The 56,824-nt window shown below is 63.5% G+C and carries 53 protein-coding genes (2 of these 53 only partly in view); 33 read left to right on the top strand and 20 right to left on the bottom strand.

Annotated elements, in window-relative coordinates; all coding sequences use genetic code 11:
* Positions 1-282: the 5' portion of a LysR substrate-binding domain-containing protein gene (locus tag J2W46_RS02600; RefSeq protein WP_020066282.1), read on the bottom strand. It extends 672 nt beyond the left edge of the window; the window shows 282 of its 954 coding nt (coding positions 1-282); the start codon lies at positions 280-282; its stop codon lies off the left edge, out of view.
* 157 nt (positions 283-439) lie between these two features.
* Here J2W46_RS02600 and J2W46_RS02605 point away from each other — a divergent pair, with 157 nt between their 5' ends.
* The 12 genes from J2W46_RS02605 to J2W46_RS02660 all read left to right on the top strand — a co-directional run bounded on the left by J2W46_RS02605 (position 440) and on the right by J2W46_RS02660 (position 11,977).
* Positions 440-1,507: an ABC transporter substrate-binding protein gene (locus tag J2W46_RS02605; RefSeq protein ID WP_020066283.1), complete on the top strand. Its 1,068-nt coding sequence runs from the start codon at positions 440-442 to the stop codon at positions 1,505-1,507.
* Between the two features lie 57 nt (positions 1,508-1,564).
* The gene (locus J2W46_RS02610; protein WP_310351037.1) at positions 1,565-2,644 is read left to right on the top strand and encodes an ABC transporter ATP-binding protein; all 1,080 of its coding nucleotides are present in this window, start codon (positions 1,565-1,567) and stop codon (positions 2,642-2,644) included.
* Entirely contained in the window at positions 2,631-3,503 is an 873-nt protein-coding gene (locus J2W46_RS02615; RefSeq protein WP_020066285.1) for an ABC transporter permease, read from the top strand. The genes J2W46_RS02610 and J2W46_RS02615 overlap by 14 nt, the downstream gene beginning before the upstream one ends.
* 16 nt (positions 3,504-3,519) lie before the next feature.
* A complete protein-coding gene (locus J2W46_RS02620) occupies positions 3,520-4,317 on the top strand; it encodes an ABC transporter permease (protein WP_310351039.1) in 798 nt (265 codons plus the stop codon).
* A complete protein-coding gene (locus J2W46_RS02625; protein WP_310351040.1) occupies positions 4,314-5,465 on the top strand; it encodes an NAD(P)/FAD-dependent oxidoreductase in 1,152 nt (383 codons plus the stop codon). Before J2W46_RS02620 ends, J2W46_RS02625 begins: the two co-directional genes overlap by 4 nt.
* Before the next feature lie 7 nt (positions 5,466-5,472).
* Positions 5,473-5,856, top strand: coding sequence for a (2Fe-2S)-binding protein (locus J2W46_RS02630; RefSeq protein WP_310351041.1), 384 nt, complete (start codon positions 5,473-5,475; stop codon positions 5,854-5,856).
* Positions 5,846-7,252, top strand: coding sequence for an NAD(P)/FAD-dependent oxidoreductase (locus J2W46_RS02635; protein ID WP_288827331.1), 1,407 nt, complete (start codon positions 5,846-5,848; stop codon positions 7,250-7,252). Before J2W46_RS02630 ends, J2W46_RS02635 begins: the two co-directional genes overlap by 11 nt.
* The gene (locus J2W46_RS02640) at positions 7,245-8,444 is read left to right on the top strand and encodes an NAD(P)/FAD-dependent oxidoreductase (RefSeq protein ID WP_310351046.1); all 1,200 of its coding nucleotides are present in this window, start codon (positions 7,245-7,247) and stop codon (positions 8,442-8,444) included. Before J2W46_RS02635 ends, J2W46_RS02640 begins: the two co-directional genes overlap by 8 nt.
* Before the next feature lie 78 nt (positions 8,445-8,522).
* Entirely contained in the window at positions 8,523-8,876 is a 354-nt protein-coding gene (locus tag J2W46_RS02645) for a RidA family protein (protein ID WP_020066291.1), read from the top strand.
* A gap of 191 nt (positions 8,877-9,067) precedes the next feature.
* Positions 9,068-9,949: an RNA polymerase sigma-70 factor gene (locus tag J2W46_RS02650; RefSeq protein WP_310351049.1), complete on the top strand. Its 882-nt coding sequence runs from the start codon at positions 9,068-9,070 to the stop codon at positions 9,947-9,949.
* A 104-nt stretch (positions 9,950-10,053) separates the two neighbouring features.
* Complete coding sequence (locus tag J2W46_RS02655) at positions 10,054-11,064, top strand: LysR family transcriptional regulator (RefSeq protein ID WP_087753368.1); 1,011 nt, start codon at positions 10,054-10,056, stop codon at positions 11,062-11,064.
* Between the two features lie 157 nt (positions 11,065-11,221).
* Positions 11,222-11,977, top strand: a complete 756-nt coding sequence (locus tag J2W46_RS02660) for an SDR family oxidoreductase (protein WP_087753369.1) — start codon at positions 11,222-11,224, stop codon at positions 11,975-11,977.
* Between the two features lie 62 nt (positions 11,978-12,039).
* Here the strand turns inward: J2W46_RS02660 and J2W46_RS02665 are convergent, their stop codons facing one another.
* Positions 12,040-13,218 carry a GGDEF domain-containing protein gene (locus tag J2W46_RS02665; RefSeq protein ID WP_310351052.1) on the bottom strand — a complete coding sequence of 393 codons (1,179 nt, stop codon included), beginning with the start codon at positions 13,216-13,218 and terminating at the stop codon, positions 12,040-12,042.
* Positions 13,219-13,660: 442 nt separating this feature from the next.
* Here J2W46_RS02665 and J2W46_RS02670 point away from each other — a divergent pair, with 442 nt between their 5' ends.
* Positions 13,661-14,848 carry a hypothetical protein gene (locus J2W46_RS02670; protein WP_310351055.1) on the top strand — a complete coding sequence of 396 codons (1,188 nt, stop codon included), beginning with the start codon at positions 13,661-13,663 and terminating at the stop codon, positions 14,846-14,848.
* 147 nt (positions 14,849-14,995) lie between these two features.
* On the opposite strand, the gene J2W46_RS02675 is transcribed toward J2W46_RS02670, so the two are convergent.
* The 3 genes from J2W46_RS02675 to mhpT are packed head-to-tail and all read right to left on the bottom strand — an operon-like array spanning position 14,996 to position 19,155.
* Positions 14,996-16,702, bottom strand: coding sequence for a tannase/feruloyl esterase family alpha/beta hydrolase (locus J2W46_RS02675; protein WP_310351058.1), 1,707 nt, complete (start codon positions 16,700-16,702; stop codon positions 14,996-14,998).
* A gap of 10 nt (positions 16,703-16,712) precedes the next feature.
* On the bottom strand, positions 16,713-17,855 hold the full coding sequence (locus tag J2W46_RS02680) for a porin (protein WP_310351061.1): 1,143 nt from the start codon (positions 17,853-17,855) through the stop codon (positions 16,713-16,715).
* Between the two features lie 58 nt (positions 17,856-17,913).
* The gene (mhpT, locus tag J2W46_RS02685; RefSeq protein ID WP_165572649.1) at positions 17,914-19,155 is read right to left on the bottom strand and encodes a 3-(3-hydroxy-phenyl)propionate transporter MhpT; all 1,242 of its coding nucleotides are present in this window, start codon (positions 19,153-19,155) and stop codon (positions 17,914-17,916) included.
* A gap of 423 nt (positions 19,156-19,578) precedes the next feature.
* Here mhpT and J2W46_RS02690 point away from each other — a divergent pair, with 423 nt between their 5' ends.
* The 3 genes from J2W46_RS02690 to J2W46_RS02700 all read left to right on the top strand — a co-directional run bounded on the left by J2W46_RS02690 (position 19,579) and on the right by J2W46_RS02700 (position 23,953).
* Positions 19,579-20,415, top strand: coding sequence for a p-hydroxycinnamoyl CoA hydratase/lyase (locus tag J2W46_RS02690; RefSeq protein ID WP_310351064.1), 837 nt, complete (start codon positions 19,579-19,581; stop codon positions 20,413-20,415).
* Between the two features lie 76 nt (positions 20,416-20,491).
* Entirely contained in the window at positions 20,492-21,943 is a 1,452-nt protein-coding gene (locus J2W46_RS02695) for an aldehyde dehydrogenase (protein WP_310351067.1), read from the top strand.
* A gap of 120 nt (positions 21,944-22,063) precedes the next feature.
* On the top strand, positions 22,064-23,953 hold the full coding sequence (locus J2W46_RS02700) for a feruloyl-CoA synthase (protein ID WP_310351071.1): 1,890 nt from the start codon (positions 22,064-22,066) through the stop codon (positions 23,951-23,953).
* Between the two features lie 45 nt (positions 23,954-23,998).
* Here the strand turns inward: J2W46_RS02700 and J2W46_RS02705 are convergent, their stop codons facing one another.
* Entirely contained in the window at positions 23,999-24,688 is a 690-nt protein-coding gene (locus J2W46_RS02705; protein WP_020066304.1) for a hydrolase, read from the bottom strand.
* Between the two features lie 397 nt (positions 24,689-25,085).
* Between J2W46_RS02705 and J2W46_RS02710 the strand changes: the two genes are divergently transcribed.
* The 3 genes from J2W46_RS02710 (at position 25,086) to J2W46_RS02720 (ending at position 28,693) form a co-directional block, all read left to right on the top strand.
* Positions 25,086-26,102 (top strand): ATP-grasp fold amidoligase family protein, encoded by a 1,017-nt coding sequence (locus tag J2W46_RS02710; protein WP_310351075.1) that lies wholly within the window; start codon positions 25,086-25,088, stop codon positions 26,100-26,102.
* 260 nt (positions 26,103-26,362) lie between these two features.
* The gene (locus J2W46_RS02715) at positions 26,363-27,364 is read left to right on the top strand and encodes a glycosyltransferase family 2 protein (RefSeq protein WP_310351078.1); all 1,002 of its coding nucleotides are present in this window, start codon (positions 26,363-26,365) and stop codon (positions 27,362-27,364) included.
* Between the two features lie 105 nt (positions 27,365-27,469).
* The gene (locus J2W46_RS02720) at positions 27,470-28,693 is read left to right on the top strand and encodes an acyltransferase family protein (protein WP_310351081.1); all 1,224 of its coding nucleotides are present in this window, start codon (positions 27,470-27,472) and stop codon (positions 28,691-28,693) included.
* Between the two features lie 56 nt (positions 28,694-28,749).
* On the opposite strand, the gene J2W46_RS02725 is transcribed toward J2W46_RS02720, so the two are convergent.
* Positions 28,750-29,601 carry an alpha/beta fold hydrolase gene (locus J2W46_RS02725; RefSeq protein ID WP_310066480.1) on the bottom strand — a complete coding sequence of 284 codons (852 nt, stop codon included), beginning with the start codon at positions 29,599-29,601 and terminating at the stop codon, positions 28,750-28,752.
* A gap of 124 nt (positions 29,602-29,725) precedes the next feature.
* Here J2W46_RS02725 and J2W46_RS02730 point away from each other — a divergent pair, with 124 nt between their 5' ends.
* Both J2W46_RS02730 and J2W46_RS02735 read left to right on the top strand, forming a co-directional pair.
* Positions 29,726-30,547, top strand: coding sequence for a LysR substrate-binding domain-containing protein (locus tag J2W46_RS02730; protein ID WP_174447015.1), 822 nt, complete (start codon positions 29,726-29,728; stop codon positions 30,545-30,547).
* 110 nt (positions 30,548-30,657) lie between these two features.
* Entirely contained in the window at positions 30,658-31,572 is a 915-nt protein-coding gene (locus tag J2W46_RS02735; protein ID WP_374726807.1) for an ATP adenylyltransferase family protein, read from the top strand.
* 60 nt (positions 31,573-31,632) lie between these two features.
* On the opposite strand, the gene J2W46_RS02740 is transcribed toward J2W46_RS02735, so the two are convergent.
* From J2W46_RS02740 to J2W46_RS02790, 11 genes are all read right to left on the bottom strand, one after another.
* Positions 31,633-32,667, bottom strand: coding sequence for a vWA domain-containing protein (locus J2W46_RS02740; RefSeq protein WP_374726798.1), 1,035 nt, complete (start codon positions 32,665-32,667; stop codon positions 31,633-31,635).
* Positions 32,664-33,233, bottom strand: a complete 570-nt coding sequence (locus J2W46_RS02745) for a tetratricopeptide repeat protein (protein WP_310351086.1) — start codon at positions 33,231-33,233, stop codon at positions 32,664-32,666. Before J2W46_RS02745 ends, J2W46_RS02740 begins: the two co-directional genes overlap by 4 nt.
* Positions 33,230-34,219: a vWA domain-containing protein gene (locus tag J2W46_RS02750; protein ID WP_310351089.1), complete on the bottom strand. Its 990-nt coding sequence runs from the start codon at positions 34,217-34,219 to the stop codon at positions 33,230-33,232. The genes J2W46_RS02745 and J2W46_RS02750 overlap by 4 nt, the downstream gene beginning before the upstream one ends.
* On the bottom strand, positions 34,216-35,151 hold the full coding sequence (locus J2W46_RS02755) for a calcium incorporation protein MxaA (RefSeq protein WP_310351093.1): 936 nt from the start codon (positions 35,149-35,151) through the stop codon (positions 34,216-34,218). The genes J2W46_RS02750 and J2W46_RS02755 overlap by 4 nt, the downstream gene beginning before the upstream one ends.
* Complete coding sequence (locus J2W46_RS02760; protein WP_310351095.1) at positions 35,148-36,119, bottom strand: DUF58 domain-containing protein; 972 nt, start codon at positions 36,117-36,119, stop codon at positions 35,148-35,150. Before J2W46_RS02760 ends, J2W46_RS02755 begins: the two co-directional genes overlap by 4 nt.
* A 3-nt stretch (positions 36,120-36,122) precedes the next feature.
* Positions 36,123-37,142, bottom strand: coding sequence for an AAA family ATPase (locus J2W46_RS02765; protein WP_131318817.1), 1,020 nt, complete (start codon positions 37,140-37,142; stop codon positions 36,123-36,125).
* A gap of 52 nt (positions 37,143-37,194) precedes the next feature.
* Positions 37,195-38,181 (bottom strand): LysR family transcriptional regulator, encoded by a 987-nt coding sequence (locus J2W46_RS02770; protein ID WP_310351100.1) that lies wholly within the window; start codon positions 38,179-38,181, stop codon positions 37,195-37,197.
* 13 nt (positions 38,182-38,194) lie between these two features.
* The gene (locus tag J2W46_RS02775) at positions 38,195-39,004 is read right to left on the bottom strand and encodes a hypothetical protein (RefSeq protein WP_310351102.1); all 810 of its coding nucleotides are present in this window, start codon (positions 39,002-39,004) and stop codon (positions 38,195-38,197) included.
* Positions 39,001-39,915 carry a substrate-binding domain-containing protein gene (locus tag J2W46_RS02780; protein ID WP_310351105.1) on the bottom strand — a complete coding sequence of 305 codons (915 nt, stop codon included), beginning with the start codon at positions 39,913-39,915 and terminating at the stop codon, positions 39,001-39,003. Before J2W46_RS02780 ends, J2W46_RS02775 begins: the two co-directional genes overlap by 4 nt.
* A 30-nt stretch (positions 39,916-39,945) precedes the next feature.
* Positions 39,946-40,365 carry a c-type cytochrome gene (locus tag J2W46_RS02785; RefSeq protein WP_020066320.1) on the bottom strand — a complete coding sequence of 140 codons (420 nt, stop codon included), beginning with the start codon at positions 40,363-40,365 and terminating at the stop codon, positions 39,946-39,948.
* A gap of 227 nt (positions 40,366-40,592) precedes the next feature.
* Positions 40,593-42,359, bottom strand: a complete 1,767-nt coding sequence (locus tag J2W46_RS02790; RefSeq protein ID WP_370687530.1) for a methanol/ethanol family PQQ-dependent dehydrogenase — start codon at positions 42,357-42,359, stop codon at positions 40,593-40,595.
* 575 nt (positions 42,360-42,934) lie between these two features.
* On the opposite strand from J2W46_RS02790, the gene J2W46_RS02795 reads away from it, so the two are divergent.
* The 9 genes from J2W46_RS02795 (at position 42,935) to J2W46_RS02835 (ending at position 51,246) form a co-directional block, all read left to right on the top strand.
* A complete protein-coding gene (locus J2W46_RS02795; RefSeq protein WP_204521704.1) occupies positions 42,935-43,342 on the top strand; it encodes a 4a-hydroxytetrahydrobiopterin dehydratase in 408 nt (135 codons plus the stop codon).
* A 201-nt stretch (positions 43,343-43,543) separates the two neighbouring features.
* Entirely contained in the window at positions 43,544-44,572 is a 1,029-nt protein-coding gene (locus J2W46_RS02800) for a beta-ribofuranosylaminobenzene 5'-phosphate synthase family protein (protein ID WP_204521705.1), read from the top strand.
* A gap of 270 nt (positions 44,573-44,842) precedes the next feature.
* Positions 44,843-45,808, top strand: coding sequence for an NAD(P)-dependent methylenetetrahydromethanopterin dehydrogenase (locus tag J2W46_RS02805; protein WP_027804353.1), 966 nt, complete (start codon positions 44,843-44,845; stop codon positions 45,806-45,808).
* Positions 45,809-45,835: 27 nt separating this feature from the next.
* Positions 45,836-47,050 (top strand): ATP-grasp domain-containing protein, encoded by a 1,215-nt coding sequence (locus J2W46_RS02810; RefSeq protein WP_204521706.1) that lies wholly within the window; start codon positions 45,836-45,838, stop codon positions 47,048-47,050.
* Positions 47,013-48,056 (top strand): methenyltetrahydromethanopterin cyclohydrolase, encoded by a 1,044-nt coding sequence (mch, locus tag J2W46_RS02815; protein WP_310351115.1) that lies wholly within the window; start codon positions 47,013-47,015, stop codon positions 48,054-48,056. Before J2W46_RS02810 ends, mch begins: the two co-directional genes overlap by 38 nt.
* Positions 48,053-49,087 carry an ATP-grasp domain-containing protein gene (locus tag J2W46_RS02820; protein WP_374726799.1) on the top strand — a complete coding sequence of 345 codons (1,035 nt, stop codon included), beginning with the start codon at positions 48,053-48,055 and terminating at the stop codon, positions 49,085-49,087. Before mch ends, J2W46_RS02820 begins: the two co-directional genes overlap by 4 nt.
* 108 nt (positions 49,088-49,195) lie before the next feature.
* The gene (locus J2W46_RS02825) at positions 49,196-50,134 is read left to right on the top strand and encodes a triphosphoribosyl-dephospho-CoA synthase (protein ID WP_310351118.1); all 939 of its coding nucleotides are present in this window, start codon (positions 49,196-49,198) and stop codon (positions 50,132-50,134) included.
* A 103-nt stretch (positions 50,135-50,237) separates the two neighbouring features.
* Positions 50,238-50,747, top strand: a complete 510-nt coding sequence (fae, locus tag J2W46_RS02830) for a formaldehyde-activating enzyme (protein ID WP_020066330.1) — start codon at positions 50,238-50,240, stop codon at positions 50,745-50,747.
* A 91-nt stretch (positions 50,748-50,838) separates the two neighbouring features.
* Positions 50,839-51,246: a hypothetical protein gene (locus tag J2W46_RS02835; protein WP_020066331.1), complete on the top strand. Its 408-nt coding sequence runs from the start codon at positions 50,839-50,841 to the stop codon at positions 51,244-51,246.
* A 70-nt stretch (positions 51,247-51,316) separates the two neighbouring features.
* On the opposite strand, the gene J2W46_RS02840 is transcribed toward J2W46_RS02835, so the two are convergent.
* A complete protein-coding gene (locus J2W46_RS02840) occupies positions 51,317-51,853 on the bottom strand; it encodes a dihydroneopterin aldolase (protein ID WP_310351123.1) in 537 nt (178 codons plus the stop codon).
* A gap of 421 nt (positions 51,854-52,274) precedes the next feature.
* Here J2W46_RS02840 and J2W46_RS02845 point away from each other — a divergent pair, with 421 nt between their 5' ends.
* Genes J2W46_RS02845 through J2W46_RS02855 form a run of 3 tightly spaced genes read left to right on the top strand, consistent with a single transcriptional unit; the run spans position 52,275 to position 56,374 of the window.
* Complete coding sequence (locus tag J2W46_RS02845; protein ID WP_310351124.1) at positions 52,275-54,392, top strand: sigma-54-dependent Fis family transcriptional regulator; 2,118 nt, start codon at positions 52,275-52,277, stop codon at positions 54,390-54,392.
* Positions 54,389-54,967, top strand: coding sequence for a flavoprotein (locus tag J2W46_RS02850; RefSeq protein ID WP_020066334.1), 579 nt, complete (start codon positions 54,389-54,391; stop codon positions 54,965-54,967). Before J2W46_RS02845 ends, J2W46_RS02850 begins: the two co-directional genes overlap by 4 nt.
* 24 nt (positions 54,968-54,991) lie before the next feature.
* Positions 54,992-56,374 carry a DUF6513 domain-containing protein gene (locus J2W46_RS02855; RefSeq protein ID WP_204521709.1) on the top strand — a complete coding sequence of 461 codons (1,383 nt, stop codon included), beginning with the start codon at positions 54,992-54,994 and terminating at the stop codon, positions 56,372-56,374.
* 19 nt (positions 56,375-56,393) lie between these two features.
* Here J2W46_RS02855 and rpe read toward each other — a convergent pair whose 3' ends face one another.
* On the bottom strand, positions 56,394-56,824 hold the 3' portion of the coding sequence (rpe, locus tag J2W46_RS02860) for a ribulose-phosphate 3-epimerase (RefSeq protein WP_204521710.1). It continues 280 nt past the right edge of the window; the window shows 431 of its 711 coding nt (coding positions 281-711); its start codon lies beyond the right edge, outside the window — the gene reads right to left on this strand; it ends in the stop codon at positions 56,394-56,396.

Below are 56,824 nucleotides of genomic sequence, written 5' to 3' on the forward strand. Positions count from 1 at the left end.
GCGCAGCCGTCCGCTGCCGAGGTTGCGAATCTGCGCGGCCGCATTCGCCAACCCCTGCAAGCCGACGAAAGCGCGGTCGACTTCCCGAAAGAACGCCTCGCCCTCGCTCGTCGGAATCAGACGCACGCCGCTGCGCTGAAAAAGTTGCAAGCCGGTATCCCGCTCCAGTTGTGCGATGAGGCGGCTCACGTTCGGCTGCGACGTGAAGAGAGCCTTGGCCGCGGCGGTCATCGACCCCGACACCATCACCGCGCGAAACGCCTCAATATGCTTCAGATTCATGCGTGTTTTCCCCAGGCTAATGCGTGCTTATCCATATCATCCATGCATGGATAGGTATTTTATTCGTATTGGACGACATGACCAGCCGGCGCGACACTGCTTTTCACCGACGGGCAGCGAAGCCCGCCCCCACACATCGGAACTGGAGATCGTCGTCATGAAAAGAGCGTTGCATCGCCGTCTGTCCGCCCCGTCCCACACCGCAATCGCGGCCGTATCCTTCGCCTTGAGCCTCGCCGCGCCGCTTCTCGCGCAAGCCGAGACCACTCTTTATGTCGCCAACGTCGGCGGTTCGAACGAGCAGGTCTACCGGCAAAAAATCATTCCGGCGTTCGAAAAGGCGCATAACGTCAAGATCGTCTACGTCGCGGGAAATTCGAGCGATACGCTCGCCAAGCTCCAGGCGCAGAAAGGCCACCAGCAGATCAACGTCGCGGTAATGGACGACGGCCCCATGTATCAGGCGATGCAGTTGAATCTGTGCGCAAAGCTCGACGACGCGCCCGTGATGCAGGACGTCTACCCGCTCGCGAGGCTCGGCCCCACGGCGATAGGCGTCGGCATGGTCGCAACGGGCATTGGCTACAACGAGGAAGCATTTAAAAAGGCCGGCTTGCCGCCGCCCGACTCGTGGAAGTCGCTCACGGACAGTCGCATCAAAGGCAAGCTTGGCGTGCCGCCGATCACCAACACATACGGCCTGCACACGCTCGTGATGCTCGCGCGTCTGTCCGGCGGCGGCGAAAAAAATATCGACCCGGGCTTTGCCGCAATGACGAAACAGGTCGCGCCGAACGTGCTGTCCTGGGCGCCGACGCCCGGCGAAATGGACGGCCACATGCAATCCGGCGACGTGATTCTCGCGCCGTATGGCAGTGGCCGCGCGGTGGCATTGCAGAACACCGGCTTTCCGCTGAAATTCATCTACCCGAAGGAAGGCGCGGTCGCGTTGCAGGTAGCGGCGTGCGTCGTCGCCGAGAATGCGCAGCCGCAGTTGTCGCAACAGTTCGTGCAATACCTGTTGAGCCCGGAAGTGCAAACCGTGCAGGCGCAAGGCATCGGTCTCGGTCCGGTCAACAAGACGGTAAAGCTGACGCCCGAAATCGCTGCCCGCGTGCCGTATGGTCCCGATCAGATCTCGAAGCTGACTTCGATGGACTGGGCGACCATCAACCAGCATCGCACGGAATGGACGGAGCGCTGGAACCGTTCGGTCGAGCGCTGATGCGCGGCACCGGCAAGTCCCTCGCGCGGCGCGCGATCTGATGAAGGAGCGAGGCGTATGGCCTTCCTGACTCTGCAAGGCATTTCGAAACGCTACGGCGATTTCACCGCGATCGAGCACGTCGATCTGGACGTCGAACGCGGCGAGCTGCTTGCGCTGCTCGGCCCGTCCGGCTGCGGCAAGACCACCACGCTGCAGATGGTCGCCGGGTTCGTCTCGCCGACCACCGGCCGCATCCTGCTCGATGGACGCGACATCACGAACGAGCGTCCTGAGAAGCGCGGCATCGGCGTCGTGTTCCAGAGCTACGCGCTGTTTCCGCACATGACGGTGGCAGGCAACGTCGGCTTCGGGCTGGAGATGCGCAAGGTCAGGCGCAAGGAGCGCGAGGAGCGTGTTGCCGAAGCGCTGTCTCTCGTGCGCCTCAAGGGCCTCGGGCATCGCTATCCGAAGGAACTGTCGGGCGGCCAGCGGCAACGCGTCGCAATCGCACGCGCCATTGCCATGGAACCCGAACTGCTGCTGCTCGACGAGCCGATGTCCAATCTCGACGCCAAGCTGCGTGAAGAGATGCACATTGAACTGCGCGCGATCCAGAAGCGCCTCGGCATCACTACGATTCTGGTCACGCACGACCAGGTCGAGGCAATGACCATGAGCGATCGCATCGCCGTCATGCATCGCGGCGTCATTGCGCAATTGAGCACGCCCTACGACGCCTATGAGCGCCCCGCCACGCCTTTTGCGTCCACGTTTCTCGGCCGCACCAACGCGTTCTCCGGCGAGGTGTTGCGCCGTAATCCACGTTGCGCGGAGGTCGACGTCGCGGGCACCACACTGCATGTGCCGCACGAAGGCCGCCATGTGGACGGCGCAGTGCATGTGTATATCCGGCCGGAGAAAGTACACCTTGCCAACGGCGATGCCCGGCTGCGCGGACGCATCGCGACGCGTGTGTTCGTCGGTAATCAGTGGCTGCTCGAGGTAGACACCGAACTCGGCAAGCTGCGGGTCGCGCAGCCGAACCACGGTGCGCCGCCGCCCGAGGAAGGCCATGAAGTGGGCCTCGCATGGACCGACGACGACCTGCGCGTGCTGACGCAAGACCGTCCGGAGGGCGCTCATGGCCACGCTTGACGACGATCGCCCCGGCGCCGCGCCGTGGTTGCTGTCGGGGCCGGCGCTGCTGCTCTTTGTCGGTCTCTTACTGGTGCCGCTGCTGCTCACACTGATGCTGTCGTTCCGCGTGTTCAGCGATACGGCCGGCGTCACCGCAGCCTATACGCTCAAGAACTACTGGGAGGTGGTCAGCGACCCATACTACGGCACGATCTTCCTGCGCACCGCGGGGCTGGCCTTCGCCGTCACGCTGCTGTCCATCGTGCTCGGCGTGCCCGAGACCATCGTGCTCGCACGGATGAAGCGGCCGTGGCAGTCGCTGTGTCTGCTGGTCGTACTGGGGCCTCTGCTCATTTCGGTGGTGGTGCGCACGCTCGGCTGGCAGATTCTGCTCGGCAACAACGGTGTGCTCAACAACGTTCTCCAGTCGCTGCATGTCACCAGCGAGCCGATCCGTCTGGTATTCACCATGACGGGCATGATCATCGCGCTCACCCATGTACTCGTGCCGTTCATGGTGATGTCGGTCTGGGCAACCATGCAGAAGCTCGATCCGCAAGTGGAATGGGCCGGCCGCTCGCTCGGCGGCTCGCCGTTCGCGGTGTTTCGCCGCGTGGTGCTGCCGCAGATCATGCCGGGCGTGCTGTCGGGCTCGATCATCGTGTTCGCGCTGTCGGCATCCGCTTTCGCCACGCCTGCGCTGATCGGCGGGCGGCGCCTGAAGGTGGTCGCCACCGCCGCCTACGACGAATTCCTCGGCACGCTCAACTGGCCGCTCGGCGCGAGCATCGCCGTGCTGCTGCTGATCGCCAACGTGGCCATCGTGATGGGCTGCAGTCGAGTCGCCGAACGCCGTTTCCGGCACATCTTCGATTGAGCGAAGGAGAGCGATCATGAAACAGAACGGCATTCTCGGGCTCGTCTACAACGCATTTTTCCTGAGCTTCATTCTTGCGCCCCTCGTCGTGGTGATGCTCGTCGCTTTCACCGACAAGGGCTTTATCTCGATGCCTTTCGACGGCGCGTCGCTGCGCTGGTTTCGCGCGATCATCGAGAACGGCGACATTGTCTCGGCCTTCTGGCTATCGGTGCGGCTTGCGTTCACAGCCGCGACCATCGGCGTGTTGCTCGCGGTGCCCGCCGCGCTCGCCATCGCGCGCTATCGCTTTCCTGGCCGCGCCGCGCTCACGAGCTTCTTTCTTTCACCGATGATGATTCCCGCCGTCGTCCTCGGCATCGCGTTCCTGCGTTTTCTGTCGCTGCTGCATCTGTCGGGCTCGTTCTGGTCGCTGGTGTGCGCGCATGTGGTCATCGTGCTGCCGTATGCGCTGCGTCTCGCGTTGTCGTCGGCAGTCGGACTCGATCGCGATGCGCAACGCGCCGCACTCTCCTGCGGTGCAAGCCGCTTTACCGCGTTTCGCCGCGTGGTCCTGCCGATGATCCGCACCGGCGTAGCGGGCGGCTGGGTGCTCTCGTTCATCCAGAGTTTCGACGAACTCACGATGACCATCTTCGTCGCAACTCCGGGCACAACCACCCTGCCCGTCGCCATGTACAACCAGATCGCGCAGACGATCGATCCGCTCGTCGCTTCGGTGTCGGCGGTGCTGATCGTGGGCACGGTCCTGCTGATGGTTCTGCTCGACCGCATGGTCGGACTGGACCGCATTCTGATCGGAGAAGCGCAATGACATTGACAAGCACCGCCGCGAGTCCCGATACGCTCGCGGACGTGGTCGTCGTAGGCGGCGGCCTCGTGGGTTCGGCCGTGGCCTACGGACTTGCCCGCGAAGGCGCTCGCGTAACCGTGCTGGACGAGGACGACGGCGGCTTTCGCGCGTCACGCGGCAATTTCGGCCTCGTCTGGATCCAGGGCAAGGGTTACGGCCTGTCTCCATACGCACGCTGGTCGCGCAGTTCGGCCACGCGCTGGCCGCAACTCGCGCAGGCGCTGCTGGAGGAGAGCGGCATAGACGTCGCCCTGAAGCAGCCGGGCGGCTTCCACTTCTGCTTCAACGACGAAGAACTCGCCGAACGCGACAAGCGCCTCTCTACCCTGCAAGCCGAACTGGGCGATTACCCGTATCAGATGCTCGATGCCGCCGAAGTCCGCGCGCGCATTCCGCAAGTCGGGCCTGCAGTAATCGGCGCGAGCTACACGCCGATGGACGGCCACGTGAACCCGCTCAAGCTGTTGCGCGCGCTGCACACCGCAATGCAGGCTCGCGGCGTGCGCCTCGTGTCGAGCGAGCGGGCGCAGCGCATCGAACCGCAAGCACACGGCTTCGTCGTGCACGGAAAACGCGGGACCTATCGTGCTGCAAAGGTCGTGCTTGCGGCGGGACTCGGCAATCGCGCGCTCGCGCCGTTCGTCGGGCTCGACGCGCCGGTCGCGCCGAACCGCGGCCAGGTGCTGGTGAGCGAGCGCGTTGCGCCGTTTCTCCACTATCCGACGCTCAACGTGCGCCAGACCGACGAGGGCAGCCTCCAGTTCGGCGATTCGATGGAAGAAGTCGGCTTCGACGATTTCACGACTACCCATGTGCTTGCCGACATCGCCCGGCGTGGCGTGCGTGCATTCCCGATGCTGCAACACGTGCGGCTCGTGCGCATGTGGGCCGCGTTGCGCGTCTACAGTCCCGACGGCTTTCCGATCTACGACCAGTCCGTGGCGCATCCCGGCGCGTTCGTCGTCACTTGCCATAGCGGCGTGACGCTGGCGGCTGCGCATGCGCTGCGCGTCGCGCCGTGGATCATGGGCGCGCCGATGCCCGGCGAACTGCCCACCTTCTCCGCGCGACGCTTCGAGCACGCGCGAGAGCTGATTCCCGCACATTGAATTCGACATGACTACTCAATCGACTCAAATGCCGACTCACGCCCTTTTCAAGCCGCTCGACGGCGCGCAAGGCGCGGCCGCCACACCCGTCGCAATCTGGTTCAACGATCAGCCGCTGACCGTGCCGGATGGCCGCTCCGTCGCGGCAGCGCTGCTTGCCGCGGGCGTTTCGCGGTTTCGCGCGACGCCGGTTTCGGGCGCTCCGCGCGCACCGTTCTGCATGATGGGCGCGTGCTTCGAATGCCTCGTCGAGATAGACGGCGTGCCGAGCCGCCAGGCCTGCATGGTCGAGGTCAAGGCGGGTATGCGAATCCACTCGCAGGAAGGCGCGCGCGATCTGCCGCCCGCAGATCTGACACATGTACCTTTGGAGAACGCCCATGGCCGCTGATTTTGTTTCCGAAGCAGTGGACGTCGTCGTGATCGGCGCCGGTCCAGCCGGCATGAGCGCGGCCACGCGCACGGCGCGCGCCGGGCTGAAGACTGTGTTGATCGACGAACAGGACGCCGTGGGCGGCCAGATCTATCGCGGCATCGGCCGCGCCGATGCGCGCCGCAAGGAGATACTCGGACCCGATTACGCGGCGGGCGCGGCGATCGCCGATGCATTCGCCGCCTCCGGCGCGCGTCACGTCACCAACGCAACTGTGTGGCAAGTCACGCGCGAGCGGGGCATCAATTACCTGAAGGACGGCAAGATCGGCAGCTTCGACGCCCAACGCGTGATTCTCGCGAGCGGCGCACTCGAGCGCCCGTTTCCTATCCCCGGCTGGACGCTGCCGGGAGTGCTGACGGCGGGCGCCGCGCAGATCCTTTTGAAGAGCGCGGGCGAAGTGCCTGCCGCACCGCCGGTGCTGGCGGGCTGCGGACCGCTGCTGTATCTGCTCGGCTGGCAATACGTCCGCGCCGGCGTGCCGATCCGCGCGCTCGTCGATACCACGCGCCACGAGGATCGCTGGCGCGCGAAACGTCACATGCTTTCGGCGCTGCGCGCATGGCCGTTCCTGAGCAAAGGCCTGCAACTGATCCGAACGCTGCGCAATGCCGGCGTGCCCATTTTCGAGGCGGCCGACGACTTGCGCGTGGAAGCGCGCGTCGGCGCAGATCATGTGGAGCGCGCCGCCGCGCTGCACTTCACGACCCAAGGCAACGCGCATCGTCTTGAAGCCGACGTGATTCTTCTGCATCAGGGCGTGGTGCCGAACACGCAATTCACGCAGGCGCTGCGCGCGTCGCACCGCTGGGACAACGACCAACTCTGCTTCACCCCGAAAGTGGACGCGTGGGGCGAACTGGACGTGCCCGGCATTTTCATTGCCGGCGATGGCGCGGGCATTGGCGGCGCGCAGGCGGCAGCCTTGCAGGGCGCACTGGCCGGTCTCGCGGCAGCTGCGCAGCTCGGCGCGATTACCGCCGCCGCACGCGACGCGCAAGCCGTCGAGCACCGCCGCGACCTCGCGGGCGTCATGCGTATCCGGCCGTTTCTCGACAGCCTGTACCGCCCTCGCGATATCAACCGTATTCCGCGCGACGAGACGATTGTGTGCCGTTGCGAGGAAGTCACCGCAGGCGAGTTGCGCAAGTTCGTCGAGTTGGGCTGCGTCGGGCCGAATCAGGCCAAGTCGTTCGGACGCTGCGGCATGGGTCCGTGCCAGGGGCGCATGTGCGGTCTGACGGTGACGGAGGTGATCGCCGATGCGCGCCGCGTCTCGCCCGCCGAAGTCGGCTACTACCGCATCCGTCCGCCGATCAAGCCGCTCACGCTTGGAGAACTGGCCGGTGAATGACACGACCGTCATCCAGGAAGCCGATGTGCTCGTGGTCGGCGGCGGGCTGCACGGCACGAGCAGCGCGCTTCATCTCGCGCGCCGCGGCGCGAAAGTGATCGTGCTCGAAGCCGATTACGTCGCGCGTCATTCGTCGGGCGTCAACGCGGGCGGCGTGCGAACGCTGGGCCGTCCGTTGCCCGAGATTCCGCTCGCTCTGATGTCGCGCGAAATCTGGCATGGCATGACCGACCTGCTCGGCGAGGATGGCGGCTTCGTGCCTTCAGGTCAGTTGAAGATCGCCGAGACCGACGACGAACTGCAGGCATGCCGCGAGCGCGTTGCGCTGCTCGAATCGCACGGATTCACACACGAGAAAGTAATCGACCGCGACACCGTGCTCGAACTCGAACCGGCGCTCGCGCGGCACGTCACAGGTGGAATCTGGGTCGAGCGCGACGGCTATGCACTGCCCTTTCGAACCACGACGGCGTTCCGCCTCGCCGCCCAGCGCCTCGGCGCCCGTTTTCTGGAAGGCACGGCCGTGCACCGCATCGAACAACGCGGCACGCGCTGGCTCGCCTTCACGCCGCGCGGCACCTTCAGCGCGGAGAAGCTGCTCGTCACCGCGGGCGCGTGGTCCGGCGAACTGGCGAAGCAGGTGGGCGAGCCCGTGCCGGTGCACCCGGAAGGTCTGATGCTGATGGTCACGCATCGCGTCGCGCCGTTCTGTCGTGCCACGCTCGGTGCAACCGGCCGTCCGTTGTCGTTCAAGCAGTTCGACAACGGTACCGTGGTGATCGGCGGGAAGCTGATCGGTATCGCCGATCTGTCGAACCGTCACGGCGAAGTCGACTTCGCGCGGCTCGTGCGCAGTGCACGGACGGTGACCGACCTCTTTCCTCATTTGCGCAATCTCGGCGTGAACCGTGCGTGGGCCGGCGTCGAGGCCTTCACCGAAGACGAACTGCCAGTCATCTCCGCAAGCCGCAAGGCGTCGAACCTGTACTACTCGTTCGGCTATTGCGGCAGCGGCTTTCAGCTAGGACCCGGTTGCGGCAAGCTCGTGTCCGAGCTGATGCTCGACGGCACGCCGTCCATTTCGCTGGATGCGTTCGGAATCGACCGGTTCGAGCGCGGCGCGGCTTCTTCTTCGTCTGCGGCTTCGTCTGCGTCTTCGTCTGCAAGCCCGGCGCATCTCGTCACGCAATAAGCGGTTCCCTTTTTGCTCCGTCGCGCGTTTTATGAGCGCGCGCGGCGGCTTCGTTCGACCTCAACCAGAGACATTGTCATGACCGATATTGTTCGCATCGAAACCAATCAACGTATGAGCCGCGTCGTCAAGGCTGCCGGCCTCGTATTCATCGGCGGCCAGACTTCCGCGGATCACGCGCCGGACGTGAAAGTGCAGACCGCGAAGGTGCTGGAGAAGATCGACGGCTTCCTGGAGAAGGCCGGCATCGACAAGACGAGACTCGTTTCCGCCCAGGTATGGCTCGCGGATATTGCGCGCGACTTCGGCGGCATGAACGAGGTATGGGACGCGTGGGTTCCGCAAGGCTGCGCGCCCACGCGCGCGACCGTGCAAGCGCAGCTTGCCGCGCCGGAATTGCTGGTGGAGATCGCCGTGGTGGCGCTCGGCTGAAACCGGTCGAGAGGCGGTATGTGAGCGCGACTGCTGGTTCGCTCACGCGCCGGAGTCCGATCCTGCCCGGATTCCCGTCGAGCCGACCCGGCGTTTAAGGCTGTCGCTCGCAAGACAGATCGTCCATGGCAATATTCGGTTGCCGGCCCGCTCTTCGAGCGAGGCCTGTATCAACGCAACAGGAAACCTCCATGGACGACGACGTCAGCGCCTTCAACGGCCTGCGCCCGCGCTTGCAGAAAATCGCTTATCGAATGCTCGGCTCCGTAGCGGAAGCCGAAGACATCGTGCAGGACGTCTGGCTGCGCTGGCATGCGGCCGCGCGCGAAAAAATCGACAACGCGGAAGCATGGCTCGTCGCGGTCACGACCCGCGTGTCCATCGACCGTTTGCGCGCTGCCAAAACGCAGCGCGAGCACTATACGGGCATCTGGTTGCCCGAACCGCAAATGACCGGTTCGCCCGCTACGCCCGAGGAGGCGGTCGAACGCAGCGACGACGTGTCCGTCGCGTTCCTGATGCTGCTGGAACGGCTGACGCCCGAAGCGCGCGCCGCCTTCCTGTTACGCGAAGTTTTCGATGCCGACTACGACGAAGTGGCCCGCGCAATCGGCAAGAGCGAGGCGGCCTGCCGCCAGCTCGTGAGCCGTGCCAAAGGCCAACTTCGCGAAGAGCGTCCGCGTAACGCCGTGCCGCAGGAAACGCATCATCGGCTTTTGCAGATGTTCGCGCAGGCCGTCGAGCGCGGCGACTTCCCCGCGATCAACGCGTTACTCGCCGAAGACGCCATGCTGATCGGCGACGGCGGCGGCAAAGTGCCGAGCGCGCCCCAGCCGATGCTCGGCGGCCGCAGAATCGCGCAGCTGTTCTACGCGTCGTCGCGCCGCTATGGCAGCGAGCTCAGTATGAGGCTCGTGGTGCTCAACGGTGAGTGGGCGCTGCTGCGCTTTTTCGAAGGCAAGCTCGAATCGGCACAAGCGGTCGAAACGGACAATGAGCGCATTGTCCGCATCCTCGTGCAGCGCAATCCCGAGAAGCTCGCGCGCCTTGCCGCGGCCTGTTCGAACGGTTGAAGCCACATGCGGCGCGCTGCGCCCGCGCCGCAAAACCGCGGGCGATGTCACAAACGGAGCGACTGATACGTCTAGCCGGTTTTAGACCTCACGAGTCGCGCCGCATGTCAGATTACCGATCACCTCGCCCTGTAGCCGGCAGCCAGGACCCGTTCGCGAGCAGCTTTGCGACCACCTATGCCGGCGTCGTTTCATTCCTGGCCGTCGCCAATGAAGGCAGTTTCGCCCGCGCGGGCGATCGCCTCGGCATCGGCCGCTCCTCGGTTAGCCGCAATGTGCAGAAGCTCGAGGCGCAACTCGAAGTGCGCCTGTTCCTGCGCACGACCCGCAGCACGTCGCTCACACGCGAGGGCGAACTCTTCTACGAGAGTTGCCAGCCCGGCATCGAGCGCATCGTGGCGGCGCTCGACGGCATGCGCGATCTGCGCAGCGGGCCGCCGCGCGGGCATTTGCGCATTGCGTCGACCTCGGGATTCGGGCGCAAGATCGTCGCGCCGTTATTGCGAGACTTTCACTCGCGCTATCCCGGCATCACGCTCGAACTGCTACTGAACGATCGCCCCGCCGACTTCACCGCCGACCGCGTGGACGTGTCGTTTCGCGACGGGCGCATGGAAGACAGCGGGATCGTCGCGCGGCAACTCACTGCGATGCAGATGATCGTCTGCGCATCGCCCGCCTATGCGCGCCAGCACGGTCTGCCTCGTCACGTCGACGAGCTTGCGGATCATCGTTGCATCAACCTTCGCAACGCCTCGGGCCGCGTCAAGGACTGGCAGTTCAAGGTGGACGGCAGCCCGCTGCGGCATCAGCCCGCCGCGCAGCACACGTACAACGACCCTGACCTGATCCTGCAGGCGGTGCTCGACGGTCTCGGCATCGCACAATTGCCGGCTTATCAGGTGCGTGACCTGCTTGGCGACCGCCAGTTGCTGAGTTGCCTCGCGCAATATGCGCCCGACGACGAAGGTCACTACATCTGCTATCTGAGCCGCCAGCATCTTCCGGCCCGCATCCGCGTGTTCGTCGACTACATGATCGAGCAAACGCGCGCGATGAACCCGCCATGCGACACGACGGTGACGTCGGCGCCGGCTTTATCGACGGTTGAGTGAACCGCGAGTTCGTCAGACGGATGCGCGCGGTGCCGGATCGCGATTGGTGCGGTAAAGACAACACCGTGAGTGCCTGCACGCGCATGGCGTCACGCCCGGCGTCCGCCTACCATGAAGCTATGCGGCGTCTTGCCGTCAATTACGAGGGGTCTCGATCATGAAGATCGTTGTTATCGGCGGCACCGGCCTGATCGGCTCGAAGACCGTCACGATTCTGCGCGACGCCGGTCACGACGTGCTCGCTGCGTCGCCCAGAAGCGGTATCAACACGCTCACAGGAGAAGGCCTTCAGGAGGCGCTCCAAGGCGCGCAAGTGGTCATCGACCTGGCCAATTCGCCGTCGTTCGAAGACAGCGCAGTGCTCGAATTCTTCGAGACTTCCGGTCGCAACCTTCACGCAGCGGAGGCCGCTGCCGGCGTCGGCCATCATGTCGCCCTTTCTATCGTGGGAACCGACAGGACGCCGGAGAACGGCTATTTCCGCGCCAAGGTGGCACAGGAGAAGCTGATCGAGGCTTCCGGCATTCCCTACACCATCATTCGCTCGACGCAGTTCCTGGAATTTCTGGGCGGCATCGCCGCGTCGAGCGCCGAGGGCAACACGGTCAGGCTTTCGCCCGGACTCTTCCAGCCCATTGCATCCGACGACGTCGCGGCCTTTGTTGCCGATGTCGCGCTTGCTGCGCCGCGCAACGGCATTGTCGAGATTGCGGGTCCGCAACGAGCCCCATTCGACGAAATCATCGCGAGCTACCTGAAGGCAATCGGAGATCCACGCGAAGTGGTGCGCGATCCGGAGGCGCGCTACTTCGGCGGTCGCGTCGAGGAGCTTTCGCTGGTGCCATTGGGCGAGGCGCGCCTCGGCCGCATCGGGCTGGAAGAATGGCTCAGCCGGTCAAAGGCGGCAGGCTGACTGGGCGTCGGTGGAATGACCTGGTGCTCGATGAAACGCACGTTGCCGTTGAGGAAAGATCGCTATCTAACCACTCTCAGACGCGCGGCATTCTGTGCCGATTCGAGCCGGTTGCCGCCCAACGATTTGGCGCGGTATAGCGCCTCGTCGGCTGCGGCCAGCAGTTCGGCAAGCGACTGGCCCGCGTCGCCGGAATGCGCGAGGCCGATGCTCACCGTAGCCTGAATATCAACGCCGTCCACCCTGTGCGAAACGGTCTGTGCAAAGCGCCTGACAATAGCCTCGCCCACGTCGCGCGCGCGGCGTTCGTCATGGCGCGGCAACAGCACAGCGAACTCTTCTCCGCCGATTCTGGCAAGCACCGCCTCGCGCCCCACCACGTTGCGCGCAACATCCGCGAATGATTTGAGCACTTCATCGCCAGTCTTGTGACCGTAGCGATCGTTGAGCTTCTTGAAGTGGTCGAGGTCGAGCGCAAGCAGCGACACGGAACCGCTTTCATGACCCTCACCGAGCACACGCATGCCTTCCTCGAAGAACCATCTGCGATTCCCGAGACGGGTCAGGTAGTCAGTTTGCGATTCGTGCAGGAGTTGGCCATGCGTTTCCTCGCGGATCATCTTCAGCACGGTCATCGGCAGAATGACCGAGTACAGGACGCCCTCGTACATCGTGATTGCGCCGATGGTGGGCAGCAGGCCCATTCCATACCGCGTCACGAGCCAAGGCAGAACCAGAGCCCGAAAGGCATAGAAAAGCGCGTGGATAGCCGTCACCGCCACCGCGATACGCCGTGACTGGAAGGCTTTGAAGTCGTCGCTTCGAAGGAACTCGCGGGACGTCATGCCGCTCGCCACCGCGATTGCGACCGCGCTGACGTAAGCCCACACGGTGCTCTCCCAGCGCGCACCGCCCACTGCCCATGTCAGCGCCATCAGAAGGAGCAACGCGAGCGAACCGGCCGGGTATCGACGCCCGCTTAGCAACGCGGCACCGTGCAGGACCAGCAGGTAGCCCGTCAGAATGACCAGATTGCTCAGCGCGGAGCCCCACGGGGCGGGCAGATCGTGACGAAACACGGCCGCTGCGCAACCGGTTGCGAGCGTCGCATATCCCGCCGCCAGTACTCGCAACTCCCGGCTTCGCCGCGGATGGCTTTGGTGTTCCCAAAGCGTCATTCCGGAACTGGCGAATAGCGTTCCGATTAAAAGCAGGTAAAGGGTGAGGAGATCGACATGCATCGCTGACCGGACAGTTCCACGCCGGCAGGATGCGGCGACTGCGGCATTTTACTTGTATCGGAACGAAGTGCTCCGCTAATGGAGGCATGCACTCTTTTCTGGGAGCTTGCCGATAACTCAATGCGCCATTAACCACTGCGCCTAAAAAGCACTCGACGAAGTGCCGCTGAACCATAAGTGCATTTCAAGTGAATCGCATCGATGCATCGCCCGACACCCCTAAATGCGACAGAAATAGTCGCAAAACGTTGTGATTCATCGGGTTCGTTTTTTAACCGCATCTGCTACCCTCAACCTGCCGATTTCGTGCGGGCTCGCGAGCATGCGCCGGCTTCATCGCCGCCTTTCTTTCGCAGCTGCTCCACGCAGCGAAGCGACTCCGCGAAGTCTGCGCGATATCTGCTTCTACGAATTCCTCTTCAACCACCGCATGGAGTAAGCGATGTTGGAACGGCTGGGCTCACGGTTTGTCGCCATTGGTGTTTTACTGATCGTCGCAGGTTGCGGCGGCGGAGGCGGCGGGGGTGCCTCGAACACGGGCGCCGCTGCACCGGCATCCGGCGCATCGGGCACGAGCGCGACTACACCGACACTGGCCGCCGCTACGCCTGTGATCGACGGCACGACGCTTGGCGATGCTAACTGGCCCACGGGCTCTACATCGTCGGGCGGCCTCGGACAGCCGGTCGGCGGGCTGAACTGCGGGTTGCGCAGCAATGCCTATACCTACACGCATCTGTCGATCTATCAGAACGGCCGCCTGCTCTCGGTGCCCGCCAACATCGGCACGGTCGGCCCGACCATGACGGCGCAGACAGGTTGCGCGTATCCGCTGCACACCGTCGACGCAAGCGGCAAAATCCGCATGGATACGACCACCGGCGCGTCGTACACACTCGGCCAGTTCTTTGCGATATGGGGCGAAACACTCGGTGCGTCGAACGTCGCGGGCCTGAGCGGATCACCCGTTACGATCTATGTGAACGACGGCGGCACGCTTTCGCAATACAAGGGCGATCCCGCGAGTCTCGTGCTTCCGCCGCATGGCGAAGTCACCATCATGACCGGCACGCCGTTGACGCAGATCCCCACCTACACATGGACCGATCCGCCGCCCTTCGACCCGAATCCGGTCACGCTCGCCTATCTGGGCGTGGTGGGAACCCAGTACTGGCCAGCCGGCAATACGGCGACCGGCGGGAACGGCGCCACGGTCGACGGTTTGATCTGTGCCGCCGGGATGAGCGAGCTGTACCACGTGCATGCGCATCTCGCGATCATCAAGGACGGCCAATGGCTCGCCATGCCGGCGAACGTGGGCATACTGTCGCAGTGCAACTATGAAATGCACACGCACGACCAGACCGGCATCATTCATATCGAAACGCCGACCCTCAAGACGTTCACGCTGGGTCAGTTCTTCGACATCTGGGGGCAACCGCTCTCCAGCACGAACGTCGCGGGCATCACCGGGAACGTCGTGGCGTATATCAACGACAACGGGGATTCGCGCCGTTACATGGGCGATCTGCGCAATATCGAGTTGACGTCGTTACGCGATGTCACATTGCAGATCGGCACGCCGCCAATCAGCTCGCTTCCGACATACTCGTGGTACGAGTCGCAATAACTGAAACGTTCGCGGCATGCGCGATGTGCGGACAATAGCGGCGACGGCGGTGACGCTTAACAACGCGTCCAGCCGACGCCGCAAGACCGCAAACATCATTACTGTCGCCACCAGTAACGGGCCGTGGAACCGCGGCTCGCGCATGGATCAACTACACGAGAAGCTCGCCGCTGAATTCACATCGCCGCCCTTATAGCGCGCGACTTTCGGATACGGACACAGCGGCCGCGTGCGGCCCGCGCCCCACTGCGCAGGCACTTCGCTATTCGGGATCGCATTGCTCGCATCGCGAGCGGTCGCGATGACGCTATCCGGTGCCTTGCCCTGCTCCACCCAGGCGACCATCGGCGTGAGCATGTCGAACTGATCGGCTGCGGGGCCGCCCGAGCAATGGTTCATTCCCGCGACCGTGAAGAGCCGCGCGAAGCTGCTCGCATCGCCGCCATTGGCCGCCATCACGCGTTGATACCAGTCGGTCGTATCGTTCGACGAAAACACCGGGTCGCTCGTGCCGTGATACACCATCAGCTTCGCGCCGCGTTGCCTGAGCGCGCCGAGATTGGCCTCGTCGGGCGGCGTCATGAACGACCACGACGATTCCGTGTACGCGCCGCTCGTCGCAAAGATCTTCGGTGCGTCGGTGTCCATGCTGAAGTTCAATGCATACGATGACAACTGGCTCAGCAGCGAAGCGCTTTGCGGCGGCGTCGTGAACGTAAATGCAGCGGCGGCGGGATCGAGCGTGATGGAGTTGCTCTGCTTCCATGCCGCCCAGCCCGCGCCGCTCACGCCGGCGTCGTAGGGAAAGCTCGCGTACAACGCGGTGCCGGCGCTGTTGCGCGCGCCCGAGAACACATTGCCGATCGCTTCTTTTTGCGCGGTAGTCAGGCACGTTCCATCACGCACGTTGCCCGAGCAGGTCGGCAAGTCCGCGGCCAGGTTGAAATTCGCCTGGCATGCCCTAATGTCCTGCACCATGCCGTCGGCGACACCATCTAGTGCATCGCACTTTGCAATGATCCGCGACGCCACCAGTTGGCGTTCGGCGGCAGTAAAGCCGGTCTTGATGTCGGGCAGGCCATTCGCGGTTGTCGCAGTCGCAACCTTTGCGAATTGCTGCGCGCCCCACATTTCGCCGATGGCCGCCTTCGGCAAATGAAAGCCCGGATCGCCCGCAATGATCCCGTCGTATTCGGCCGACGATCTCGCCGCCGCCACCATCGCGTGACGTCCGCCGTTCGAGCAACCGTCGAAATAACTGCGATCCGGCGCCTTGCCGTAGGCGGTGCGAATGACCTGCTTGGCCATCGGCGTGAGCGTCGCTACCGCGTTATAGCCGTAGTCGATACGCGCCTGAGGATCGAGGCCGAATAGCGGATTCTGCGACGATGAGTGTCCCGCGTCGGAACTGATCACGGCAAACCCCATGTTCAGTGCGTCGTTGAGCGGTCCGCCTCCGCCGATCTCGCCGGTTGCCGTCACCACGTTGCCGTCGAGCCCGCCGTTGGCCTGATAGAAAAACCTTCCGTTCCATGCAACGGGCAGACGCATCTCGAAGCCGATTGCGTAGGTCTTTCCGTCGACAGCGCTCACGCGCTGATTCATCTGCCCTTGAACGACACAATGCTCGGCGATTGGCTTGCTCGCCACCGTCAGCGTTCCGGCCGGTACGTCCTGCACGGAATTGAACGTGGTGTTGGCGAAGGACAATTTGCTCGCCAGCGTCGCGCAGCTTCCAACGAGCGTTGCCGGCGTGGCCGCGCTCAGGTGCGGCAACGTCAATGTGTTATCGGAAGAGCCGCCGCATGCTCCAAGCGTCGCGCACACGGATACCGCAATCACAGACTTTCTCATTCAATGTCTCCTAGAACGCGTGCTTGATACCGACCATCACACCTGTCTGACCGATGCCGGCGGCGGGCGTCGTGCCGCCACCGCCGCCGCTTACCGAATAGCGCGCCTTCGCGCTATTGGCCAGATAGGCGGCCTGCGCATACACCGACGAGCGCTTGCTCAACAGATACGTGGTGCGCAGCGCGCCCATCGTCGCGCGGGAGTCGTGCACACTGTTGACGATGCGGAACACTTCGCCGTCGACCAGGAACGCGGGCGTCACGAAGTACGACGCGCCGACGAAGAACAGATCCGAGCGCACGTTCGGCACCGCCGGCGAGTCCGTCACGACGCGCCGACCAAGCCAGCCCGCACCGAGCTTCGCGCCCGCGTACTGCGCATAGGCGCTCACATGCGTGCGGGCGTCCTTGTCGGCGGCGTTGCCAAGCGGCGTGGGAGGGACGCCGTCGAAGAAGTTCGCCTGGGCATTTGTGCCGCCGCGTTGCTCCTCATACGAAGCTGCAACGCCGAAGTTCGGCGCGTCGTATTTGAGCATTACCGACCAGTCGCGGCACTCGGTCGGGTGGCCCGCTACCGAACCCGCGCAAGTGCCCTGCCCTGGCGAGTTGCCCGTGCCGGCCGAATCGCGGCCGAACGAATACCCGGCGCCGAGCGTGAAGCCCTTGTACGTGCCCATGTAAGTCACCGAATTATCCGCACGCGCATTGGGCACATATGCGTCGAGCGAACCCATGCCGTAGATGTCCGGGCCGATAATGTCGGCGCCTTGCAGCGCGAGGTACGTCATCGTGTATTGCCGGCCAAATGCCATGGTCCCGTATGGCCCCTTGAGGCCGACAAACGCCTGCCGTCCAAACAGCCGCCCGCCCTGGCCGGAACTGCCGTCGCGAACGTTGAACCCGCTTTCCAGTGTGAAGACGGCGCTATAGCCGCCGCCGAGATCCTCGGCACCGCGCAGGCCCCAACGCGAAGGCAACTCGCCCGTTACCGCCGGCATGCGAAACACATGGCCGCCTGCGGCGTTCGCATGCGATACGTATTCCACACCGGTATCGATGATCCCGTACAGCGTGACGCTCGACTGCGCGAGCGCGGTCGTACTCAGCGCGCACAGGGCGCCGGATATAAAAAGGCGGGTCGTGACTGTTTGCATCGTTGTCGTCTCCAAACGTTGTGTTTTCTTTTTCAGTTGATTTGATAAGGATGTCTGATCAGTCGTTCGCGCGCGGACGGCGAATCAGCATCAGAGCCGCCGCCGCGGCAATCAGCGTGACGGGAATGCTCGCGCCGATCACCGTCGACGAACTGCGGCCCATGGCCAGCAACTGGCCGGCCGCAAGCGGGCCGACCACCGAGCCGACGCGCCCCACTGCGACCGCTGCGCCGACACCGGTGCCTCGCATCGCTGTCGGATAGAACGCAGCAGAGAGCGCATACAGCACCGACTGGCCGCCGATCACGAACATCCCGGCGAAGAACGCGGATACCGTCAGCGCCGCGAAACCCGGCGCGATCGACAACGCCGCGAGCGACGCGATAATGCCGATGTACATGCCGGACACCACCACACCGCCGCGCAAACGGTCCATCAACATGCCGATGAAAAGCGCGCCCAGGCCGCCGCCGATGTTGAAGAAGATCTGCACATAACCGACTTCCGCGCGCGCGAGTCCGCGTGCCGCCATCAACGAGGGCAACCAGTTCAGCAGGAAGTACAGCACGATCAGCGTGCAGAAGTAGCTGATCCAGATTTGCAGCGTTGAGAGCCCCCGGCTCCCGCCGAACAGCACTTCGCCGACGGGCGCGGGCTTCGCGTTCATGCCGTGTGACGCGCGGCGAAACGCGGAGGACTCAGGCAGGAATGCGAGCAGAAGCGGCACCAGAATGAGTGGCCCCGCGCCGCCCACATAGAAGATGTGTCGCCATTGCGTATCGCCGATGCTGACAATGCCGACAATCGAGGCGATCACTCCGCCGAAGGGAATACCGCAATACATCACGCTAACGGCGGTATTGCGCAACTTCGGCGAGACCGCCTCCGACGATAGCGCGATCAGATTCGGCAGCGCGCCGCCCAGCCCGATACCCGTCAACACGCGGACAAAAACAAGCATGCCGAAGCTGCTGACGAACGCAGTCGCGATGGACAGCAGACCAAACAGACACGCGCACAGAATCAGTATCCGCTTACGGCCGATGCGGTCGGCAAGTCTTCCGCCCAACATCGCGCCCGGCAATAGGCCGAAGGTGCCCGCGCTGAACGCAAGCCCCATTTGCGCGACGCTCAGGCCGAACTCGCGCGCCATGCGCGGCGCCGCGACGCCCACCGATTGAAGGTCGAGCCCCTCGAGCAAGGCAACCGCAAAACAAAGACTCAGCGTGACGGCGGCGCCCGTTCGCGCGGTGGCTTGCGCCATGCCGTCTGCCGGCAGTGCTGTTCTGGTGGATTTCATGTCTGTCTCCTTTCGGCCGGAGCCGGCGCTTTCGCGTCCTGCTCCGGTCACTGCAAGTTGATTGCTGTTTATTGTGTCGATGGCCGCCGATGCATCCTTATCGCCCCATGTATCAGGCTCCCTGACATCATGGGTGAACAAAAGCGCGTTCATGAGAACGCGCTACGGTCAGTCGCGATGGAGCATATTAAATATCAGGCGACCTGACAAAACAAGGTGAGCGTCTTTGGTGAATACCCCAGGTACATTCAACGCAAGGGTTTTCACCGATCACGCGGCGATTGTGTCCAAAGCCGCTTGATAATAGACTTGTATCAGGCTACCTGATACGGCGCGTGCATTGAAGCTTTAAAGCAAACGCTGTCGGGTGCTCGCACATCACGACAAACATCGATACGCGCACAGGCGCGCTGGAGCTACGAAATGGCAAGTTATGAGGGTCGCTGGAAGACGGTGGACGTGAAAGTCCAGCAAGGCATCGCATGGGTGACGTTCAATCGACCCGAGAAACGCAATGCAATGAGTCCCACGCTCAACAGCGAAATGATCCAGGTACTGGAGACGCTGGAACTGGACGCGGACGCAAAGGTACTGGTGCTGACAGGCGCCGGCGACGCATGGACGGCGGGCATGGACTTGAAGGAGTACTTCCGCGAAGTCGATGCAGGTCCGGAGATTCTGCAGGAAAAGATTCGCCGCGACGCATGCCAATGGCAGTGGAAACTGCTGCGCATGTACTCGAAGCCGACTATCGCCATGGTCAACGGCTGGTGTTTCGGCGGCGGCTTTTCACCGCTCGTCGCGTGCGATTTGGCTATCGCGGCCGACGAAGCCGTGTTCGGCCTCTCCGAAATCAACTGGGGCATTCCGCCGGGTAATCTGGTCAGCAAGGCAATGGCGGATACGGTCGGGCATCGTCAGGCGCTGTACTACATCATGACGGGCGACACGTTCGACGGGAAAGAAGCCGCTGCAATGGGACTCGTCAACAGCAGCGTGCCGCTCGAACAACTGCGTGCCAAAACGGTCGCGTTGGCCGCGAAGCTGCTCGAGAAAAACCCTGTCGTTTTGCGCGCCGCCAAGCATGGTTTCAAACGCTCGCGCGAACTGACGTGGGAGCAGAACGAAGACTATCTGTATGCGAAGCTCGACCAGGCGCAATTGCGCGACCCCGAGAAAGGACGTGAAGAAGGCTTGCGGCAATTCCTCGACCAGAAGTCAATCAAGCCTGGCCTTCAGGCGTATAAGCGCACCGAGTGACGAACAGGTAAATATTGATCCCGTAGCCTGCCCGCACCTGCGCGCAGCACGGGAAAAAGCAAAGGAGACAGCCATCGTGAACGAAGTAAGTATGTTGATCGGGGGCAAGGACTGTCCGGCGTCGGGCGGCGCCACCTTCGAGCGGATTGATCCGGTTACCGGCGGCGTGGCTTCGCGCGCGCCTGCTGCGACGCTCGCCGATGCGGACGCCGCTGTCGAAGCCGCCGCCGCCGCGTTTCCGGCGTGGTCCGCGCTACGGCCGACAGAACGCCGTGCGCGCCTGCTGAAAGCCGCCGACATCATGGACGCGCGAGCGGGCGCGTTCATCGAATGCGGCATGGCCGAAACCGGCGCGATGGCCAACTGGTACGGCTTCAACGTGCATCTCGCAGCCAACATGTTGCGCGAAGCGGCAGCCATGACCACACAGATCGACGGCAGCGTGATTCCGACCGACACGCCTGACAACATTGCTCTCGCGGTGCGCCAGCCCTGCGGCGTCGTACTCGGCATTGCGCCGTGGAATGCGCCGGTGATTCTCGGCACGCGCGCTGTTGCGATGCCGCTCGCGTGCGGTAATACCGTCGTGCTGAAGGCATCGGAAGCCTGTCCGGCCGTACACAGAATGATCGGCAGCGTGCTGCAGGATGCGGGACTCGGCGACGGCGTCGTCAACGTGGTGACGAACGCGCCGGACGACGCGCCTGCCATCGTCGAACGGTTGATCGCTCACCCTGCCGTGCGTCGCGTGAACTTCACAGGATCGACCCACGTGGGCCGCATCATCGCGATGCATGCAGCCAAACATCTCAAGCCCGCACTGCTCGAACTCGGCGGTAAGGCACCCGTTCTCGTGCTCGAAGACGCGGATCTCGACGCGGCCGTGGACGCCATTGCGTTCGGCGCCTTCTTCAATCAAGGGCAGATCTGCATGTCGACGGAACGCGTGATCGCGCATCGCAGCGTGGCCGATGCGCTCGTCGACAAGCTCGCTGAGAAAGCGCGCACGCTGGTTGCCGGCGCACCCAACGCGAAGGATGCCAAGCTCGGCGCGATGGTCAGCGCGCAAGCCGCGCAACGCGCAACGGCGCTCGTGCAGGACGCCCGGGAACATGGCGCGAAAGTACTCGGCGGCGGCACGTTGACTGGCGCAATCATGCAGCCGACCATCGTCGACGGCGTTCTCCCGGCTATGAAGCTCTACGCCGAAGAATCGTTCGCGCCGGTCGTGACCGTGCTGCGCGTGGATACCGACGACGAAGCCGTGAAAGTGGCGAACGACAGCGAGTTCGGCCTGTCCGCCGCTGTCTTCAGCCGCGATATCGCGCGCGCGATGAGCGTCGCGAAACGTGTGGAGTCGGGCATATGCCACATCAATGGACCGACCGTTCACGATGAAGCGCAGATGCCGTTCGGAGGCGTGAAGGGAAGCGGTTACGGACGTTTCGGCAGTAAGGCGTCGATTGCCGAGTTCACGGATCTGCGTTGGATTACGATCCAGACGGGTCCGCGTCACTATCCGATCTAGGCCGCTCGATCAGAATGCTTCGATCGGAAACACCCCGATCTGACACGAATGCCGTTCAGCGGCATCATTCGAATCCCGCATGCTTCGCAGCAGACGAAGACTGCGGGAAGGAGACAATAAGTGAATTTGCAGCCGACGCAATCCAGTGTCGATAGAGAAACGCCCGTGCGCTATCGCGAAGTGCGGATCGGTTCGGCACCCGCTCGCGTTCGCCGTGACGGCGACGTGTGGTACATGGAGTCCGCCGCGATGCCCGGCAACTATCCGCAGCGCCTGACCGACCGGCTGGCAAGCGGCGCGCGTGCGCATCCGGACCGCTGGCTCGTCGCGCGCCGCGGCGCGAACGGGGAATGGCAAGGCATCAGCTACGCGCAAATGCTGCAGCGTGCGCGTGCCATCGGCCAGGCGCTGCTCGAGCGCAACCTGTCGGCCGAGCGGCCCGTTGCGATCCTCTCCGGCAACGATCTCGAACACATGATGATCGCGCTCGGCGCAATGTGGGCCGGCGTACCGTACGCGCCCATTTCGCCGGCGTACTCGCTCGTTTCCAGCGATTTTGGCAAGCTGAGGCATACGCTCGATGTGCTCACGCCCGGTCTTGTCTTCGCGACCGATGCCTCTGCATTTGCCGCTGCAATCGACGCAACTGTTGCGGCCGATGTCGAAGTCGTGACGTCCACGGGCTCCTGTGCCCGCCCTGTGACGAAGCTGTCGGCGCTGCTCGACACAACGCCCATTACGGTCGATGCCGCGCACGAAGCGATCGACCCGGACAGCATAGCCAAATTCCTCTTCACGTCAGGTTCGACGACGCTGCCGAAGGCCGTTCCGACGACGCATCGCATGCTATGCAGCAACCAGCAGATGCTACGCGAAACATTTCCCGAGTTCGCCGACGAGCCGCCGGTACTCGTCGACTGGCTGCCGTGGAATCACACGTTCGGCGGCAGTCACAACGCGGGCATCGCGCTCTATAACGGCGGCACGCTTTATATCGACGACGGCAAGCCCGTCGGCAAGAAGTTCGAAGAGACGCTGCGCAATCTTCGCGAGATCGCTCCGACGATCTACTTCAATGTGCCCAAGGGCTGGGAAGAACTGACGAGCGCGCTTGAAACCGACGCCAAGCTGCGCGAGACATTTTTCTCACGTGTAAAGGTGTATTTCTTTGCGGGAGCGGGACTCTCGCAAGCCGCGTGGGATCGGCTTCAACAGGTTACGGAGCGCTTTTGCGGCGAGCGTATTCGCATCATGGCGGGTCTCGGCATGACGGAGACTTCGCCGTCGTGCCTCTTCACGACGCTGCCCGCGAAGGCCGCCGGTTATGTGGGCGTACCCGCGCCGGGCTGTGAAGTGAAGCTCGTGCCCGTCGGGGACAAGCTGGAGGCGCGCTTTCGCGGTCCACACGTCATGCGCGGCTATTGGCGAATGGACGGTGCAGCCACTGGGAAATCATTCGACGACGAAGGCTATTACTGCAGTGGCGACGCACTGAAGTTCGTCGACCCGCAACAGCCCGAACTGGGTTTGATGTTCGACGGCCGCATTGCCGAAGACTTCAAGCTCAGTTCCGGCACCTTTGTCAGCGTCGGCCCGATGCGCGCGCGTGTTATCTCGGCGGGCGCGCCGTATGTGCAGGACGTGGTCGTCTCTGGATTGAATTGCGACGACGTGGGCTTGCTCGTGTTCCCGCGACTCGACGACTGCCGGCGCCTCGCGCAACTGCCTTCGTCGGCGAGCGCGTCCGAAGTCGTGAGCGCGCCCGCCGTGCGGCAGTTCTTCGTCGAATTGCTCGATCGGCTCAATCGCGAGTCGACAGGCGGCGCGACCACGATCGCACGGATGCGTCTGCTCGACGTCGCGCCGTCGCTCGACCTCGGTGAAATAACCGACAAAGGCTCGATCAATCAGCGCGCCGTGCTCACGCATCGCGCTGAACTCGTGCAGGCGCTGCATGACCCGATCCAGCGGGATCCTGCCGTGATTTACGCGCCGCATGTCCAGACCTGAAGCCGGGCAATGCGACGCGCTGGCCGCAGCATGCGGCCTAAGCGCTTACTTGCGTGCAGGCACGGGCGCGAGAACTTCGTGCGTTCCGGCCGCGCGCTGCGCCGACTTGTGGACCATCGTGTACGCGTAATCAACGCCCATGCCGTACGCGCCGGAATGTTCCTTGACGATGCCCATGACTGCGTCGTACGTCTCTTTGTGAGCCCAGTCGCGTTGCCATTCGAGCAGCACCTGTTGCCAAGTCACAGGAACAACGCCGGCCTGGATCATGCGCTGCATCGAATATTCATGCGCTTCCTTGGAGGTGCCGCCCGACGCGTCTGCCACCATGTAGATCTCGTAGTCGCCTTCGTCCATTGCGCACAGCGAGAAGGTGTTGTTGCAGACCTCGGTCCACAGACCCGCCACCACCACTTTCTTGCGGCCGTTGGCGGCGAGCGAGTCGCGAACCTTCTGGTCGTCCCACGAATTCATCGACGTGCGTTCCAGCACCTTGTGACCGGGGAACACGTCCAGCAACTCAGGGTACGTATAGCCGGAGAAGCTTTCCGATTCCACCGTCGTGATGGTCGTGGGAATGTTGAACACGCGTGCGGCCTTGGCAAGGCCAACCACGTTGTTCTTCAGCACCTGCCGGTCGATCGACTGGACGCCGAAAGCCATTTGCGGCTGGTGATCGATAAAGATGATCTGCGAGTTCGCAGGCGTGAGGACTTGCAGTTTCGGATTAGCCATGGCTTTGTACGTCCTAAGTGTCGATAAAGGTTTGCTGAACAGGGAAAACATGCCGCATTCGCTTCACAAGCGAGGAAAAACTGGAATGCAGTCTATCGACGGGCTTGCGCCGAGTCCTTGTCCAAGTCCTTAATCGTTCTTAAAAATAACAAACCGAAAGGTTTCATCCTTAAGGGCCAGCGCACCGCAAGGCGCGCGGTACCCTGCAGCCACATGCTTTCGGTTCGAAAACATGTCCGCGCACAATCGGCCGCCTTCATGGGATTAGGCCAAAACACCTTCGTTTAGCGACGCTGGCAATTAGCGCGACTTCCGTACGTTAACCTCGCATCGTGATACATCGGCAGGCCTGGCCGGGCCCCTGATGTAGCGCGAATAACTTACGGGAATTCGAAAAATGACGACGACCAATTCAGTCCAGTTTCCGGGTGAATCCGGCCCTTCTGTACCTCAACAAAAAGCGCCATCGTCCACAAGTACCGCCCCACTGCGCCGCCAATCGACAGTTCGCAAGATAAAGGAAGCGGCCAAGTCACTATTACCGGCGCCACTGTTCCTGAGCTTGCTGCATCACAAAGAAATTGGCCGCTATCCGAGCCTGCTGCGCCCTACTACCTTCAATGAGAAGATCTTGCGTAAAAGCCTGCGGCCCGATCCGTGGTTCGCGGAGCTGACCGACAAGCTTACGGTTAGAAAATATGTAGCGAGAGTGCTGGGCGAGGAGCACGTAATTCCGTTGCTCGCAGCGCCGGACACCTTTTCGAAAGAAGTATTCGATGCGCTGCCGAACTCGTTCGTGATGAAAGCCAATCACGGCAGCAGCTATGTGGAGGTGGTGAGAGACAAGTCCACACGCTCTTTCGAAGAACTGCGAGAGCTTGCCGATCACTGGTTGACACTCGACTTCTACAAGATCGCGCGAGAGAAACACTATCGCCAGATCGAGCCACGGGTTTTCTTCGAACACCTGTTGCTCGACAAGAGCGGCCAGATTCCCGCCGACTACAAACTGCACTGCTTCGGCGGCCGAAGTGGAAGGCCTACCATTTACATTCTGGTGATCTCGGACCGGTTCGGCTCGAACACGCGTGGCGACATATACGACGCGAACTGGAACCATCTGGACATGGCGATTGGCGCCTACAAACCCAGTGCAGAGCCGTCGCCCCGCCCGGAGAACCTGGAAGCCATTCTGGACGCCGCCACCATGCTATGCAGCGATTTCGATTATGTTCGCGTGGACCTGTATGCGCCGGATAACCAGATTTACTTCGGCGAATTGACGTTTACGCCCGGCGCGGGCGTACTGCCATTCACGCCTGACAAGGTCGACTACGAGTGGGGAAAACTCGTGCCCGACGCGTTCCTTTCAGCAAGGCCACCTTTACCGATTCCGTCGACGCAACCGGCGTAACGTTTGCCGGTTTATTTCGGCAACTTTTGTCACGTAACGCGCGCCGCATAAGGGCATATTCCCCGCTTTACCGAAGCTCACGCGAGCCGCGTCCAGTTGTGTTATCAACCGCACATATCGCACTACCGCCCGTTGGCGGGGCAACGAACGGAAAGGTAAATTGATTCGTGCTGGCTTCAGAGGCCAGCGCGAGCGAACCCAAGGCGGGCAGTAGTCGCCGGTACGCTGCGCTCCCGGTTCATGACAGGTGGTGAATAAATATGCAAAACGTGACAATCGTCATCTGCAATTACAACTATGGCCGCTTCCTCGCTAAGGCCATCAACTCAGCCCTCGATCAGGATTATCCGGCTACTCAGGTGCTCGTAATCGACGACGGATCGACCGACGGCTCACGTGAAATCATAGAAAGTTACGGCTGCCGCGTTAAAGCGCTTTACAAGCAAAATGGCGGCCAGGTATCCGCATATAACGATGCAGTGAACCTGATAGAGACAGAATTTGTCATTCTGCTCGATTCCGACGATCTGCTCTATTCTCACGCGGTGTCGAAAGTCATGCGCGTGTTCGATAGCGGCAACTTCGTCAAGGTCCAGTTCCGGCTCGACGTCATCGATCCCGCAGGCAAGCCGTCGGGTGCATATGTACCGCACTCCGCGGCTCCCAGCGACTGCGGCAGCCCCTTGCGCCAGGGATGGTTATATCCGTCGCCGCCTGCATCGGGCAACGCTTACCGCACAAGCGCATTAAAGAAGATATTTCCCGTTCCAGAGGCCGATATCAATCGCTACGGAGCGGACTTTTATGCGATCTACGGCGTCGCCTTGTTAGGAGCCGTGGCAACGATTCCGGAATCGCTCGGTGCTTACCGCGTGCATCGCACCGAAAACTCGGGCATTGATTTCGCAAACTCCGAAAGCAACGACAAAGCGCCCAAGGCGCTGACCAAACGCTGGGCCATTCTGCGGCAAATGGCGCGCGCGCGTCTGGGGATCGAACTTCCGCTGTCGTTTCATGACTTCTCGCTTGAGAAGGCCCATTTCTGCTCTGCCGTTTATCAGGCGCCGTTCACGAAACGCTGGCGATGGGTCAGCCGGCAGTCGCATAGTTACTTCCGCTCTATCGTGGGGAACCCGTTCTGGAGCTACAAGAAAAAAATTGGCACGCTCGCTTTGTCGAGTCTCTGTTTGTTGCCTTTCTCGACGCTCTCCGATTTCGCCGTTCGTTACATTGCAAATCCTCTTGCCCGCCGTCGCCTTTAGTCATCCGAAGCAAGATCAATCGTTGTTTGCGGTTCGTTTCAATCTTTAAAGCATGCCCGGTGCGTTGCACCTGATGTCACCGCAACAATTTGCATGGAAGTGATGATGAACAAGTTCGTTGGCCTGGATGTACTGCGTTTCGCGCTGGCTGTGTATTTGATGGTGTTTCATTCGATACATCAGTATCCGCAGTACGTGACGCTTCCGTTCGTTGAGTTGGCCAACCTGGGCGGCTTCGCCACGAGTTCGTTCTTCATTTTGTCGGGCTTCATTCTCGCCCACGTCTACTTCGGGCGAAGCGTCGAGTTGCGGGGCGGCACGCGCGAGTTTTTTGTGAAGCGCCTTTCCAATCTTTACCCCGTGCATCTCATTGCGCTCGTACTGGTGCTTCTCGTCTCGGCGGCAGGCACGCGCGGATACCAGCAGTTCGCGATCATGTCGCTCGACGACGCAGAGCACTACGTTACGCTCGGCCCCACCGAGACCGCTATTAATTTCGTGCTGAACCTGTTCTTGCTGCAGGTGTGGAATCCGCTATACGGGTCGGTCAATCCGCCATCATGGTCGCTGGCGACATTGTTTTTCTTCTATCTCGCGTTTCCGTTTTTCGCGCCGCGGCTTCTCAAAGCCCGAAACAAACACCGGCTGTTACTGATTTTGTGGGTGCTCTACCTCGTCCCGCCTGTGCTTGCGACACTGATGCACTGGTACGGTCCCGCCGCGGTCGGCATAGTCACCCGCAACCCGGTGCTGCGACTGCCCGAATTTCTGGGCGGTATCGTCCTGTATGGACTGTTTCGCGAGGGACATCTGACCGCCATACACCGCAGCGGCATGAAGCTTGCCGCAGCGTTGCTGGTGTTTGCAGGCTCGTTCGCAGCCGCTGCGTGGTTCGAGTCGCATGGATCCATCAATACACGTTATCTCGTTCATAACGGCGCGTTGATGCCTGCGGAGCTGTTGCTCGTCGCCGTATTCGCCGGCCTTTCGGTTCCGCCCAGATTCGCGGCGCTATCGACTCGTCTAGGGAACTCGGCACTCTCGCTATTTGCGATTCATGTGCCGATCTTCCTCGTCATGATGAAGGTGTTGAAACTGCTGTCTATCGGCAAATCGCCCCTATGGTGCGCTTCGCACTTCTCCGAATGCGTCGCGGCTTCGAAAGAAGTCATACCCAGTATGGCGACTTATCCGCTGTATCTGATCGGGACGGTGATTGCGGCCGTGTATTTCCAGGAGCGGCTGGTCGCTCCGTTGAGGGACTGGATTCGCGGCCGGTTCCTCAGAGCGAGGACGAGGGCTCCGGCAGCGGAGCCGGGAAGTGTTTGAGGATTGACGCCGCCGCGAGGCGTTTCAGCGCAAGGCGGCCGGCTTTGGAAGCACCTTCAAAAGCTCGCAAACGAATGCACGAGTCGATTGAAAGCTCCGGCGTTCGACACATTCATTCCGTGCGACGCGCCCGCAATGGTCTGCTTGTCCGCGTAGTCGATCCAGTCCGCGAGTTTTTCGACGTTGTTGCGAAACATGCGAGGGCTGCGTTGCCCTTCGATCAACAGCGTCCTGCATTTCACACCGCGCGCCGCGTCGCGTGAATATGCGGGCAGCGGATCGCGCAGCTGTTTCGGCAACGTGGCCGCGTTGTCCGTAGCCATCGTGCGAAAGGCTACCGAACTCTTGCGCCATGAGCCCGGCGCGCTGACCGAGTCCACGAACAGTTCAAGACCCGCGTCGATCTCGCCTGCTTCTATCAAGTCCACAACGCGTGCGCGCAGCGCGTTCGTCGCGGTGGGCAGCGACGCGTCGGGCATGCCGTCTATCTGTAACGGACCGCCAGGGTCCGCAAGCGTAAGCGTCTTCACGAGTCGCGGGTACTCGCGCGCCAGGTTGAACGCGACGCAACCGCCGCGCGAGTGGCCGACCAGGTGCACAGGCGCGATGCCGAGCGCCTCGATGAATTCGGCCAGTTCGGCAACATGCGTCTGCCAGCCGAACTCGCCCTGAATGCACGCGTAGGCTGCGGGCCAGTAGTGGCTCAAGCTCACCGAGATGCAGCGGAAATGCCTGGACAGCGCGGCTGTCTGCGCACTCCAGTAGCGGTAGTCGCACAGCGAGCCATGCACGAAGACGAGCGGCTCTCCCGTTCCGCACTCGACATACGGCACGCTAATGCCCGATGCGATGGTCGCAAACGAGAGTTCGGGCGCGGCAAGCAGGGAGAAATCGGTTCGGGCGTTCATACACTGGCTCCTTTGGCTGCACTATGCCGCACGTCAACATTTAAGAAAATCGCGTAATATTGATGGAATCTATTTGATTTTCTGATACCAGACCTTGAAAGCACTCGATCTCGATGTGATGACGATGATCGTCGCCGTCGCGGACACCGGCAATATCAGCCGCGCGGCGGAAGTCGTGCACCGCTCGCAATCGGCGGTGAGCATGCAGATCAAGACGCTCGAAACCGCGCTCGGCAAGCCGCTTTTCGTACGCAAGCCGAGGAACGTCATACCGACACAAGACGGCGAAGTGCTGCTCGCTTACGCGCGGCGCATGCTGGCGCTGCGCGACGAAGCCTGGGCCGCCGTGGTTCGGCCCGACGTCACCGGCCGCGTGAGTATCGGCGTGCCGGACGACTACGCGTCCTCCCTACTGCCGCCAATCCTCAAAAAATTCTCAGCAACTTATCCGAAGGTCGAAATCCGGGTGGTCGGCCTGCCAAGCGTCGCGCTCGCGCCCATGGTGAAGGACGGTTCCGTCGATCTCGTGTGCGCGACGCGGGTCAAAGGATTGTCGGGCGAGTTTTTGCGGCTCGAGCCGATGGTCTGGGCGGCGTCGCCGAGCGCACACGACATCTGGCGCGAAAGGCCGTTGCCGATAGCCGTGTTTTTGCCCGGCAGCGTCGCGCGGGAGAACGCGATCCGCAGCCTCGAACACGCGAAGATCAGCTATCGGACCTCGTATGAAAGTCCGAGTCTGATGGGTCTCGTGTCGATGGCCGAAGCCGGCCTCGCGATCGTTCCGCTCGCACAATGCGCTGTACCCGCGCATTTCGCGCTGCTCGGTCATGCGCAGGGGCTGCCCGAAATCGCAGCACTCGAAGTCGTGCTCGCGCGAAGCACGGCATCAAAACGCCCGCCCTGCGATTTTCTCGCTGAGAAGATCATTGCGGAATTGAGGCGCTAGCTCGCCACCAGGAACGGAACGGTGACAGGCGTGACCTTCGCCGCGCGAGGCAGGTCGGCCGAGTGTATAAAGGAAGCTGCATGTCGTCCAAACAGGGCTTGCCTCTTTCGATGAACACGTCCCTTCCCGAGCAAGCCGGCGCGTTGTGGCCGGCCATCCTCCGCCAAACCGCACATGCGCTCGATCGCGGCGCGCTGCTTCCGATACAAACGAGCCGCACTACCATCGATGACGGCGGCGTGCGGTTTGTGGTCCGGCAAGTCTCAAGCCTCGCCCGCAAAGAAAAGGACGCGCAGCAGCGCAAAGCCGGATCGACCGGCGCTCGCGCGTCCAACCCTTTCCTGCCCTACGACCCGGATCTGTTCGTCGCCGACATTTCCGACACGCATCTCGTCCTGCTCAATAAATTCAACGTAATCGATCACCATGTGCTGATCGTTACGCGCCGCTTCGAGTTACAGCGAGCGCTGTTGAATCTCGCGGACTTCCGCGCGCTCTTCACTTGCATGACGCAGTTCGACAGTCTCGGCTTTTACAACGGCGGCCCCGAAGCCGGCGCAAGTCAGCTTCATAAGCATTTACAGATCGCGCCCTTGCCGCTCGACGACACTACGCCACCACTGCCGATAGAACCGCTGCTGGCGTCGGCGCGCATGGACGGCTCCGTCGGTACGGTGCCGGGCCTCGACTTTGCGCATGCGTTTGTCGGCTTCGATCCGGTGCTTGTATCGCGTCCGTTGGAACTGGCGCACAGTGCTTTCGAGCGGTACATGTCGTTGCTCGCCGCAACCGGATTGCACGCTGTCGATGTGGACGGTGAACCGCTGCAATCGGCACCTTATAACCTGCTCGTCACTACGCGATGGATGATGCTCGTGCCTCGCCGCGCCGAACACAGCGAGGGCATTTCGATCAACGCGTTGGGGTTTGCCGGATCGCTTTTCGTGCGCAACGAAACACAGATGGACATCATCCGGACGCGCGGTCCGATGAGCATACTGAAAGAAGTCGCGGGGACCATCTGAAGCGTCGGTATCTGTATCCTCACTTAGTCAGCGGTGAAGAACGAGGCGCAGCTGTCATTGCTACGTTGTGATCGATTCCTCGCTTCGGGTGGCCGCTGTCCGCACGTTGCCAGCAAGCGGTGCGCTATCTGCGCGAGCGCCTCGCGCAGGACGGAAAAGGCGCGCGCCGACGCGCATCCACGCAAAGACAACGGCAGTATCCGGCATGAAGCGGCAGACGAGCAGCAGCAGCGCGAGCGCTGCGGGACACCAGCGCAAATCGGTCGGCACGCTTTCCCGGTGAGCGAGCCGCGAATCGAGCAACGCGTCGCGCAATGACGCGGCGTCGATGAGGCGCCCATAGCCGAAACCGACTTGCCCCGCCACCGACGACAGATAGTGCCCTTGCAACGCCGACAACTCCTCGCGACTCTCGGCATGAGTCGCGGACGCGTGCATCTGAGGGACCTGTACAACCTGGTCCGCCTGCCAGAAGCCGATGCGATTTCCGTGGGCATCGCTGCGCGGAATAGGCGCGGGTTGATCGCCGCCCACGCCGATCAACCAGCCCTTCACGTGAGCCGGATTGATATCTTGCTTCAGCGCATCGGAGGGCAGCAGCGGCGGCGCCTCCTGACCATCGGTGAGGAACACGACGGCCGTACTGTCGCCGATCTCCTGCGCCACGCGAACCGCCGAATACACACCGCCTTCGGCAATACGGCTGTAGTTCGTCCAGCGCATGTGCCCGTCGATCCGATCGAGCGACGACAGCAGCGCGTCATAGTTGCCGCAGACTTCGACCGGCGCCACGAGCAGAAAACTCCGTTGCCCGGTGAATGCACTCCAGCCGACTTTCGAGCCGCACGGCAATTGACCGAGTGCATCGCGCATCGCGGCGCGCGCGAACGCGAGCCGGCTCACCGGCGCGCCGTTCAGCACGACGTCTTCGACATACATGCTCTGCGTGATATCGAATGTGACGACATAGCTCGACGTGTCGCGCGGCAACGCCACCGGCGGCAAGGTGAACGCGAGAATCAGCAGCACGAGAGCGGCGGGCATCGTCCAGTGACGGCCTGCGAGAAAACCACGTGTTTGGGCCCCGAGGCTCACGGCAAATCCTTGCTTTCAGGATCGCGCACCTTGACGTCGTGCTGCTCCTTCACGTCCGGCGCGCCGGATGCAGAACGCGTTTCGGGGGCGAGCCACAACGCCCGTTCGAGGTTGTAGCGCGCATCCCAATCGTCCGGTGCAATGCGTAGCAGACTGCGGTAGCGCGCCTTGGCTTCCTCGACCATTGCAAGCGATTCGATCGCGCCGGAAGGGCTATGTCCGATGCCCTGCCGCAGGTACAGGTTGCCGAGATCGAACAGCGCCGCGCGTCCGACCTCGCCTTCGGGCTGCTCCCGAATCAGCGACTCGAAGAGTGGGCCCGCCGCATCGTAAGCGCCGTCTTTCGACAACGCCACTGCGCGCGCGAGCCTGACTTGGGGCGCATCGTCGGTGCTGGCAACGTTGCGCTTTGCATCTTTGGACCCCGCTTTGGTCGCAACGACGGTTGCCGCAACGGTCCGGTTCACCTGATCCGCCCGCTGCACTTCGATCCAGTTGTAAGCCGCTACGGCCGCGCAGCACAGCGCCACGGCTCCGAAGATCATATGTACCGACGAGCGCTTCATGACCACACCCGCACCTGAAAGAGCCGTAGTGCCAACAGCAGCACGCAACTTGCAAGCGCGACCGCGAAGCAGTACGGACTGAAGTCCTCGCGCGGCAAACGCTCGATAAACGTAGTCAGCGCATTTTGCTGGCGGTTAATCTCGGCCATCGCGTCCTTCATTGCTTTTGCGTTACCGGTCTGGAACAAACGATAAGGTGTCTTGAGCGACAGGAAATAACGGTGCAGCTCAGCTTCAGCGGACGACTCGCTCGCAGGTACGGCCGCGTTCAGATCGGGGCTGTAAACGCTGCTGCGCAAATAGATGAAGTAAAGCGCAATCTCGTTGCGCAGCAGGCCGTCCTCGATCAACTGCCGCTCGCGCGCGTCGAGTTTCGCGCCGCCGTCCGAAACGAGAACGATCGCGCGGCGGCTCGACGAATGCTGCTGATTGAATTCACCGATTGCCGTGAGCAGCCCGAGATCGAGTTGCGTATCGGGCATGCCGCGGCCTACCGCAGTACCGGCGATAGCGGCGTCGATCGCGCGATGGTCGTAGGTGAACGGCATTGCAAGCAACGGGCTCGTGCCGAACATCATGAATGCAAGCCGGTCGTTCGGCCTTTGCGCGACGAACTGCGTCAACGAAGCGCGCGCCACTCTGTTCTTCGATTCGCCCGCACTTACCTCGACACCTTTGCTGTTCATCGGCTCGTCCATGCTGGCACTGCGATCCATCAGAATCAGAATCTGCGCGCCGCTGCCCGTGCGCACCACTTCTCGAGGCGAACGCCCAGGACCGGCCAGACCGATGACAATCGCCAGCATCGCCAGCACCGCACTGCCCTGCGCGACGGCGCCGATCCATCGCCCGGCGCGATCGTCGGGCAGCCATGCGATCCACGAGAACGGGAGCGTGTCGGCGCGGCGAGGCAACAGCGGCAGCAACACGAGCGGCAGCAGCGCAAGCAGCCAGGGGTGAGCCAGGTCGAGCGCCATATCGTTCATCGCTGGTGGCGCCGCTCCGCGCGATACAGCGCCTCGCACAGACTGCGCAGCGGATAGGCGTCGCCCGTCGGCGCAGGCGTGAAAAAGCGCTCGGCCGATTGCCGGTAGAACTGCTCCAGTTGCGCGCGCAACGGTTGCAGATAGGGCGCTCGAACAAAGAGGCCCGACAGCGCGCCCACATGCACCACGTGGCCCGCCGTTTCGTTCACCGCGCGATGCAGGCAAAGCCATGCCTCCGCAGACGCGTCCCCAGGCGGCCCGCTCGCTCGTGGCTTGCGCTGCATGTGCCGCAGCTCCCGCCAGGCGCGTGCAAACGGCAGACGCGCCGACTCGCGCGCGTTGCGCCAGAACCACCAGCCTGTCCACGACAACACGGTCAGCATGAGCAAGCCAAGCGCGAGGCCCGCCTGCCGCCGAAGCGGCGCTGTAGGCACCGCAGGCGCCTGGCGGTCCGGACGCAGCGCTTGCAGGTCGCCGACATTGAACGGATTCGCGGGCGTTGCCGGACCGATGCTGAGCGGCCATTCGCCGACCTGAAGCGTCGCGCCGGACGACGACGTCAGCGACAACGCAGGCAACGCAACCTGCGTGAGTGTCGTCGGCACGTTGACGACCTGGTAGTCGATCGCCATCCACCGGTGACCGTCGGCGTCGGTTTCGCTACGAACCCGCCGGCGTTCGAGCCACGAATCGGTGCGACCGAGCGAAGGCGGCGTTACGGTGCCGATATCGTAGCCGTCGCCTTTCAGCAGAATGCGTTGCGTGAGGACGTCGCCCAGCAGATAGCCGAATGCGCGCGGTTCCTGCACCGTCGGCTGCAAGGCCGCGCCGCTCGCCGCTGCGCTGCTGGTGGACGGCGTCATCGCCGGCATCAGCGAAATGGCAAGCACGAGGGCGAACCGGAGGCGGCGCGACGAACCATTTGCTCTCATGCGATTGCCTCCAGAAAATAGCGTGACATCGCTTCGGGGTCGAACTCGCCTTCGATGTAGAACGGTTGCATCGCGCGTTTGCCGAACATCTGCGAGAGTTCCGCGCGGCGCCGTGCAACGCCTTCGTGCCAGCGTTCGCGCGCGCCGGCGCTTAACCAGAGCGTGCGCCGCGCACCGGACTCGGCGTCCCTCACTGCAAGCAGCGGACCGCCCGCAGGCGGCGCAATCTCCGCAGCATCCCACACGACGATGGGCACCACATACGCATGCACCAGCAGATCGAGCACCGCCGGCAATGCTGTAAGCGGCCAGTGGAAATCGGAGACGAGAAAGACCAGCGCCTGACGGCCCGCTAGCGTCGACGCAATGCGTTGCAGCGCGCCGACGCTGCCGCTGCCGCTGCCGTTGCGGTTGCCAATGCCACTGCCATCGCCGCTGCGGTTGCCGTTGCCGCTGCCGCTGCAGTTATCCGAGACCGCTGCCGCAGCGAAGTCCGCGCTCGTGCCCGCGTCCACACCTGCGCTCTCGCGCAACATCCCCGCAAGCAAATTGCCGATGCCGCGCCCGGAGCGTGGCGGCATGAAAAGGTCGTCGCGCGCGCCGCTATCGAACGCAAGCATCCCCAACGGATCGCCGACGCGAAACGCGCTGTACCCCAATGCTTCGACGAAATCCGCGGCCACCTGCAACTTGCTGCGGCGCGTGCCGAAACGCATCGACGCCGACACATCCACAAGCACCTGCACGGGCACCGCGGCGCGCTGCAGATGCACTCTCACGAGCCACTCCGAACGGGCCGCGCGCACGCTTGCCCGCAGATCGATGCGACGTGGATCCGGATAGTCGAACAGGCGGCCATGCATTGCGAATTCCTGGCCGGCGCCAAAGCTCGATCCGCGATGCGAGCCGGGCCGAAATCCCGACGAACGCATCGGCAAACGGTAATGGAATTCCGCGATTTCTTTCATGGATCAGGGCACTGCAAGCCGGCCGACAATCTGCGCGGTCAGCGCCTCCGCGAGTTCCTGACGACGCAACTCGTAGATCGGCGTGAAGAACACGCGGTGGCCGAGCGCCGGCAGCAACACCGCATGAATGTCCTCGGGAATCAGATGCGTGCGTCCCGCGAGCCACGCAACCACGCGTGCCGCGCGCAACAGCGCGCTCATGCCGCGCGGGCTCGCGCCCGCCAGAATGAGCCGATCCATGTCCACGCCGTCGAGTGCGATACCGAAACGCTGCGGCGTTTCGGTTGCCTGCCAGATGTCCAGCACATAACGTTCGATCGTTTCGCTCGACTGCACGCTGTGCTGAATGGCCGCGCCAGCCTGGTTCAGCTGCTCCCACGGCACGATAGCCGCAGAAAGCCGTGCCAGCAGCCGGTCGACGTCGTGATAATCCGCATCGAACACCAACGCGCGCCGCACGTCGGTGTCGTCCGGTGTCGGCATGCTCAGTTCGAACAGAAAACGATCGCGCGCCGCCGAGGCCAGCTCGAAGGTTTCCTCTTTCTCAACCTTGTTGCGATCGGCGAACACCGTCATGTGCGGGAAGCGGTATTCGCGGTCGAACGCCCAGACGGAGCGCTCGGCCATCGCGCGCAACAAGAGCGACTGAACCTGCGGACGCGCCCGATTGATTTCGTTGAAGAAGAATGTCGTGAGACCCTCGCCGTGTCGCAGAAGCGGGCCCGGATCGATACGCGGCCTGCCCTCGGCATCGACATACGTGTGATACACGAGATCTCCCGGCATCAGGTCGATCGTGCCTTCCACGCGCTCGAAATCGCCGCCTACGACACGCGCAAACGCGCGCAGCACCGTCGTCTTGCCGACGCCCACGCCGCCTTCGAGCAGCACATGCCCGCGCGCGAACAACGCAACGGTGATGAGCCGGATCACCTCCGCCTGGCCGATCACGGCGCTCGCGACTTCCTCCTCGATCTGCAGCGCATGCAGACGCCAGTCCTGAAGCTGTTCGCTGGATCCCATCGGTGCAATCTCCTATGGCCGGCACACCCTGCGCCGCCGGCAAAATTGCGAGTCACGCGGACGCATCGTCGACTGCGGGTATGAGGACCTTCGGCTTGCTGGGCGGCCGTACGAATACCGCATACTCGCGCTCCAGATAGGCCGCGGCCTGTTCCAGCAGAAACTGCCGGAACATCATGCAGGTCGGCGAAAGCTGCTTGGCGCGCAAATGCACGATCTGCCATGTGCGCTCGATCGGCGTGCCGTTCACATCGAGCAATGCGAGTTCTTTCGTCCGCAATTCCAGCAGCAGCGTATGCAGCGAAATGAGGCTCACGCCCATTCCGGCGATCACTGCCTGCTTGATCGTTTCGTTGCTGCCGAGCGTGACGACTTTCGCGGGCGTGAAAAGATGCTGCCGGAACATTTCCTCCGCGGCCATGCGGGTGCCCGAGCCGGGTTCTCGCAGCAGAAACGTGTCGCCGCGCAACTCCTGCAAGTCAAAGCGCTGCGCGCCCGCGAGCGGATGGTCAACCGGCGCGATGAGCACTTGCGGATGCCACGCGAGCGGCTCCGTTGTCGTATCCAGTTCAGGCGGCGGACGTCCCATGATCGCGAGATCGATCGCGTTGTCCTGAAGCAGGCGCAACAGCGCATCGCGGTTGCCGACCGAGAAGTGCACGTCGACTTTCGGATAGAGATGCGAATACATCGCGAGCAACTTGGGCGCGAAATACGTTGCGGAACTGACGATACCCACTGCAATAGAGCCGCTATCGGCCTGCTTGAGCGAACTCATCGCGTCCTCCGCGTCCTTGATCTCACCGAGAATCCGGCTCGCGTGATGGCTGAACATCTCGCCGGCCTCGGTCAGCGCGAGCTTACGCGCGATCCGCTCGAAGAGACGCAGGCCGACCGCCTCCTCCAGTTGATGAATCTGCATCGACACCGCGGGCTGCGTCAGATGCAATTCTTCGGCGGCTCGCGCAAAACTCGTATAGCGGCTCGCCACGACGAAGATCTGCAATTGACGCAGCGTGAGCGAGCGGATGAAGTTCACGGCCGCGCGTCCGCTACCGGCTCGCGCGCGGCGCGTTCGACGACTTGACGGGCGCGTTCGGTGTGTTCGGTACGTTCGGCGCATTCCCCGGCGGCGGCAGCTTGCGCAACGCAGCCTGGAAACTGAGGGTGCGGCTATGCAGCGGATGCGCGAAGTCGTTGTTCGCGCCGGGCACCTCCGTGCGAATCAACGCGACCTCACCGGGTACTGTACTGGCGATCAGGAACGTGTAGCGCTTCGCGGTGTACTGAGCGAAACGTTCGGCATTGGGATCGTCGAGATAGGGCTGTACGACGATCTGCTGAGCCTTCACCGGCTTGCCGTCTATCTGGCTCGTCACCGTTTCGATCTTCGGCCCGGCGGCCAGCGCGAGCCGCAAGCGCTGCTGGAAATAGCGCCGTTGTCCGCCCGTCAACTGCTCCATTTCGGCGATGTCGCGCTCGAGGAAATAGATGATCACCGGGTTGCACTGCAAGCCGCCGTTCGGCAACGATACGGCTCCGCTGTGATCCGACACCTGGGCGTCGCCCTTCGCGTTGTCCGGGCTCGTCACGAGCACCTTGACGATGTCGGTGCCGCGCGCGGGCGGGTCGGAACTGAGCAGCGCGTAGTCGAGTTCGGTTTGCTGCGCGACGCCGTGCAGATGATCGGTCGTGAAGATCAGCCGCTCGGCCGGCGATATCTCGCTGCTGCCCGCGGCAGGCGCGGCCGCGTGCGCGTCGCCGATCAGGCACGCAAAACCCGTAACGCACGCGATGCTCGCGGCGCCTGCCGCGAGCATGCGCCGCCATTCACGTCGCACACCGGCTTGCGCCGCCGTCATGGCGATGCGTCCGCGGGCTTGCCGGACGGCGCATCGACGGGCTTCAGAAGCGGTACTTCATAACTGGTCAGGATGCTGTCGATCTTGTCGTGGTTCGCGCCGATCCATTGATCGACCTTGTCTTTCCACGCCTTCTCGCCGTAGCGCACGCCCATCGAGATCGTATAGTCGAAACGGATGCCCGGCGTGGCCGGAAAAGGCACGAGCTTCACCGAATCGCCGGAACGTTTCGCAAAGTACCCGGCAATCGGCCCCCACAGGAACACGACGTCCACGTTGCCAGCCTGCAGATCCTTTTCGATCATCTGGCCGGGATATTCCTGCGGATCGCCGCTTTGCACCTGATACGACACAGCCTGATCGATCAGGTTATGACCGAGCAGCCAGTCGACCGCGGGCGTCTGCGAGAAGATGCCGAAGCGCAGCTTGTGCAATTGATCCGGCGGCAGCTTGAGCAGATCGTCCGGCGTATTGATGCCGGCCAGCTCGGGCCGCTTCTTGAACACCATTGCATAGGTGGAGCGCAGATACGGCTGCGTCGTCGAAGTCATGTCGTAGCCTTTCGGCACGCCGATGATCAGATCGCATTTGTAGCGCTCGCTGTCGGCCACCTTCTCGCGCAGCGTGTTACGCACGAAGCCCATGCGCTGCGGAAAATACGTGTATTCGAGCTTGTAGCCGAAGTCGCTCGCCATCTGGCTCGCAATGCGGTTCTCGTAACCCTCGCCCTTGTTGTTCGACAGGGGCATGTTGTTTGGGTCCGCGCACACTCGCAGAACGCCGTCGGCGCCGTCGTTGTTCGGCAGCGCCGCCTCGCCCTGGGCGCGTACCGCGCCGCTTGCGAGCGCCGCATAGCACAGCGCGCCTGCCACGAGCGCGGCGTGCGCGTGCATGAGTTTGCGATGACGCATCGATCACCTCCTGAAGTTGTGGCGCCGGCGTTATTTCGCGTCGATGGCCTGCAGATCGCCGGGCTTGATCTGCCCGTCGGAGCGCCCTTTCAGATAGGCGTAAAGGTTCTCCCAGTTCTTTTGCATCATCTGGCTGGAACTGAAGTCAGGCATGCCCTTGTCGACCCGCCCACCGAACACCGTGCGGTGAAACTCGTTCTTGTCGAGCGTCTTGAAGGCGTCGACAAGCGAGGGTCCCACCATGCCCTGCTGCTGCGCGCCGTGGCAGCGTTCGCATGCAAGCGCGCGCCAGGTCTTCCATCCTTGCAACGTATTGGCGTCCACCTTGCTGCCGTCGACCACCTTGTACGCCACCTGGGCCATCGCGGGATTGGTCTGGGCGTACGTGACAGGCAGCATGACGAAAACGACGGGCAGTGCCGCCCGCAACAAGATTGCTCGGCGTTTCATAGACAGATGTCTCCTGATGTTAGAGCCGCGCGCCGATGCGTTTCATCGACGCATTGCTGCATCTCTGCAAGCGCGCGGACCTGGTAACTCGTATGTGACTCGTATGCGATTCTTATGCAACTCGTGGTTCGAACCCGCATTGAACCGTTCTGACCGAACCGGCGCCGCCGGCTGCCCCCAGTGCTTCACCAGGAGCGAACCGGCCGCGCGATTCGAACGACCTGCGCTCAGCTGTTGCCGCCAGGAATGGCGAACACGAAGAGCGTACCGCCGAGCGCCGTATACTTCGCGAGCTCGCGATAACCGCCCACCGCGCCGAGGCCTTCCGTCGATTTCTCGAGTCCTGCCGCCATGCCGATGCCGGCCCAGCCGCCAATGCCCGAGTAGACGCCGACGTACTGCTTGCCCTGATACTGGTACGTGAACACGTTGCCGATAATCCCCGACGGGGTCTTGAAGCGCCACAACTCCTTGCCGTCCTTGATGCGAACCGCCTTGAGGTAGCCTTCCAGCGTGCCGTAGAACGCAATGCCGCCAGCGGTCGCGAGCGCGCCCGACCACACCGAGAACTTCTCCGGCTTGGACCAGACGATCTTGCCCTTCGCCGCATCCCACGCGATGAAATTGCCCATCGCATTGTTCTCGTTCGGACCCGGATACATCGACAGCGTCGCGCCCACATACGGCTGACCGGACACGTAGTCGACATCGAACGGTTCGTAGTCCATGCAAACGTGATTCGTCGGCACGAGGAAGAGGCTCGAGTTCGGGTCGTACGCTGCGGGCTGCTGATCCTTCGAGCCGAGCGCCGCCGGACAGATGCCCTTCACGTTGTGATCCGAACCTGCTGCCTGCGTCGAATACGCCGCGTTACGAATCGGCTTGCCGCTCTTCAGGTCGACGCTGTCGGCCCAGTTCACGGCGGGGTCGAACTTCTGAGCAACGAGCAGTTGGCCGCTCTCGCGGTTCAACGTGTAGCCGAAGCCATTGCGGTCGAAGTGAACGATAGCGGGTACCTTTTTGCCGTCGATCGTCAGATCCGACAGGATCATTTCATTGACGCCGTCGTAGTCCCACTCGTCGTGAGGCGTCATCTGATAGACCCACTTCGCCATGCCGGTATTCAGATCGCGGGCCATGATCGACATCGACCACTTGTTGTCGCCCGGACGTTGCGTCGGGTTCCATGTGCCGGGATTGCCGGTGCCGTAGTAGACAAGGTTGAGCTTCGGATCCCACGCATACCAGCCCCACGTGGTGCCGCCGCCCAGCTTCCACTGATCGCCCTTCCAGGACTTCAGCGACGAGTCCGCGCCCACCGGCACCATCTTGCCGTCGGCGTAGGTCATCGTTTTGTCGGGGTCCATCAGCATGTCTTTATCCGGACCCGTGCTGTACGCGGTCCAGGCCGGTTTGCCGGTTTTGATGTCATACGCGATCAGACGTCCACGCACGCCGAACTCGCCGCCCGAGATGCCCGTCAACACCTTGTCGCCGAAAACGTGCGGCGCGTTGGTGTTCGTTTCGCCGGCTTTGGAGTTGCCGTTCTGCGCGGTCCAGACCACGTCGCCCGTTTTGGCGTTCAACGCGACGAGCTTGGTATCGGCTTGCTGCAGGAAGATCTTGCCGTCGCCATAGGCGAGCCCGCGATTGACTGTGTCGCAGCACATCACGGAGACAACCGAATCGTCCTGCTTCGGCTGGTACTGCCAGAGGAATGTTTGATCCTTCAGGTTGATCGCAATCACCTTGTTAGGGAACGGCGAGTGGATATACATGGTGTCGCCGATCACGAGCGGCGCGCCTTCATGGCCGCGCAGCACGCCGGTCGACATGGTCCACGCGACCTGTAGTTTGCCGACGTTGTTCTCGTTGATCTGCTTGAGAGGGCTGTAGCGGTGATTCGCATAATCGCCTGCCTGCGCCGCCCAGTTCGACGGACTTTTCATGAGCCCATCGAGCTGCGAATCGGCCTGTGCAACGATAGAGCTCATGGCTGCCGACGCGAGGATCGCGAGCCCAAGAACCGTGGTGCGTAAGTTCATGTCTCCTCCAGAATGGTCTTGCTGTTCAACTCACGAATGACCCACGCTACCTCGTCGCACCGGGCGCGCCCTCCACGGATGCAGGGTAACGATCAGCGCCATTCCCAATCGTTGTCGGGTTTGCGGCGCATGACGGCCAACGCATATTCCATGCCGGTCGCGCAGCGGCACGCGCCGCCTTCGCCGCCACAAGCCGGTCTGAAAACGCCGCACAGGCACACCGCATCAGGCTACGCGCCGTGCGTCGGGTACCGTTCTAGTCGCCGCGTGCAGGCTGTATCAAACGGCGATGACGCGAGACGCCGTTCAGCGGTGTCACGCCGTCACACCACTTAATCCGGGCATGTGGAACATACTGTGTCATTGCCCGATACGAAGCGTGTCCGTCGCGTCGCAGGCAGTGGGAGAACCGCTTCGCAAAAGCGCTGTATCGGGTTCGCGCGAGTACGGCGCATCCAGTGGCGGGTCATTTGCAGCGCAACATGAGTGTTATCGATCGAACCAACATTCGCGGAGAAGCGATCATGGCAAAAACCGAAAAGACCTATATCGACGAGGAGATCCAGCAACGTCTCGTCGGACCGCTCCAGCACTGGTACGTGGAAGACGGCTGGCTGCGGCGCAAATACCGCACCGAGGGCTGGAAGGGAACGTTGATGGTGGTGAACGCAGTGGGCCATCTCGCGGAAGCCGCATGGCATCACCCTGATCTGACGGTCTCCTATGCATTCGTGATCGTGAAGCTGAAGACGCACTCCGCAAAAGGCATCACCGACAAGGACTTCGCCCTCGCGAACAAGATCGAATCGTTCATCCAGTGGCAGCCGGCCACCGAAGGCGGCCCGCTGGAAGGCACGCCGAGCGACGACCAGCGCTTTCGCTACATCAAGTACGACGCGCCCAAAGCGGAGGGAACGGCCGAGGGCGGCTGAAGCGCGAGCGGCGACAGCGGGAGCGGCCGGCACGTCATCTGGTACGTCCGAAACCGGACGTCCCCGCACGTGCCTGGTACGGCTTTCGCTTAACGTCCAGCGCCGGCCGCCCGCGCGACGGCACACGCCGTCGCCATGGCGGCGTGTGCGGCTCGCCGTGCGCGGCCTACACGGGATCACGCCCGAACAAGGACACTTGCGATGCAGCTTCACGTTCGCCGCCTTCCGCCTGACGCCACCGTGACGGTCGACGCCCCCGCGCGGTTGCATCTGGGCTTTCTCGACCCGAATGCGTCGCTCGGACGCGCGTTCGGCAGCGTCGGACTCGTGATCGACGGCGGCGGCACTCGCGTCGAAGCGCGGCTCGCTGAACGCGACCGCATCGACGGTGCGGTGTCCGATGCGGAACGCGAGCGCATCGCGGTATGTCTCGAACGGCTGCACGCCGCCTATGACCCCACGCCCGTCGCGATCGACGTCACCCAGACACCGCGCGCCCACACCGGCCTCGGATCGGGGACGCAACTCGCGCTCGCAGTCGGCGTGGCGTTCGTCCGGCTGCTCGGCCATGTCGCGGCAAGCGCCGAACTGGCGGCCCTGCTCGGACGCGGCGCGCGCTCGGGCATCGGCGTGCTCGGTTTCGATTCGGGCGGCCTGCTGGTGGACGGCGGCCCGTCGGGCGATCTGCATCCGGGCGTGCCGCCGCTGCTCGCACGCCAGCCGTTTCCCGACGACTGGCGCGTGCTGCTCGTCAGCGACAATTCACGGGAAGGTCTGCACGGCGCTGACGAACGGCGCGGCCTCGCCGCGCTCGCTCCGTTTCCGCAGAAACTTGCCGCGCATCTGTGCCACCTCGTGCTGATGAAGATCCTGCCTGGCGCCGCCGAGCGGAACATCGTGCCGTTCGCACATGGGTTGACCGAGATGCAGCAGACCATCGGCGAATACTTCGCGCCCGTGCAAGGCGGCGTGTTCGCGAGCCCCGGCGTCGAGCGTGCGCTGCGCGCCGTGGCCGCGCAGCGCACCGCCGGAATTGGCCAGACTTCGTGGGGGCCGACGGGCTTTGCGATCGTCGGGAGCGCCCGCGACGCCGAAGGCGCGCTCGCTACAGCGCGAGAAGCCACGCGCGGCATGCCGCACATCGAATGCACGATCGTGACGGGGCGCAATCGCGGCGCGACGGTGCGCTCCGCCGAAGCGCGGCAGCATCGGCGCATCGACGCCGCATGATGTGCCTTTATTCCGCGCCGCGAGTTACGGACCGGGCAGCCGGTGAACGGGCGCGTCGAAATGGAGCGCGCTCGAACGCGCGATCTATAAACGGCCGGCTCGCGAAAGCATCGCGCATGCACATATGGCGCCGGCGGCCCATGCAACAGGCGCGGCACACGCGCCATCGATCCGACACATACCCGCCAAGCCCATGCGCCCACGCGCGGCAACGCCCTAGTCCTCGCGTTGCGCAGTTCATGACATCGTCACTGAAACGAGCCCCCTGCCATGTCCGACACTACTGAAAGACCCGCTGAAAGACCCGCTGAAAAACCCGCCGAAAGGCCCTACATCCTGCACATGTTCACGGCCACGCCGCAAATGAGTCCGTTCGACGTCAATATGGCCGCCGACGCCGGCTACCAGATCATCGTGCCGTATTGCAATGTCGACGCCGGAATGGTCGCCAACCTCACTCAGGACGCGATCTTTTCGCGCGGCCCGAAAGGCGTGGCGCGCACGGGCATCTTCATCGGCGGACGCGATGTGATGCTCGCCGCCGACATGCTCGACACCGCGCGCAAAGCCATGGTCCCGCCGTTCGAGGTGTCCGTGTTCGCCGATCCGAGCGGTGCATATACGACCGCCGCCGCGCTGGTCGCGCTCGCCGAGCGGCATCTGGGCAAGGCCTACGGGATGGAACTGGGCGGCAAACGCGTGCTGATTCTCGGCGGCACCGGCGCCGTCGGACGCGTGGCGGCAGCGATGGCGGCTTCGCTCGGCGCGGACGTGTCGATCGGGAGCCACACCGACCAGGCGCGCGCGGTACGGGTCAGCGACGACCTGAATCAGCGCTTTGGCATCGTGACCAAAGGCGTGGGCACGGCGACGCCCGCCGAACTGCGCGCGGTGCTCGGCGAGGCCGAGATCGTGCTGGCCACGGCGATTGCGGGCGTGCAGGTGGTGACCCGCGAGGACCTCGAACATGCGCGCCGTCTGCTGATCGCCGCCGACGTCAACGCGGTGCCGCCCGAAGGCATTGCCGGCGTCAACGTGATGAACGACGGCAAGCCGATCGAAGGTGTGCCCACCACGGGCGGCGCAATCGGCATCGGCGCACTGGCGATCGGCAATGTCAAATATCAGGTCGAACACCGGCTGTTCACGCGAATGCGCACGGGCGGCAAGCCCGTCTACCTGAGTTTTCCGCAAGCGTTCGACGAGGCGCGCGCCGTCGCGGCCGGTCTTGGCTGAGCGGCAAACTGTGCGGGAGCACCAGCCATGACCATGCGTCCATCTCCAGCGCGTGCGCCGTTCGTCGCGGTGGCGGGCCTGTCCGCGCGGATGCTCGCGCAGTCCGCCGCGCGTGCGGGCTTGCGGGTCGTCGCGCTCGACGTGTTCGGCGACCGCGATACGCGCGAGGCCTCCGAACTGTGGTTCGACATCGGCGGCGGCCCGTTGTCGATCGACGCCGCGCGGCTCACCGACGCGCTGGAACGCAGCGCGCGCCTGCCGGGCATGATCGGCTGGATCGACGGCAGCGGGCTCGAACCGTTCGTGGCGCAGTTGCGCAGCGCGCCGGGCCTGCCGCGCTTCATCGGCAATTCCGTCGACGCCACCGCTGCCGTGCGTGATCCGCGGCGCTTCTTCGCGCTGCTCGACGAACTCGGCATTCCGCATCCGCCGGTCGCCTTCACGCGCCCCGCCGCGTCGCAGGGCTGGCTCGCGAAACGCGCGGACGGCTGCGGCGGAACGCACGTCGAGCCGCTCCCCGCGGTCACCGACGCACGCGTTCCCGCGCAAGTCTATTTCCAGCGCCACAGCCGAGGCGTCGCGATGTCGGCGCTCTTTATCGCGGCGCGCGGCAGCGCGCGCGTGATCGGCTTCGCGCACCAGCTCACGTGCGCGATGGGCAACCTGCCGTTCGTGCATGCGGGCTCCATCGGCCCAATCGATCTGCCGCCCGCTGTCGAGGTGCGCGTTCGAGCGGCAATCGCCGCGTTGTGCGCGCGCGTCGGGCTTAGCGGCATCAATAGCTGCGACTTTCTGCTCGACGGCGATTCGTTCGAACTGCTCGAAATCAACACACGCCCTTCGTCGACGATGACGCTTTACGAAACCGCCTCACCCGATGCATGGGCACGCGGGCTCGTCGCCAGTCATATCGACGCCTGCCGTCACGGCCGTCTGCCCGCCGAACCCCCGCGTGCGACGTGGCGCGCCGGTCAGCAGGTGCTGTTCGCGCCGCGTCCGTTCGCTGTCTCGCAAGCGTTCAGCGATGCCTGCATGCGCGATCCGCGTTGCCGCGACGTGCCGATGCCCGGCACATGGGTCGAAGCCGGCCAGCCCGTCTGTACGCTCATCGTGCGCGCCGCTTCGGTGGACGCGGTACGGCATGCGCTCGACGCCCAGCACACGCTGGTGCTGCAACGAATCGAAACCTGCCATGAGCCCTGCTATGAACCCGACTGTGCCTTCATCCACTGCCACTCCTGACGAACCCAGGCCGCCGCTCGCGGATGCCGCCGCACTGAGCGTCAACGCGCTCAGCGAACGTCTGGTCGCCCGTCTCGTCGACGACGCCCCGCGTTTCGGCGCCGTGGTTAGCCGCACGGCGAACGGCACGGTGCTCGTCGACGCGGGTGTGGCTGCGCCCGGCAGCGTCGCGGCGGGCGTGCTGATCGCTCGCATCTGCATGGGCGGCCTCGGCCACGTGACCGTGCGCGAGAGCCTGGATGCGAGACCGCTGTGGCCGAGCACGATTGAAGTGCGCACGTCGTGGCCGGTGCTGGCCTGCCTCGCCAGTCAATACGCGGGATGGAGCCTCGCGGCAACGAAGGAGCAGACCGGCGGCAAGAAGTTTTTCTCTCTCGGATCAGGCCCGGCGCGCGCGCTTGCTGTGAAGGAGCCGCTCTTCGCCGAACTCGGTTATCGCGATCGTCACGAGCGCGGCGTGCTCGTGCTCGAAGTGGACCGTCTGCCGCCGCAGTTCATCATCGACAAGGTAGTGCACGACTGCGGTCTCGCGCCCGAGCGGTTGACACTCGTCACCACGCCGACACAGTCTGTCGCGGGAACGGTGCAGGTAGTGGCGCGGGTCGTCGAGGTTGCGTTGCACAAAACGCATGTGCTCGGCGTCGCACTGGACGAGGTGGTGGAAGCCGGCGGCTCCGCGCCGTTGCCGCCGCCGGCGCCGGACGGCGTTCAGGCAATGGGCCGCACCAACGACGCAATCCTGTACGGCGGCCGCGTGCATCTCACGGTGAAGCACGACGCGGTGGCACGGCGGCTCGCCGCGGAACTGCCCGCATCGACTTCGCGCGATCACGGCCGGCCGTTCGCGGATATCTTCACATCGTTCAATTTCGACTTCTACCAGATCGACCCTGCGCTGTTCGCCCCGGCTGAAGTGTGGGTGAGCAGCCTCGAAAGCGGCGCGACCTATCACGGCGGCGCCGTCGACGCGGACCTGCTGCACGGTCAATGGAGCGGCAAGCCATGAGTCTGCCTTTGCCCAGCGACTCGACGGCCATGGACGCGGGCACCGACACGCCCGGCGCGCAGGCCCCGCTGCGCATCGCGATCATGACCGACGAAACCGGCTGGCACACCGGGCGCCTGAAAAAAGCGTTTCGCGCGCGTGGTGCGGAGGCGCGCTGCATCGACCTCGCCGATTGCCGCATCGACACGACGTGGGAACCGCATGGGCTCGTGCTGCCGGGCTTCGGCCATGGGCTGCCCGACGCCGTTTTTGTGCGTGGCATCGCAGGCGGCACGTTCGAGCAGGTGACGTTGCGGCTCGGCATCCTGCATGCGCTGCGCGAATCGGGCGTGCCGGTCTACAACGACGCACGCGCGATCGAACGCAGCGTCGACAAATCGATGACGAGTTTTTTGCTGCATCGCCACGGCGTGCCTACGCCCGCCACGTGGGCCGGCGAATCGGCAGCATTCGCGCAGCGCGTGCTGATGCGCGAGGCTGCGGCCGGACGCCAGGTCGTGCTCAAACCGCTGTTCGGCTCGCAAGGCCATGGGCTGAAACGGCTCGGCTTGCGCAGCACGCCGCCGCGCGCGCTGGCACCGCTGCCTTCGTTGAAGCCGTACAGCCAGGTGGCGTATCTGCAGCGTTTTATCGACGGCGGCAGGCCAGGCTTCGACTGGCGCGTGCTCGTGATCGGCGGACGCGCGGTGGCGGCGATGCGGCGCATCGGCGGCAAAGGCTGGATTCATAACTTCGCGCAGGGCGCCACGTGCGAGGCGGCCGAGCTGGACGCCGCGCTCGCGCAAACGGCCGTGCGCGCCACCGAGGCGCTCGCGCTCGACTACGCGGGCGTCGACCTGATTCCCGACCCTCACGACGCCGCCCGGCCGCTCGTGCTGGAGGTCAACGGCGTGGCGGCGTGGCGCGGCCTGCAATCGGTCACGTCGATCGACATTGCAGCAGCGCTCGCCGACGATCTGCTGTTCCGCAAGCTTCCCGCGCAGCGCGGCGAGGCGGCAGCGGTGGTGGCGCTGCACGGACGCCATGGCTGAGCGGCTGCGGGGTTTTCTGCGCGCGATGGGCTTGAGCGGCTGCTTGAGCGGCTACAAGAGCCGCTACAGTGCGCGGCGAGTTCGAGCGGTTTCGGGGCTCCCGCCGATATGAACACGCCCCGATCCGTCACCGACTCAAAGCACGCTCGCGCTGCCTTCCTGACGGCCTGCCGGCTGGACGTCGAAACGCCGAAGCCAGGCAATGTCAGCGTGGACAGCGAAGGCCACGGCATGAGCGCGGCGCAGTTCATCGCCAGCGCCGACGCGGCCGCCGACGCGCTGTTCGCGCGTGGCATGCCCGTCGGCCAGCGCCTGCTCGATGCTGTCACGCGCACGCGCGCCACGGTCGGCTGCAATACGAACCTGGGCATCCTGCTGCTGGTCGCGCCTCTCGCCGCAGCGCTCGAAGAAACCGCGCACCCGCTGTCGGCCCACGCGTGGCACGCGGCAACCGGGCGCGTGCTCGCGCGCCTCGATATCGACGACTCCCGCCTCGCATACCGCGCGATCGCGCTCGCCAATCCGGGCGGTCTCGGCGAGGCTCCCGAGCAATCGGTGCACGACGCGCCGACAGTCGCGTTGCGCGCTGCAATGGCACTCGCCGCCGCGCGCGACAGCATCGCGCGCCAGTACGCCGAGGGCTTCCGCGACATTTTCGAAACCGGCCTCGCCGCGTGGCGCGAAGTTCCGGCCGACGATCCGCGCATCGCCACGCTGAACGTGTTCCTCACGTTCCTGAGCACGTGGCCCGACTCGCACATTGTGCGTAAGCACGGACTTGGGGTGGCGCAGAGTGTCACGCGAACGGCACGCGAGCGGCACGCGCAATGGCGCCGCACGCTCACGCAAACGAGCGCCGCCGCGGGCAAGCAGCCCCTCGATACATGGGATGCCGAAATGAAAGCGGCTGCCATCAATCCCGGCACCAGCGCGGACCTGACGGTGGCGACGGTGTTCGTCGCACTTTGCCTAGATGAGCCGGGCACCTCAAACGGCACGCCATACGAGGCTGACGCGCCCCGCACTGGCACGGATTCTGTTAGTTAATGCCACCGTGCATCAACCGCTGCCAGGCGATCGCGGACCAGGACCGCTCAGGCGGCGTGTCAGTCAGTCGGCAAGTCCCCATTCCACTCATCGGAGGAACAGCATGGCCAAGATCAACCGCGTCCTGATAGGCGAGTCGCTCGTCGGCGACGGCAACGAGGTCGCACACATCGACTTGCTGATGGGACCGCGAGGTTCCGCTGCGGAAACCGCATTCTGTCATGCGCTAACCAACAATAAGGATGGCTTCACATCGCTGCTCGCGGTCGTCGCGCCGAACCTGCTCACCAAGCCCAACACGATCCTGTTCAACAAGGTCACGATCAAGGGCGCGAAACAGGCGGTGCAGATGTTCGGGCCGGCGCAGCATGCCGTCGCGCTCGCTGTCGCCGACAGCGTCGAGGACGGCACGATCCCGCAGGACGAGGCGGACGACCTGTTCCTGTGTGTAGGTGTCTTCATTCACTGGCAGGCGGACGACGACAAGAAGATCCAGGAGTACAACTACAAGGCGACGCGCGAGGCGATCCAGCGTGCCGTCAAAGGCGAACCGAGCGCTGCGGAGGTCGTGTCGAAGAAGAGCAGCGTCGCGCATCCGTTCGCTCCGAACTGATGGCTCCCGGCCCGCGCGGACACAGCCGCAAAACGGAGCCGCGCGGGCCTCGCATGATGCCATCGTGCAATTGCTCTCACAGAGGCATGAGATGACCCTACGATGTCGCGCGCTGGCGGCCTTTGCCTGCATTGCGCTTGCCGCGCCGCTCGCCTGGGCGGACGGCGATCCGCAACAAACGCCGGCGCCGTCGTCAGGCTACAACTACCCGACGCAGGGACGCGTCGAATACGTGCTGTCCTGCATGGACGACAACGGGCACGATTTCGCGAACGTCTATAAATGCTCGTGCGTGATCGACAAGATGGCGACCGCGCTCCCGTATGACGAGTTCGTCGATCAATCGACATTCGCCAAGTATGCGACGCTCGGCGGCGAAGGCGGCTCGGAGTTCCGGGTCGACCACGCGAAAGCGCAGACGAAGAAATTCCGCACGCTGCAAGCGGACGCGTACCGCAGTTGCGGACTGGGCAGCGATAAAACCGCGGCGTCGAAATAGCGGACGTGGCAGGTTAACCCGGAGTGGGCGCGGGTGCGCCCGGACGATGCATGGTCCGGGACTCGCGGGTTCAGTCCGGAATCAGCCCCTCGCCAAGCGACGCATAACTCGCGGGTCCACTCGCTTTTGGCATATCGCTGCGCTGCCGCTCGATCTGCACGCCGACGGCGGCTACGTCGTCGAATTTTGCCGGTTTAGCGAGCGACACGCGGACCCAGTGCGCGCCGAAATCGGTGATCAGCAGGCGCGCCACCGCTTCGGCAAGCGCTTCGAGCAGACGCACACCGTGCGACTCCAGCAGCGCATGCAACGCGCTGCGCACCGCAGCATAGTTGATCGTGTCCTCGATGCGATCCGTCGTACAGGCGCGAATCACGGGCACGCCGATCGCGAGGTTCATCCGCACGGACTGCGGCACATGCAACTCGCTGCTGTCGATACCTATAATCGTCTGACCGATAAAGTTCTCGATAAACACGATGTCCATGCGCTTGGGCGTGCCCGAGGTTAGCCCTTCCGAAGGCACACCCCAGGGCATACCCGCGCGAGGCGCCTGCGCATCGGCGGCGCAGAAGCTGGCAAGGCGAACGGTATCGATACGGTCCATGGTGTACTCCGCCGCGCAGCGGCAACAAGTTAAGAGACGCAACCCGGGTAAACGCAAAGCAGCACATAATGACTCGCGCGCGAAGCGCTCTGTCCCGTCAAACGTCAATGCAGGCCCCGGGCAGGGCATGCCGACATTAAAAGCAAAAAGCGGGCACACCTTGTACTATTGATGCGACTTCTTATTGAACGTGAGCGACATCGAGCGTAAAGTTTTAAGCCAACGCCTGACAGTAAACGGAAACAGCGGGCGTATTACTCAGTGCGCATACGGACAGGGCACGACACAGAAGCCGCGGCGCCAGGGGATGACATTATCGATAAAGCGGCACTCGTGACACGCAGGCGAAGCCCATGCGAATGCAACATTTCGCAAGGCAACGTCCGGCGCGCGTGAAGTTGCCGCAACGGAGACGAACCCCATGTCGTTGCTTGCTGACAGCTCCATGCACGTCCGTGAAATTCTCAACGTCGTCAATCATCAACTGGCGACACGTCCGACGAGCGAGCCAGTCGCTCAATCGTGGGCGCGTTGTGTCAACGAGTTCCAGCTCGACCCTTCCCGCTTTGTCACGCCGCCCATCCTGACGGACTACGAACTAAGCTCGCGCCGTGAGGCCATGGGCGATCTGATCGCGTGTTCGAAGCTGGAAATGACTACGCTTTATCAACAGCTGGCCGATCCCGAACTTGCCGTGGTGCTGGTCGACTCGGGCGGCGTGATCGTCCACCAGGTGTCGTCCGTACCGTTCGCGGAAGCGGTCGCCTCCGACGGCTTCCGCGTCGGTGCGCTGTGGAGCGAGCGCGAAGCGGGCACTAACGGAATGGGCACGTGCCTCGCCGAACGCGACTGCATTGCCGTCTGCCAGCACGAGCATTTCTATCCGCGCTACACGTCGCTCACCTGCTCCGCCGCGCCGATCTTCGACGACCGCGGCGAGATTGCCGGTGTACTCGACGTCACGAGCCGCTCGAAACTGCTGCAGCAGCACTCGCTGGTGCTCGTCGGCATGTCGCGCCAGATGATCGAAAACCGCTTGCTCGACGCGCGCTATCGTCATGCGAACATGATTCACTTTCACAGCCGCCCGGAGTTCGTCGGCACACTGCATGGCGGAAAGCTCGCAGTGGCGGACGACAGTACCGTGCTGGCGGCGAACCGCAGCGCCCTCTTCCAGCTCGGCTTCCGCTCGCTTAGCGAACTGCGCGGACGGCGTATCGAGGAGGCGTTCAACGCGTCGCTCGAAGACATGATCGCGCGCAGCATTCGCGGCTCGTTTCATCCGGTCACCGTGTACAGCGCCAACGCGACGAACCGCTTTTTCTTGGTCGCGCAGACCGCGCAAAATGCGGCGGCACGCGGCACGCGCGTCGCCGTGACAGCGCCCGTGGCGCGCACGAGCGCACCCGAAAAGCGCCCACCGCCGGCCCGGCTCGATGAAATCGCGCATCTGGAGTTCGGCGATCCACGCATGGCCTCGCAGATCCAGCTAGGCGTGCGCGTCGTCCAACGCAAGATTCCGATCATCCTCAGAGGGCAAACGGGCACCGGCAAGGAAGTCTTCGCGCAGGCGTTGCATAGCATCAGCCCGCATTCGTCGGGGCCGTTCGTGCCGGTGAATTGCGCGTCGTTGCCGGAGAACCTGATCGAAAGCGAACTGTTCGGCTATCGTGCGGGCGCGTTCACCGGCGCTCAGCGCGAAGGACGCCGTGGCAAGATCGTGCAGGCCAACGGCGGCACGCTGTTTCTGGACGAGATCGGCGACATGCCGCTCGCGTTGCAGGCGCGGCTACTGCGTGTGATCGAAGAGCACGAGGTCACGCCGCTCGGCGCGGAAACCACCGTCAAGGTCAATTTCCAGCTGATCAGCGCAAGCCACCGCAACCTGCTCGAGCTCGTGCACGGCGGGCAGTTCCGCGAGGATCTGTATTACCGGCTCAAGGGCGTCGAACTGAATCTGCCGCCGCTCGCCGAACGCGTCGACAAACTGCCGCTAATTCATCATCTGCTCGAGGCGGAAACCGATAACGATCCGCCGGAGCTAACCAAAGAGGCGGAGCAGGCGTTGCTGAGCTATGCATGGCCTGGCAACATCCGTCAGTTGCGACATGTGTTGCAGATGGCGATTGCGCTATGCGACGGACAACCGATCCGCTGCGAAGATCTGCCCGTGGAAGTCACGCAGCGCGATCCGCTAGTCGCGACGCCCGCCGTGTCTCACCCGGTTGCGCAGCCGGCGCCCCATCCGGACGACGACCCCGATCTTTCCGCGCTGAACGCAATCCAGTTGAACGAACGTGGGACCGTTCTTGCGATGCTCGAAGAAAATCGCTGGAACGTGAGTAACGTGGCGAAGGCGCTGGGCATCAGCCGCAATACGCTGTATCGCAAGATGCGCCGGCTGCAAATCCGTCTGTCACATGACGGCTCGGGGCACGACGGCACCGATCTCGACGACCCAGCCGACGAACAGTCCTTCGACGGCACGCCGCCCGACGGATCGCCGCCCGACGGTTCGCCGCACGCTCATAGCGCATGACCCAGGCGCCCGCTCGCAAGCTCGCCGATTTCAAGCCTGACGCGCGCTTTGCGTGGTGCGTGACGGGTTCGGGCCATCTGCTTGAAGAGTCGATCGAGCTCGCGCTGGCGTTGCCGCGCACGGACCTTTTTCTCTCCGCCGCAGCCGAAGAAGTCCTGCCGCTTTACGGCTGGAAACTGCCCAGACTGCGCGAGCGCTTCAACGTGTTCCGCGACAAGAGCGCGAGCGGCGTGCCGGTCGGCATGCTGTATCACGGCATGTATCACACTGTCATCATCGCGCCGGCCACCAGCAACACGGTGGCCAAATGCGCGTTCGGCATCTCCGACACGCTGCCCACCAACATGTACGCGCAGGCTGGCAAGCAGTGCATTCCGGGCATCGTCTTTGCATGCGACACGGAACCGACGGTCGTCACACAAAGCCCGAACGAATGGGTCGAACTAAGACCGCGAACGATCGAACTCGACAACGTGGAGCGCCTGTCGCGCATCGAATACACGACGGTCGTGCGCTCGCTGGATGAACTGAAGACGGCGCTCGATCAACGCCTCGCGACGCTCGACCTGGTATGACCCTGCCACTCGGCGCTCACTGACATGGACCACATCGTCTTCCTGACCGGCCGGCTCGCCGAGAAGAGCCTGCTCCGCGTGCTCGAAAGCATGGCGCCGGCGCCGTTCAGTTGGGAAATCCGCGAAATCGGTCTGCAAGTCGCCGCACTGATGACGGCCGACATGATCCGGCGCCGCGTGCCAGCGCCGCTCGCGGCACAACGCGTGATCGTGCCAGGTCGATGCCGAGGCGACCTCGCGGCGCTGACCGAACACTATGGCGTGCCGTTCGAACGCGGCCCGGAAGAAGTAAAAGACCTGCCGCAGTTCTTCGGCCGCGAGGCGAAGCCGGTGGACCTCTCGCGCTACGAGACCGAGATTTTCGCGGAGATCGTCGACGCGCCGCGCCTCGACCTGGACGGCATTGCCGCGCGTGCTCGCGACTATGCCGCACAGGGCGCAAATGTGATCGACTTGGGCTGCTTGCCGGAAACACCGTTCCCGCATCTCGAAGACGCGGTACGCCGGCTGAAGGCCGAAGGTTATCGCGTGAGCGTCGATTCAATGCACACCGACGAGTTGCTGCGCGGCGGCCGCGCAGGCGCCGACTATCTGATGAGCCTGAACCTCGACACGCTGTGGATCGCGGACGAAGTGCCGTCCACGCCGATTCTCGTCGCACGCGATTCACGCGATCCCGCTTCGCTCGACGCAGCCATCGAGCGGTTCACCGCGCGCGGCCGCGCTTTTATTGCCGATCCGATTCTCGATCCGATCCCGTTCGGCCTCGCTACGTCGATCGCGCGTTACGTGAGACTGCGCGAACGCTATCCAGACGTTGCGATCATGATGGGCATCGGCAACGTGACCGAGTTGACCGAAGCGGACACCAGCGGCATTAACGCCGTGTTGCTCGGCATGGCGGCGGAGCTTCGTGTGAGTGCGGTGCTTACCACGTCCGTCAGCCTGCATGCGCGGCGGGCCGTGCGCGAAGCCGACATCGCGCGTCGTGTGATGCATGCCGCCCGCGAAGCACAGGTGCTGCCCAAGGGCATCGACGGCGATCTTGCGACAGTGCATGCGAAGCGCCCGTTTCCATACAGTCCCGCCGAGATCGACGAATTTGCCCGGCAGGTGCGCGACCCGAATTTCCGCGTGCAGGTGAGCGCCGAAGCCATTCACGTCTACAACCGCGACGGACATCTTCGTGGCGGCGATCCATTCGAGTTCTATCCGGACCTTCATCTGGAAGCAGACGGCGGCCACGCGTTCTATATGGGCGTGCAGCTTGCACGCGCCGAGATCGCGTGGCGGCTTGGCAAGCGCTTCGATCAGGACCAGCCGCTCGACTGGGGCTGCGCCGTCGATCGGCCCGAGCAGGACCTGTCCGCCTGGTGCGCGCCCGGCGAGACGATGAAAAAACGGTGAGCCCGCACGGTACGACCGTTCAGCGCGCTTCCGCTAACGCTTCGTTCGCTTCGCTCATCTGCGCGAGCGCGGCACGCATCGCACCCATCGCCCGCGCATAGTCGTCGGCGCCGAAGACCGCCGAGCCGGCCACGAACACGTCGGCACCCGCCGCCGCGATCGGTGCGATGTTCGACGCCTTCACACCACCGTCCACTTCGATCAGCAACGCGCGTCCGGTGCGCTGCATGGTTGCGTCGACGCGTTCGCGCAGTACCCGTAGCTTCTCTAGCGTCTCGGGAATAAAGGCCTGGCCGCCGAAGCCGGGATTCACCGACATGACCAGTACCACGTCGAGCCGCTCGATCACATGGTCGAGCACTGCGAGCGGCGTCGCAGGATTGAGCGCGAGCCCGACGCGCGCGCCGTGCGTCTTGATCAGTTCGATGGTCCGATGGACATGCAGCGATG

It is taken from the genome of Paraburkholderia strydomiana, assembly GCF_031456815.1.
Classification (GTDB): Bacteria; Pseudomonadota; Gammaproteobacteria; order Burkholderiales; family Burkholderiaceae; genus Paraburkholderia; species Paraburkholderia caledonica.

Excerpts from the sequence above, each read along its gene's own strand:
- J2W46_RS02605 (WP_020066283.1), top strand. The coding sequence starts at position 440 with ATGAAAAGAGCGTTGCATCGCCGTCTGTCCGCCCCGTCCCACACCGCA.
- J2W46_RS02610 (WP_310351037.1), top strand. The coding sequence starts at position 1,565 with ATGGCCTTCCTGACTCTGCAAGGCATTTCGAAACGCTACGGCGATTTC.
- J2W46_RS02615 (WP_020066285.1), top strand. The coding sequence starts at position 2,631 with ATGGCCACGCTTGACGACGATCGCCCCGGCGCCGCGCCGTGGTTGCTG.
- J2W46_RS02620 (WP_310351039.1), top strand. The coding sequence starts at position 3,520 with ATGAAACAGAACGGCATTCTCGGGCTCGTCTACAACGCATTTTTCCTG.
- J2W46_RS02625 (WP_310351040.1), top strand. The coding sequence starts at position 4,314 with ATGACATTGACAAGCACCGCCGCGAGTCCCGATACGCTCGCGGACGTG.
- J2W46_RS02630 (WP_310351041.1), top strand. The coding sequence starts at position 5,473 with ATGACTACTCAATCGACTCAAATGCCGACTCACGCCCTTTTCAAGCCG.
- J2W46_RS02635 (WP_288827331.1), top strand. The coding sequence starts at position 5,846 with ATGGCCGCTGATTTTGTTTCCGAAGCAGTGGACGTCGTCGTGATCGGC.
- J2W46_RS02645 (WP_020066291.1), top strand. The coding sequence starts at position 8,523 with ATGACCGATATTGTTCGCATCGAAACCAATCAACGTATGAGCCGCGTC.
- J2W46_RS02650 (WP_310351049.1), top strand. The coding sequence starts at position 9,068 with ATGGACGACGACGTCAGCGCCTTCAACGGCCTGCGCCCGCGCTTGCAG.
- J2W46_RS02655 (WP_087753368.1), top strand. The coding sequence starts at position 10,054 with ATGTCAGATTACCGATCACCTCGCCCTGTAGCCGGCAGCCAGGACCCG.
- J2W46_RS02660 (WP_087753369.1), top strand. The coding sequence starts at position 11,222 with ATGAAGATCGTTGTTATCGGCGGCACCGGCCTGATCGGCTCGAAGACC.
- J2W46_RS02665 (WP_310351052.1), bottom strand. The coding sequence starts at position 13,218 with ATGCATGTCGATCTCCTCACCCTTTACCTGCTTTTAATCGGAACGCTA.
- J2W46_RS02670 (WP_310351055.1), top strand. The coding sequence starts at position 13,661 with ATGTTGGAACGGCTGGGCTCACGGTTTGTCGCCATTGGTGTTTTACTG.
- J2W46_RS02675 (WP_310351058.1), bottom strand. The coding sequence starts at position 16,702 with ATGAGAAAGTCTGTGATTGCGGTATCCGTGTGCGCGACGCTTGGAGCA.
- J2W46_RS02680 (WP_310351061.1), bottom strand. The coding sequence starts at position 17,855 with ATGCAAACAGTCACGACCCGCCTTTTTATATCCGGCGCCCTGTGCGCG.
- mhpT (WP_165572649.1), bottom strand. The coding sequence starts at position 19,155 with ATGAAATCCACCAGAACAGCACTGCCGGCAGACGGCATGGCGCAAGCC.
- J2W46_RS02690 (WP_310351064.1), top strand. The coding sequence starts at position 19,579 with ATGGCAAGTTATGAGGGTCGCTGGAAGACGGTGGACGTGAAAGTCCAG.
- J2W46_RS02705 (WP_020066304.1), bottom strand. The coding sequence starts at position 24,688 with ATGGCTAATCCGAAACTGCAAGTCCTCACGCCTGCGAACTCGCAGATC.
- J2W46_RS02710 (WP_310351075.1), top strand. The coding sequence starts at position 25,086 with ATGACGACGACCAATTCAGTCCAGTTTCCGGGTGAATCCGGCCCTTCT.
- J2W46_RS02715 (WP_310351078.1), top strand. The coding sequence starts at position 26,363 with ATGCAAAACGTGACAATCGTCATCTGCAATTACAACTATGGCCGCTTC.
- J2W46_RS02720 (WP_310351081.1), top strand. The coding sequence starts at position 27,470 with ATGAACAAGTTCGTTGGCCTGGATGTACTGCGTTTCGCGCTGGCTGTG.
- J2W46_RS02725 (WP_310066480.1), bottom strand. The coding sequence starts at position 29,601 with ATGAACGCCCGAACCGATTTCTCCCTGCTTGCCGCGCCCGAACTCTCG.
- J2W46_RS02730 (WP_174447015.1), top strand. The coding sequence starts at position 29,726 with ATGATCGTCGCCGTCGCGGACACCGGCAATATCAGCCGCGCGGCGGAA.
- J2W46_RS02735 (WP_374726807.1), top strand. The coding sequence starts at position 30,658 with ATGAACACGTCCCTTCCCGAGCAAGCCGGCGCGTTGTGGCCGGCCATC.
- J2W46_RS02745 (WP_310351086.1), bottom strand. The coding sequence starts at position 33,233 with ATGAAGCGCTCGTCGGTACATATGATCTTCGGAGCCGTGGCGCTGTGC.
- J2W46_RS02750 (WP_310351089.1), bottom strand. The coding sequence starts at position 34,219 with ATGAACGATATGGCGCTCGACCTGGCTCACCCCTGGCTGCTTGCGCTG.
- J2W46_RS02755 (WP_310351093.1), bottom strand. The coding sequence starts at position 35,151 with ATGAGAGCAAATGGTTCGTCGCGCCGCCTCCGGTTCGCCCTCGTGCTT.
- J2W46_RS02760 (WP_310351095.1), bottom strand. The coding sequence starts at position 36,119 with ATGAAAGAAATCGCGGAATTCCATTACCGTTTGCCGATGCGTTCGTCG.
- J2W46_RS02765 (WP_131318817.1), bottom strand. The coding sequence starts at position 37,142 with ATGGGATCCAGCGAACAGCTTCAGGACTGGCGTCTGCATGCGCTGCAG.
- J2W46_RS02775 (WP_310351102.1), bottom strand. The coding sequence starts at position 39,004 with ATGACGGCGGCGCAAGCCGGTGTGCGACGTGAATGGCGGCGCATGCTC.
- J2W46_RS02780 (WP_310351105.1), bottom strand. The coding sequence starts at position 39,915 with ATGCGTCATCGCAAACTCATGCACGCGCACGCCGCGCTCGTGGCAGGC.
- J2W46_RS02785 (WP_020066320.1), bottom strand. The coding sequence starts at position 40,365 with ATGAAACGCCGAGCAATCTTGTTGCGGGCGGCACTGCCCGTCGTTTTC.
- J2W46_RS02790 (WP_370687530.1), bottom strand. The coding sequence starts at position 42,359 with ATGAGCTCTATCGTTGCACAGGCCGATTCGCAGCTCGATGGGCTCATG.
- J2W46_RS02795 (WP_204521704.1), top strand. The coding sequence starts at position 42,935 with ATGGCAAAAACCGAAAAGACCTATATCGACGAGGAGATCCAGCAACGT.
- J2W46_RS02800 (WP_204521705.1), top strand. The coding sequence starts at position 43,544 with ATGCAGCTTCACGTTCGCCGCCTTCCGCCTGACGCCACCGTGACGGTC.
- J2W46_RS02805 (WP_027804353.1), top strand. The coding sequence starts at position 44,843 with ATGTCCGACACTACTGAAAGACCCGCTGAAAGACCCGCTGAAAAACCC.
- J2W46_RS02810 (WP_204521706.1), top strand. The coding sequence starts at position 45,836 with ATGACCATGCGTCCATCTCCAGCGCGTGCGCCGTTCGTCGCGGTGGCG.
- mch (WP_310351115.1), top strand. The coding sequence starts at position 47,013 with ATGAACCCGACTGTGCCTTCATCCACTGCCACTCCTGACGAACCCAGG.
- J2W46_RS02820 (WP_374726799.1), top strand. The coding sequence starts at position 48,053 with ATGAGTCTGCCTTTGCCCAGCGACTCGACGGCCATGGACGCGGGCACC.
- J2W46_RS02825 (WP_310351118.1), top strand. The coding sequence starts at position 49,196 with ATGAACACGCCCCGATCCGTCACCGACTCAAAGCACGCTCGCGCTGCC.
- fae (WP_020066330.1), top strand. The coding sequence starts at position 50,238 with ATGGCCAAGATCAACCGCGTCCTGATAGGCGAGTCGCTCGTCGGCGAC.
- J2W46_RS02835 (WP_020066331.1), top strand. The coding sequence starts at position 50,839 with ATGACCCTACGATGTCGCGCGCTGGCGGCCTTTGCCTGCATTGCGCTT.
- J2W46_RS02840 (WP_310351123.1), bottom strand. The coding sequence starts at position 51,853 with ATGGACCGTATCGATACCGTTCGCCTTGCCAGCTTCTGCGCCGCCGAT.
- J2W46_RS02845 (WP_310351124.1), top strand. The coding sequence starts at position 52,275 with ATGTCGTTGCTTGCTGACAGCTCCATGCACGTCCGTGAAATTCTCAAC.
- J2W46_RS02850 (WP_020066334.1), top strand. The coding sequence starts at position 54,389 with ATGACCCAGGCGCCCGCTCGCAAGCTCGCCGATTTCAAGCCTGACGCG.
- J2W46_RS02855 (WP_204521709.1), top strand. The coding sequence starts at position 54,992 with ATGGACCACATCGTCTTCCTGACCGGCCGGCTCGCCGAGAAGAGCCTG.